General features: G+C 63.7%; 47 protein-coding genes (2 of these 47 cut by a window edge). 23 read left to right on the top strand and 24 right to left on the bottom strand.

Going from position 1 to position 57,373, the window contains the following annotated elements; genetic code table 11:
• The 11 genes from BLU04_RS15535 to hisA all read left to right on the top strand — a co-directional run.
• Positions 1-464, top strand: partial view of a MotA/TolQ/ExbB proton channel family protein gene (locus BLU04_RS15535; protein WP_093288087.1) — the 3' portion only. The gene continues 445 nt to the left of window position 1, outside the view; the window shows 464 of its 909 coding nt (coding positions 446-909); its start codon lies beyond the left edge, outside the window; it ends in the stop codon at positions 462-464.
• Positions 461-1,057 carry a biopolymer transporter ExbD gene (locus BLU04_RS15530; protein ID WP_093288084.1) on the top strand — a complete coding sequence of 199 codons (597 nt, stop codon included), beginning with the start codon at positions 461-463 and terminating at the stop codon, positions 1,055-1,057. The genes BLU04_RS15535 and BLU04_RS15530 overlap by 4 nt, the downstream gene beginning before the upstream one ends.
• Positions 1,044-1,970, top strand: a complete 927-nt coding sequence (locus tag BLU04_RS15525) for a hypothetical protein (protein WP_093288082.1) — start codon at positions 1,044-1,046, stop codon at positions 1,968-1,970. Before BLU04_RS15530 ends, BLU04_RS15525 begins: the two co-directional genes overlap by 14 nt.
• Positions 1,971-2,271: 301 nt before the next feature.
• Positions 2,272-3,453 carry a GuaB3 family IMP dehydrogenase-related protein gene (locus BLU04_RS15520; protein ID WP_093288079.1) on the top strand — a complete coding sequence of 394 codons (1,182 nt, stop codon included), beginning with the start codon at positions 2,272-2,274 and terminating at the stop codon, positions 3,451-3,453.
• A 40-nt stretch (positions 3,454-3,493) separates the two neighbouring features.
• A complete protein-coding gene (gene guaA, locus BLU04_RS15515) occupies positions 3,494-5,032 on the top strand; it encodes a glutamine-hydrolyzing GMP synthase (RefSeq protein WP_093288077.1) in 1,539 nt (512 codons plus the stop codon).
• Positions 5,033-5,098: 66 nt separating this feature from the next.
• Positions 5,099-6,397: a histidinol dehydrogenase gene (gene hisD / locus BLU04_RS15510; RefSeq protein WP_093288074.1), complete on the top strand. Its 1,299-nt coding sequence runs from the start codon at positions 5,099-5,101 to the stop codon at positions 6,395-6,397.
• Positions 6,398-6,427: 30 nt separating this feature from the next.
• On the top strand, positions 6,428-6,943 hold the full coding sequence (locus BLU04_RS15505) for a hypothetical protein (RefSeq protein WP_093288071.1): 516 nt from the start codon (positions 6,428-6,430) through the stop codon (positions 6,941-6,943).
• 72 nt (positions 6,944-7,015) lie between these two features.
• Positions 7,016-7,648, top strand: a complete 633-nt coding sequence (gene hisB / locus BLU04_RS15500; protein WP_093288069.1) for an imidazoleglycerol-phosphate dehydratase HisB — start codon at positions 7,016-7,018, stop codon at positions 7,646-7,648.
• A gap of 19 nt (positions 7,649-7,667) precedes the next feature.
• Positions 7,668-8,948: an acyltransferase gene (locus BLU04_RS15495; protein ID WP_093288066.1), complete on the top strand. Its 1,281-nt coding sequence runs from the start codon at positions 7,668-7,670 to the stop codon at positions 8,946-8,948.
• A 24-nt stretch (positions 8,949-8,972) separates the two neighbouring features.
• A complete protein-coding gene (gene hisH, locus BLU04_RS15490; RefSeq protein WP_093288063.1) occupies positions 8,973-9,581 on the top strand; it encodes an imidazole glycerol phosphate synthase subunit HisH in 609 nt (202 codons plus the stop codon).
• A gap of 28 nt (positions 9,582-9,609) precedes the next feature.
• Positions 9,610-10,320 (top strand): 1-(5-phosphoribosyl)-5-[(5-phosphoribosylamino)methylideneamino]imidazole-4-carboxamide isomerase, encoded by a 711-nt coding sequence (gene hisA / locus BLU04_RS15485; RefSeq protein WP_093288061.1) that lies wholly within the window; start codon positions 9,610-9,612, stop codon positions 10,318-10,320.
• Here the strand turns inward: hisA and BLU04_RS15480 are convergent.
• Positions 10,298-10,477 carry a hypothetical protein gene (locus BLU04_RS15480; protein WP_093288058.1) on the bottom strand — a complete coding sequence of 60 codons (180 nt, stop codon included), beginning with the start codon at positions 10,475-10,477 and terminating at the stop codon, positions 10,298-10,300. The two genes, hisA and BLU04_RS15480, sit on opposite strands and share 23 nt — an antisense overlap.
• A gap of 18 nt (positions 10,478-10,495) precedes the next feature.
• Between BLU04_RS15480 and BLU04_RS15475 the strand changes: the two genes are divergently transcribed.
• Positions 10,496-10,906, top strand: coding sequence for a hypothetical protein (locus BLU04_RS15475; protein WP_093288056.1), 411 nt, complete (start codon positions 10,496-10,498; stop codon positions 10,904-10,906).
• 13 nt (positions 10,907-10,919) lie between these two features.
• Here the strand turns inward: BLU04_RS15475 and BLU04_RS15470 are convergent, their stop codons facing one another.
• The 6 genes from BLU04_RS15470 to BLU04_RS15445 all read right to left on the bottom strand — a co-directional run bounded on the left by BLU04_RS15470 (position 10,920) and on the right by BLU04_RS15445 (position 18,836).
• Positions 10,920-12,323, bottom strand: a complete 1,404-nt coding sequence (locus BLU04_RS15470; protein ID WP_093288054.1) for a GntP family permease — start codon at positions 12,321-12,323, stop codon at positions 10,920-10,922.
• 29 nt (positions 12,324-12,352) lie between these two features.
• Positions 12,353-13,132, bottom strand: a complete 780-nt coding sequence (locus BLU04_RS15465) for a 3-hydroxybutyrate dehydrogenase (RefSeq protein ID WP_093288050.1) — start codon at positions 13,130-13,132, stop codon at positions 12,353-12,355.
• Positions 13,133-13,149: 17 nt separating this feature from the next.
• The gene (locus tag BLU04_RS15460; protein WP_093288047.1) at positions 13,150-14,328 is read right to left on the bottom strand and encodes an acetyl-CoA C-acetyltransferase; all 1,179 of its coding nucleotides are present in this window, start codon (positions 14,326-14,328) and stop codon (positions 13,150-13,152) included.
• A gap of 13 nt (positions 14,329-14,341) precedes the next feature.
• Complete coding sequence (locus BLU04_RS15455) at positions 14,342-16,345, bottom strand: acetoacetate--CoA ligase (RefSeq protein ID WP_093288045.1); 2,004 nt, start codon at positions 16,343-16,345, stop codon at positions 14,342-14,344.
• Positions 16,346-16,360: 15 nt separating this feature from the next.
• Positions 16,361-16,915, bottom strand: a complete 555-nt coding sequence (locus BLU04_RS15450; protein ID WP_162274705.1) for a cupin domain-containing protein — start codon at positions 16,913-16,915, stop codon at positions 16,361-16,363.
• A 79-nt stretch (positions 16,916-16,994) separates the two neighbouring features.
• Positions 16,995-18,836, bottom strand: a complete 1,842-nt coding sequence (locus BLU04_RS15445; protein ID WP_093288040.1) for a hypothetical protein — start codon at positions 18,834-18,836, stop codon at positions 16,995-16,997.
• Between the two features lie 195 nt (positions 18,837-19,031).
• On the opposite strand from BLU04_RS15445, the gene BLU04_RS15440 reads away from it, so the two are divergent.
• Positions 19,032-21,362 carry a right-handed parallel beta-helix repeat-containing protein gene (locus BLU04_RS15440; protein ID WP_157895410.1) on the top strand — a complete coding sequence of 777 codons (2,331 nt, stop codon included), beginning with the start codon at positions 19,032-19,034 and terminating at the stop codon, positions 21,360-21,362.
• Positions 21,363-21,396: 34 nt separating this feature from the next.
• Complete coding sequence (locus tag BLU04_RS15435) at positions 21,397-22,389, top strand: glycoside hydrolase family 130 protein (RefSeq protein WP_093288035.1); 993 nt, start codon at positions 21,397-21,399, stop codon at positions 22,387-22,389.
• 35 nt (positions 22,390-22,424) lie between these two features.
• On the opposite strand, the gene BLU04_RS15430 is transcribed toward BLU04_RS15435, so the two are convergent.
• Entirely contained in the window at positions 22,425-23,621 is a 1,197-nt protein-coding gene (locus BLU04_RS15430; protein ID WP_093288032.1) for a right-handed parallel beta-helix repeat-containing protein, read from the bottom strand.
• A gap of 155 nt (positions 23,622-23,776) precedes the next feature.
• Between BLU04_RS15430 and BLU04_RS15425 the strand changes: the two genes are divergently transcribed.
• The 4 genes from BLU04_RS15425 to BLU04_RS15410 all read left to right on the top strand — a co-directional run bounded on the left by BLU04_RS15425 (position 23,777) and on the right by BLU04_RS15410 (position 29,510).
• Positions 23,777-25,168, top strand: a complete 1,392-nt coding sequence (locus BLU04_RS15425; protein WP_162274704.1) for a hypothetical protein — start codon at positions 23,777-23,779, stop codon at positions 25,166-25,168.
• 24 nt (positions 25,169-25,192) lie between these two features.
• Positions 25,193-26,257, top strand: a complete 1,065-nt coding sequence (locus tag BLU04_RS15420) for a LacI family DNA-binding transcriptional regulator (RefSeq protein WP_093288027.1) — start codon at positions 25,193-25,195, stop codon at positions 26,255-26,257.
• A gap of 129 nt (positions 26,258-26,386) precedes the next feature.
• Positions 26,387-28,525, top strand: a complete 2,139-nt coding sequence (locus tag BLU04_RS15415; protein ID WP_093288024.1) for a PEP-CTERM sorting domain-containing protein — start codon at positions 26,387-26,389, stop codon at positions 28,523-28,525.
• Between the two features lie 10 nt (positions 28,526-28,535).
• Entirely contained in the window at positions 28,536-29,510 is a 975-nt protein-coding gene (locus BLU04_RS15410) for a hypothetical protein (protein WP_093288021.1), read from the top strand.
• On the opposite strand, the gene vccD is transcribed toward BLU04_RS15410, so the two are convergent.
• The 7 genes from vccD to BLU04_RS15375 all read right to left on the bottom strand — a co-directional run bounded on the left by vccD (position 29,479) and on the right by BLU04_RS15375 (position 39,384).
• Complete coding sequence (vccD, locus tag BLU04_RS15405) at positions 29,479-30,141, bottom strand: Verru_Chthon cassette protein D (protein WP_093288018.1); 663 nt, start codon at positions 30,139-30,141, stop codon at positions 29,479-29,481. The two genes, BLU04_RS15410 and vccD, sit on opposite strands and share 32 nt — an antisense overlap.
• 6 nt (positions 30,142-30,147) lie before the next feature.
• Entirely contained in the window at positions 30,148-31,242 is a 1,095-nt protein-coding gene (gene vccC, locus BLU04_RS15400) for a Verru_Chthon cassette protein C (RefSeq protein WP_093288015.1), read from the bottom strand.
• Positions 31,205-31,717 (bottom strand): Verru_Chthon cassette protein B, encoded by a 513-nt coding sequence (gene vccB, locus BLU04_RS15395; RefSeq protein ID WP_093288012.1) that lies wholly within the window; start codon positions 31,715-31,717, stop codon positions 31,205-31,207. The genes vccC and vccB overlap by 38 nt, the downstream gene beginning before the upstream one ends.
• Positions 31,714-35,517, bottom strand: a complete 3,804-nt coding sequence (gene vccA / locus BLU04_RS15390) for a Verru_Chthon cassette protein A (RefSeq protein WP_093288009.1) — start codon at positions 35,515-35,517, stop codon at positions 31,714-31,716. Before vccA ends, vccB begins: the two co-directional genes overlap by 4 nt.
• Positions 35,518-35,676: 159 nt before the next feature.
• Complete coding sequence (locus BLU04_RS17120; RefSeq protein ID WP_093288006.1) at positions 35,677-37,272, bottom strand: sialate O-acetylesterase; 1,596 nt, start codon at positions 37,270-37,272, stop codon at positions 35,677-35,679.
• A 65-nt stretch (positions 37,273-37,337) separates the two neighbouring features.
• Positions 37,338-38,156 carry a LamG domain-containing protein gene (locus tag BLU04_RS15380; RefSeq protein ID WP_093288003.1) on the bottom strand — a complete coding sequence of 273 codons (819 nt, stop codon included), beginning with the start codon at positions 38,154-38,156 and terminating at the stop codon, positions 37,338-37,340.
• Positions 38,157-38,301: 145 nt separating this feature from the next.
• Complete coding sequence (locus tag BLU04_RS15375) at positions 38,302-39,384, bottom strand: LacI family DNA-binding transcriptional regulator (RefSeq protein ID WP_162274703.1); 1,083 nt, start codon at positions 39,382-39,384, stop codon at positions 38,302-38,304.
• Positions 39,385-39,600: 216 nt separating this feature from the next.
• Between BLU04_RS15375 and BLU04_RS15370 the strand changes: the two genes are divergently transcribed.
• Together BLU04_RS15370 and BLU04_RS15365 are read left to right on the top strand one after the other, a co-directional pair.
• Positions 39,601-41,571 (top strand): sialate O-acetylesterase, encoded by a 1,971-nt coding sequence (locus BLU04_RS15370; RefSeq protein WP_162274702.1) that lies wholly within the window; start codon positions 39,601-39,603, stop codon positions 41,569-41,571.
• Positions 41,572-41,586: 15 nt separating this feature from the next.
• On the top strand, positions 41,587-42,909 hold the full coding sequence (locus BLU04_RS15365) for an acetylxylan esterase (protein WP_093287994.1): 1,323 nt from the start codon (positions 41,587-41,589) through the stop codon (positions 42,907-42,909).
• 29 nt (positions 42,910-42,938) lie between these two features.
• On the opposite strand, the gene BLU04_RS15360 is transcribed toward BLU04_RS15365, so the two are convergent.
• A complete protein-coding gene (locus BLU04_RS15360; protein ID WP_093287992.1) occupies positions 42,939-44,090 on the bottom strand; it encodes a serine hydrolase domain-containing protein in 1,152 nt (383 codons plus the stop codon).
• Between the two features lie 208 nt (positions 44,091-44,298).
• Here BLU04_RS15360 and BLU04_RS15355 point away from each other — a divergent pair, with 208 nt between their 5' ends.
• Entirely contained in the window at positions 44,299-46,254 is a 1,956-nt protein-coding gene (locus BLU04_RS15355; protein ID WP_093287989.1) for a sodium:proline symporter, read from the top strand.
• Positions 46,255-46,620: 366 nt separating this feature from the next.
• Here BLU04_RS15355 and BLU04_RS16675 read toward each other — a convergent pair whose 3' ends face one another.
• A complete protein-coding gene (locus tag BLU04_RS16675; protein ID WP_157895409.1) occupies positions 46,621-46,794 on the bottom strand; it encodes a hypothetical protein in 174 nt (57 codons plus the stop codon).
• Between the two features lie 246 nt (positions 46,795-47,040).
• Between BLU04_RS16675 and BLU04_RS15350 the strand changes: the two genes are divergently transcribed.
• Positions 47,041-49,278: an AAA family ATPase gene (locus tag BLU04_RS15350; RefSeq protein ID WP_093287987.1), complete on the top strand. Its 2,238-nt coding sequence runs from the start codon at positions 47,041-47,043 to the stop codon at positions 49,276-49,278.
• 47 nt (positions 49,279-49,325) lie between these two features.
• Here the strand turns inward: BLU04_RS15350 and BLU04_RS16670 are convergent, their stop codons facing one another.
• Entirely contained in the window at positions 49,326-49,715 is a 390-nt protein-coding gene (locus BLU04_RS16670) for a helix-turn-helix transcriptional regulator (protein WP_157895408.1), read from the bottom strand.
• A gap of 225 nt (positions 49,716-49,940) precedes the next feature.
• Here BLU04_RS16670 and BLU04_RS15345 point away from each other — a divergent pair, with 225 nt between their 5' ends.
• The gene (locus BLU04_RS15345) at positions 49,941-51,263 is read left to right on the top strand and encodes a hypothetical protein (RefSeq protein ID WP_093287985.1); all 1,323 of its coding nucleotides are present in this window, start codon (positions 49,941-49,943) and stop codon (positions 51,261-51,263) included.
• Between the two features lie 16 nt (positions 51,264-51,279).
• On the opposite strand, the gene BLU04_RS16665 is transcribed toward BLU04_RS15345, so the two are convergent.
• The 6 genes from BLU04_RS16665 to BLU04_RS15315 all read right to left on the bottom strand — a co-directional run.
• Positions 51,280-52,356: a hypothetical protein gene (locus tag BLU04_RS16665; protein ID WP_157895407.1), complete on the bottom strand. Its 1,077-nt coding sequence runs from the start codon at positions 52,354-52,356 to the stop codon at positions 51,280-51,282.
• On the bottom strand, positions 52,343-52,897 hold the full coding sequence (locus BLU04_RS15335; protein ID WP_162274701.1) for a hypothetical protein: 555 nt from the start codon (positions 52,895-52,897) through the stop codon (positions 52,343-52,345). The genes BLU04_RS16665 and BLU04_RS15335 overlap by 14 nt, the downstream gene beginning before the upstream one ends.
• A 121-nt stretch (positions 52,898-53,018) precedes the next feature.
• Entirely contained in the window at positions 53,019-55,025 is a 2,007-nt protein-coding gene (locus tag BLU04_RS15330) for an AAA family ATPase (protein WP_093287979.1), read from the bottom strand.
• 472 nt (positions 55,026-55,497) lie between these two features.
• A complete protein-coding gene (locus tag BLU04_RS15325) occupies positions 55,498-56,328 on the bottom strand; it encodes a hypothetical protein (RefSeq protein ID WP_093287977.1) in 831 nt (276 codons plus the stop codon).
• 33 nt (positions 56,329-56,361) lie between these two features.
• A complete protein-coding gene (locus tag BLU04_RS16660; protein ID WP_157895405.1) occupies positions 56,362-57,222 on the bottom strand; it encodes a hypothetical protein in 861 nt (286 codons plus the stop codon).
• 56 nt (positions 57,223-57,278) lie between these two features.
• Positions 57,279-57,373, bottom strand: partial view of a helix-turn-helix domain-containing protein gene (locus tag BLU04_RS15315; RefSeq protein ID WP_093287973.1) — the 3' portion only. The gene runs 289 nt beyond the window's last position; the window shows 95 of its 384 coding nt (coding positions 290-384); its start codon lies beyond the right edge, outside the window — the gene reads right to left on this strand; its stop codon occupies positions 57,279-57,281.

Here is a 57,373-nt window from a genome sequence, read left to right as displayed (position 1 = left end):
CCGGGATCGGCCAGATCGCGCCCCTCCTCGGCCTCCTCGGGACCGTCACCGGGATGATCGACGCCTTCATCGAGATCGGCCGCGCGGGCGGCAGCACCTCGGTCGGGGAGCTCGCCTCCGGGGTCTGGACGGCCCTCATCACCGCCGCTGCGGGCCTCGCCGTCGCCATCCCCTCCTACGCCGCCTATAACTTCCTCGTCTCCCGGATGAACACCATCCTCGGCGACATGGAGCGGGCGGGCATCGAGACGATCCACGTCCTGACGAGCGTGAATATCCGGGGCGGCGGCGTCCCGCCCGAGCCGGCCCCGCTCGCCGCCATCGCCCCCGTGGCGGCCTCCTTCACGCCCCAGGCTCCTTCCTATTCGGCCTCGGCCCCGGCCCCCGCTTCCTTCCCTCCCGCCGATACCGTGCCGGTGCCCCTCCCTCCGAACTCGGGCGGCGTCACCCCGATCCAGACATGAGCCTCGGCCCGGGCGCGAATTCCAATTCCAATGCGAGCCCCTCCGCGGGGCTCCGCCTGCCGCGCCGCTACGCCTACGCGCGGGGCCCGGTCGATGCCGCGCCGCTGCTCAACGTCATCCTCCTCCTCTTCATCTTCTTCGCCCTCGGCTCGGCCTTCGTCCTCCAGCCCGGCATCAAGGTCGACCTCCCCCGCAGCCCCTTCGTCATGGGCGCCCCGGCGCAGAGTTCGATCCTCACCCTCCTGGCCGGGCCCGACAAGCGGGACCCCGCGACCGGGCTGATGGGGCCGGGCGAGGCGCTCCTCTTCTTCAACGACGAGGCCCTCACCCTTGCCGACCTCCCCGCCCGGCTCGACGCCGTCGGCGGAGCCCGGGGGATGGAAAGCCGGACCCTCCTCATCCGTGCCGACCACTCCGTGCCGAACGGCCTCCTCGTCGACGTCATGAACCTCGCCATGGCCCGGAAATGGGCCGTGATCCTCGCCGCGCAGCCGCCCGCGGGGGGGGCGGGAGCCTCTGCCGGGGGCTCGTCCTCCCAGGCGCCCAAGGGGGGAGGTGCCGCCCCGGCTTCCAACTCCAATGTGGGACCCTAAACATTTCCACTTCCTCGGCGAGGCCCTGGAGGCCGTTCCCGAAGAGCGGCGGCGGTTGGGGATCCTGATCCTCCTCGTGCTCGTCCTCCACGGGGCGGGCTTCCTCGCCCTCCGCGTCGCCTATCCCGAGTCGTCCCCCGTCATCAGCCCCTCCCGGCAGCGCCTGATGATCTATTCCCCCGCGCCCGGCGGCTCCCGCATGCCGACCGTCGCCGACATCGGATTCTGGAGCCGGATCGACGACCCGAGCCTCGTCGTCTTCCCGCCCGACGTCACGACCCTCCCCGAGGAGGCCCGGGGAGGGTCCGCGCGCTACCATCCCTCCGGGGAGACCGACGCGACCGCCGCCGGGGCCGGGGAGAAGCCCGGATGGGGCGGGGGCCCGACGCCGTCGGCCCCCCAGGCGCTCGTCGCCCTCGAGCCCGACGTCCGCCTCCTGCCCGACACCCTGCCTCCCCTCGCGCAGCGGGCGGCCGACGCCCTCGCCGTCGCCGGGCCGAAGCAGGTCTTCCGCTACAACTTCTCCCCCTTCACCCCCGCCGCCCCGGGGACCTCGGTCCGCTGGGACGGGGCCTTCGCCTCCCGCGCCCCGGCGAAGTGGGTCCTCCCCGGCGTCACCTCGGACCTCCTCCCCGAGGCCGGGGTCACCGTCCTCCGCCTCGCCGTCGACGGGGAGGGGAAGGTCTCCCACGTCCTCGTCGAGGAAAGCTGCGGCAATTCGGAGACCGACCTCACGGCGGTCCTTTCGGCCCGCCGCCTCCGCTTCGCCCCCGTTTCCGGCGACGCTCCGGCCCCCCTCGCGTGGGGGAACGCCACCGTCTATTGGCGCTTCGTCCCCAAGGGCGGCGCGGCCGCAGCAAACGCATCGGGAGGTGGCGCAACTCCTTCCGCCGGAACGGAGAAAACGCCGTGACGCTCTTTCTCAGCTCCGTTTTTTTTGTCTACGTTGCGGTTTTTCTTGCAGTCGTTTCCCTCGCATGGTTGTTTTCTGGATGGCAAAAGCGTCGTTCGGAAAAAGCAGGGTTCTCCCCCCTCGCGTGCGGCTGCTGCGGTGCGCCAATTCTCCTTGCGGAACCCCTGTTGCGGGTCCGTTGTCCCCATTGCGGGGCAGTGCAGGAGACGCATCGTTTGGAACGTCTGCCGACGTCCGAGGCCTCTAAAAAATAGCAACGCGACAGCAGCAACGAACCCCAACTCTTAAACTATTTACTACTATGGGAATGTGGATTGGCCGCAATAGAAAAGCCCGCGTCACCTACGGTTTCGACGAAATCGCCTTGGTCCCCGGAGAAGTCACGATCAACCCGAACGAGGTCGACACCTCCTTCGAGATCCCCCGCCCCCACGGCGCGGCCCCGATCAAGCTGAAGATCCCGATCATCGCCAGCGCGATGGACGGCGTCACCGACGTCCGCTTCTGCATCGAGATGGGCAAGCTCGGCGGCCTCGGCGTCATCAACCTCGAAGGCATCCAGACCCGCTACGAGAACCCCCGCGAGGTCCTCGACGAAATCGTCAAGGCCGACAAGGCGAACGTCACCGAGCTCATCCAGAAGCTCTACCTCGCCCCCATCAAGGAGGAGCTCATCTCCCGCCGCATCAAGGAACTGAAGGACGCGGGCGTCCTCGCCGCCGTCTCCTCGATCCCCCAGAAGGCCGACCGCTACGGCGCGATCGCCCAGGAGGCCGGGGCCGACGTCTTCGTCGTCCAGTCGACGGTCAGCACCGTCCGCCACGTCTCGACGGAGTACAAGTCCCTCGACCTCGCCGGGTTCTGCAAGAACATGAAGGCCCCCGTCATCATCGGCAATGCGGTGACCTACAACGTCGTCCTCGAGCTCATGCAGCACGGCGTCTCCGGCGTCCTCATCGGCGTCGGCCCGGGCGCGGCCTGCACCTCGCGCGGCGTCCTCGGCCTCGGGGTTCCCCAGGTCACGGCGACCGTCGATTCCGCGGCGGCCCGCGACGCCTACCACAAGAAGACCGGCCGCTACGTCCCGATCATCACCGACGGCGGCATGTCGAAGGGCGGCGACGTCTGCAAGGCCCTCGCGGCCGGCTCCGACGCCGTCATGGTCGGCTCCGCCTTCGCCCGCGCCGAGGAAGCCCCCGGCCGCGGCAACCATTGGGGCATGGCGACGCCCCACGCGAACCTCCCCCGCGGCACCCGCGTCCAGGTCGGCGTCACCGGCTCGGTGAAGCAGATCCTCTTCGGCCCCGCGACGGTCGACGACGGCTCCCAGAACCTGGTCGGCGCGATCGCCACCTGCATGGGCAACGTCGGCGCCGCCACGATCCGCGAATTCCAGGAAACCGAGATCATCATCGCCCCCTCGATCAAGTCCGAGGGCAAGCTCTTCCAGATGGTTCAGTCGGTCGGCATGGGCACCAAGTAATTGGCTCCCGTCCTCTCCTAACCTCCGCGCCCCACCCGTCATGTCGACCCGCATTCTGATCCTCGACTTCGGCTCCCAATACACCCAGCTCATCGCCCGGCGTATCCGGGAGCTCCACGTCTACTCGGACATCGTGCGGTTCGACACGCCGGCCTCGGTCGTCGCCTCGCTGCGGCCCGCCGGGATCATCCTCTCCGGCGGCCCCTCCAGCGTCTACGGCAAGGGCGCGCCCCTGCCCGACGCCCGGATCTTCGAGCTCGGCATCCCGATCCTCGGCATCTGCTACGGCCTCCAGCTGATGGGGAAGTTCCTCGGCGGCGAGGTCGAGAAGAGCGACCGGCGCGAGTACGGCCACGGCGAGATCGAGGTCGTGAAGCCCTGCGCCCTCTTCGCCGGATTGCCGAAGAAGATCGCCGTCTGGAACAGCCACGGCGACCACCTCACGAAGCTCCCCAAGGGCTTCGTCACCTTCGCCAAGACCGCGAACGCGCCCCAGGCCGCCATCGGCGACGCAAAGAGGAACCTCTACGGCATCCAGTTCCACCCCGAGGTCGTCCACACGCCGAAGGGGCAGAAGATCATCTCGAACTTCGTCCTGAAGGTCGCCAAGGCGAAGCCCGACTGGACCATGGTCTCCTTCATCGACCAGACCTGCGCCGAGATCCGCAAGACCGTCGGCAAGGAGAAGGTCATCCTCGGCCTCTCCGGCGGGGTCGATTCCTCCGTCGCCGCCGCCCTCATCCACAAGGCGATCGGCAAGCAGCTCGAATGCATCTTCGTCGACAACGGCCTCCTCCGGAAGGGCGAGCGCGCCAAGGTCGAGGAAGTCTTCGGCAAGCACCTGAAGCTGAAGCTCCACACCGTCGACGCCTCGGCGGTCTTCCTCCGGAAGCTCAAGGGGGTCACCGATCCCGAGAAAAAGCGGAAGATCATCGGCGGCGAGTTCATCCGCGTCTTCGAGCAGGCCAAGAAAAAGGTCGGCCAGGCGAAGTTCCTCGCCCAGGGGACCCTCTACCCCGACGTCATCGAGAGCGTCGCCATCGCGGGCAACCCCGCCGCCCTCATCAAGAGCCACCACAACGTCGGCGGCCTCCCGAAGGACATGAAGTTCAAGCTCGTCGAGCCGCTCCGGCAGCTCTTCAAGGACGAGGTCCGCGAAGTCGGCGACAAGCTCGGCCTCCCGAAGGAGATCGTCTGGCGCCATCCCTTCCCCGGCCCCGGCCTCGGCGTCCGCTGCCTCGCCCCCATCGAGAAGCGGAACCTCGACATTCTCCGAGAGGCCGACGCCATCGTCATCCAGGAGATGAAGTCGAGCGGCTGGTACGAGAAGGTCTGGCAGGCCTTCGCCGTCCTCCTTCCCTGCCGCAGCGTCGGCGTCATGGGCGACGAGCGGACCTACGACTACACCGTCGTCGTCCGTGTCGTCCAGAGCCAGGACGGGATGACCGCGAACTGGGTCCACCTGCCCCACGACCTCCTCGGCCGGATCTCGAGCCGGATCATCAACGAGGTCCGCGGCGTGAACCGCGTCGCCTACGACATTTCCTCCAAGCCGCCCGCCACGATCGAATGGGAGTAGGGCGGCGTCCCCGCCCGATCTCCCGACGGGCTTGTCTTGTCCAGTGAAGCACCCAGGAAGGAACCCATGAGCAAAGCCCGCATCGGAACCGGAATCGACGCGATTCCCTTCCGCCTCCTCGACACGCGCAACCCGAAGGACGCCTCGGAGCTCCGCTCCCTGAACCGCTTCGCCGAGCCCGAGCGGAGCCTCTCCCTCGCCGTCGCCGAGATCATCGGCCGCATCCGCGCCGAGGGCGACGCGGGCCTCGTCAACCTGACGCGGAAGTTCGACAACGTCGTCCTCACCCCGCGCACCCTCCGCCTTTCCGGTCCCGCCCCGAAGGTCTCCGCCGAGGTCGTCCGCCTCTGCGCCTACTCGCTGAAGAACATCGTCGCCTTCTCCAAGGGCGGCATCCCGAAGAACCGGACCCTCCGCAACCAGGAAGGGGCCCGCGTCGGCGAGGTCTACCATCCCTTCCAGCGCGTCGGCATCTACGTCCCCGGCGGCACCGCCCCCCTCGTCTCCACCGCCCTCATGACCGTCGGCATCGCCAAGGCGGCCGGGGTGAAGGAGATCGTCGTCTGCACGCCGCCCCCGGTGAACAAGCACCTCCACTACGCCCTCCGCGCCTCGGGCGCGACGGAGATCTACCAGGTCGGCGGAGCCCACGCCATCGCCGCCCTCGCCTACGGGACGAAGACCATCGCCCGCGTCGAGAAGATCTTCGGCCCCGGCAACGGCTTCGTCGTCGAGGCGAAGCGGCAGGTCATCGGCGCCGTCGCCGTCGACCTCCTCCCGGGACCGAGCGAGATCGCCGTCGTCGCGGAGGAGCCGGCCCGCGCCGACTTCATCGCCGCCGACCTCCTTGCCCAGGCCGAGCACGGCTCCCACAGCCGCATCGTCTTCTTCACCCCCTCGGACAAGCTCCTCTCCGGCGTGGTGGCGGCGATCGAACGGCAGCTCCCGCTCCTCCCTCGGCGGAACTTCCTCGATGCCGTCCTGGCGCGGAACGCCCTCTTCGTCCGCACCCAGACCCTCGCCGAGGCCGTCGCCCTCGCGGAGGCTTATGCGCCTGAGCATCTCTCCCTCTTCGTCAAGAAGGCCGCCGCCCTCGCGCCGAAGATCCGGAACGCCGGGGCCGTCTTCATCGGGGAGAACTCCCCCGTCGCTGCAGGCGATTACCTCTCCGGCCCCAGCCACACCCTGCCGACCGGCGGCGCGGGCAAGTCGTTCGCCGGATTGACCATCGACCAGTTCTACAAGCGGGTCAGCCACATCGAATACAGCAAGGCCGCGATCCGCAAAGCTGCCCCCCTCATCGCCGCCCTCGCCCGCCTGGAACAGCTCGAGGCCCACGCCCGCTCCGCCGAGATTCGGAAGTGATTGCGCGAATAAGGTGGTGATGTGACCACGATGAAGTTCGTCTACTTCCTTATCCTTTGTTTCGGCTGTAATGGCGTGCTGGCCGATGAGCCCCGTTTTTTATGGGAAGACCCGGCTCGTTCTACTCTGGTGACAGCAACCAATCTTGTTGAAGTCAGCTTTGCCGTTGATGACAAGGGGGCGACTGAGGCGGGGTACACGATCTATGTTTTTTGGATGTCGAAGGAAAATGTTGGGTTCACTCGATTTATATGGGATTGGGCAGTTCAAGGCGGCAAGGGTCCTGAGTTAGACAGCAGTAATAAGGCTGCGGAATGTCTCAAGTTGCTCAAGGCCCTCGATCAGTCCAAGGTTATGCCGATCTCTTCCAATCAGATCATTGCGGTACGGGTTCGAGAGGGGGATGCGATACTTTCAAGACATTTCCCTATTGAAAGCATTCCATTCAATGTGCGGCAAATCATGATCTTGCTTGGCTTTAAGGAAGAGGATTTTAAGAAGTTCTCACGGCTTCATTTTATGTCCGATCCGTTAGTGGGGAAATGATGTCGGTTAAGATCGTCGTTTCATGGCCTGTGATTGCAAAGAGTCTGAGGGGCGCTTAGTCTCCTCCCGTCCATGAGCAAGAAAGCCCCCGCCCGTCCTTCCAAGCCGTCCCGCCGCGCTTCCCTCACCCGGAAGACAGCCGAGACCGACATCCGCCTCTCCCTCGACCTCGACGGCTCGGGTAAATCGAAGATTTCCACCGGCGTCCCGTTCTTCGACCACATGCTGACGCTCCTGGCGAAGCATGCCGTGATCGACCTCGACCTCCACGTGAAGGGCGACATCGAGGTCGACTTCCATCACACTGTCGAGGACACCGGCATCGCCCTCGGCCAGGCGATCAACAAGGCGCTGGGCGATCGCTCCGGCATCCGCCGCTACGGCTTCTTCTACCTCCCGATGGACGAGACCCTCGTCCGCGTCGCCCTCGATTTCAGCGGCCGCCCCCTCGTCGTCTTCAAGGTGCCGAAGAACGCCCCCCTCATCCGCCTCAAGGCGGGCGATTTCCCCGCGCAGCTCACCGAGGAATTCCTCCGCGGCCTCGCCCAGCACGCGGGCCTCACTCTCCATGTCGAGGTCCTCTACACCTCGGAAGTCCACCACCTCATCGAGGGCGTCTTCAAGGGGCTGGCCAAGGCCCTCGACGTCGCGATGTCCCGTGATCCCCGCGTGAAGGGTGTCCCCAGCACCAAGGGTACGCTCTGATTCCGTTTCCCGGACGGCCATGAATGTTCCCGAGCCCCTGCCTTCGCCCTTGCCGAAGGAAAAGGGAGCGGGCTCCGGAGCCGGGGGGCGCATGGTCTACCTCGATGCCCTGCGCGGCATCGCTGCCGTCGTGGTGGTGTTCCACCACTTTTTTTGCCTCTTCGATTGGGGGTTGATCGAGGGGACGGCGGCGACCTCCCGGCTCGGGTTCGAGCCGGGGATCGCCGTCACCCCGTTCAATCTCCTCTATCAGGGGAGCGGGATGGTCGAGGTCTTCTTCGTCCTCAGCGGCTACGTCCTAGTCTCCGCCTTTTACGGAGCGCCGACCTTCCTCGGGGCGTTGGCGCGGCGCTATGTCCGGCTGGCCGGGGTTGTCTTCTGCGCCTGCCTCTTCGGTTGGCTCCTGATCGCGCTGAATCTCGACTTCGCCGGGACGATCCTCGCCCAATCGCACTCGCCCTACCAGGGAGGGACCGACCGGGTCATCCCCCACCTGGGCGTCGGGGAACTCCTGCGCGAGGCCTTCTTCAACGCCTTCTTCAAGCGCGACGATCCCCACCAATACCTCGGCGGCGTCCTCTGGACGATGCCGACCGAGTTCTTCGGCTCGGTCATGATCCTCGCCGTCATGCTCCTCTTCCGCCGCTCCGCCCGGGCGGGGATGCTTTTCCTGGGGCTCCTGACGGTGGCGTGGTTCGGCTACAGCGTCTTCTTCATGCTGGTGGGGACGTGGCTCGGCCTTGCTTCCCGCTCCTGCCGTTTTGCGTCGCTCCCGCTCTTCGGCCATGCGGCGCGGCGGATCGCGCTCTTCGTTCTCGCCCTTTATCTTCTCTCCTTCCCCTCGACCGCCGATCCGGGCGCGGGTTATCGCTTCCTCCTCTTCGACCTGGGCCGGTTCTTCTCCATCCCCCATTTCTTCCCTCCGATCGATGCGGCCCTCTTCTGGCGGGGAATCGGGGCGGTTCTCTTGGTCAGCGTCGCATTGGCTTCCTCCCGGATGCAGGCCGTATTGAATCGCTTCGGCTTCCTCGGGAAGATCTCCTTCCCGCTCTATCTGACCCATGCCCCGGTTCTTTTCCTCGTCGGGGCCGGAGGCTACCTGGAGCTCCGCCCTCTCCTGCCGGGCGGGACGGTCACGGCCCTGGCCGTTTTCCCGTTCTTTTTGCTCTCCGCGCTCCTGGTAGCCTGGTTGGGCTATCTTTACGTGGAGAAGCCGACGCTCCGGCTCAGCCGGGACGTGGGGGAAAAGGTTGACACTCTCTTGCTGCGTGGTTGGGTTCAATCTGGTAAAACAACGTGAAGCAGACTGAGGATCGAGACTAAGATGATCGGCATTATTGATTACGGGATGGGGAACCTGCGCAGCGTCGAGAAGGCGCTCGAATCGGTCGGGGCGAAGACCCGTTTCATCACCGGCACCTCGGGCCTCGACGGCCTCACCGGCCTCGTCCTCCCCGGCGTCGGGGCCTTCACCGACTGCGTCGGGAACCTCCGCGCGACCGGCCTCTGGGAGCCGATCAAGGAATGGATCGCGGCGGACAAGCCGTTCTTCGGCATCTGCCTCGGCTACCAGATGCTCTTCGAGGGAAGCGAGGAAGGCCCCGACATCGAAGGCCTCGGCGTCTTCAAGGGGAAAGTCGTCCGCTTCCCGAAGACCGACCTGAAGGTCCCCCAGATGGGCTGGAACGAGGTCACCATCGTCCGCCCCTCGCTCTTCACCGAAGGGGTCGTCACCGGGGACCACGTCTATTTCGTCCACAGTTTCTATCCTGCCCCCGAAGATCCCGGGATCGTCGCGATGACGACCGAATACGGTCTCTCCTTCGCCAGCGCCGTGGGCAAGGGGAACCTCTTCGCCACCCAGTTCCACCCGGAGAAGAGCCAGCGCGTCGGACTGAAGCTCCTCTCCAACTTCGCCAAGCTCGCCTCGTAATCCCGTCCTTTTTCCACTCCCTCCCGCCATGATCATCTTCCCCGCCATCGACCTCCTCGAAGGTCAAGTCGTCCGCCTCGAACAGGGCCGCAAGGAAGCCCGCACCGTCTACGGCGACGATCCCGCCGCCTTCGCGAAGTCGTGGAAGGATCAGGGTGCCGAGGCGCTCCACGTCGTCGACCTCGACGGGGCGTTCACCGGGCGGCCCGCCAATCTCGACCATGTCCGCAAGATCGTCGCCGCGATGGGGAACGTCCCCGTCGAGCTCGGCGGGGGCCTCCGCGACGAGGAGACGATCGCCGCCGCCCTCGACACCGGGGTGACCCGCGTGATTCTCGGCACGAAGGCGTGCGAGTCGATCGCGTTCGTCGAGAAAGTCGTCGCCCGTTTCGGCGGGGCGAAGATCGCCGCCGGGATCGACGCGAAGGACGGCAAGGTCGCCGTGAAGGGCTGGACTGAGAAATCGGAGCACGACGCGATTCCCCTCGCGCGGAAGCTCGAAGCCGCCGGGGTCGGCCTCATCATCTACACCGACATCTCGACCGACGGGATGTTCACCGGGCCGAATTACCCCGCCCTCAACGATCTCCTCGCCGCCGTGAAGGTCCCCGTCATCGCCTCGGGCGGCATCGGGACCGTCGACCACATCCGCAAGCTGCGCGAGATCCCGAGCCTCTACGGCGCCATCGTCGGCAAGGCGCTCTACGACGGCAAGGTCACGCTGGGCGAGATTCTGTAGCTGCCGCGGCGTAAGCCGCGACGCGCTTCCGCTCCCGCTCCAATTCCTGCAGCAAGCGGGAGAACTCGGGGACCTCGTGTCCCTTGAGGTCGGCCCGGGCGAGGAATTTCAGGAGCGCCGTCCACGAGGCGGGGCTGAGGAGGAAGGTCTCTTTCATCGGCTCCGGGCTCAAGGGTTGGCTTCGGGACCGGGATCGAGGCCGGGGAGCGAGGCGGGCGGGAAGTTCAACTTCGCCTTCTACGACTGCATGCCGGTCGGCGGCGGCGAGTACAAGCTGGTGCCGAAGCGCCCGCGCAAGATGGTGCCGATCTCCTATGCGGCGAAGCTGAAGGGAATCTCGGTGCAGACGATCCATAATTACATCATTGCCGATTTCCTGAAGACCGTCGAGAGGCCGACGCCGTGCAAGTGGCTGATCGACCTCGGCGAGATCGACGCCCTGCTGGAGCAGACGACCGACATGGAGTTCTGGACGCCGGAACGGAAGGCGGCCTACCTGAAGGCGAAGCATCGCCCGGCGCGGAAGGCCCGTCCGAGGAAGAAGGCGGGGAAGCCCGCCGCCAAGGGGCGGGCCGCGAAAAAATAGCCGCCCGCGCCGATCAATGGAGGCCGGTCACGACGTAGACGGCGATGACGACGAAGACGGCCGTCGTCTTGATCAGGGTGAGGGCGAAGATGTCCCGGTAGGCGACGCGGTGGGTGAGGCCGGTGACGGCGAGGAGGGTGATGACGGCGCCGTTGTGCGGCAGGGTGTCCATGCCGCCGCTCGCCATCGCCGCGATGCGGTGGAAGACCTCGAGGGGGATGCCCGCCGACTGGGCATTCGCGATCAGGGTCTCGGAGAGGGCGGCGAGGGCGATGCCGAGGCCGCCGGAGGCTGAGCCGGTCATCCCGGCGAGGGTGGTGACGGTGACGGCCTCGTTGACCAGCGGATGGGGGATCGCCTTCAGGCCCTGGGCGACGACGAGGAACCCGGGGAGGGCGGCGATGACGGCCCCGAATCCGTATTCGGAGGCGGTGTTCATCGAGGCGAGGAGGGCTCCGGAAACGGCCGACTTCGCCCCCTCGGCGAAGCGGCGGGTCACCGGCTTCCAGGCCAGGACGAGGACGCTCGCGATGCCGATCAGGAGGGCTCCCTCGACGGCCCAGATGGCGGCGATCTTCGGGATCTCCTGGACGACGGGAACGGCCTTGCCGACGACGGTCGAGTCGAACGAGTAGGAGGCGCCGTAGACGCGGGGAATGGCGACGGTGAAGGCCTTGTTCATGATCCCGACGAGGAGGAGCGGAAGGAGGGCGAGGAGGGGATGGGGGATGGCCCGGCGGTCGAAGGGCTCGGGCTCGTTGAGGAGGTCGGCCTCGATGCCGTATCCCTCCCCGGCGGCGGCGGCGGCGCGGCGGCGCCATTCGAGGTATCCGAGCCCCGCGGCCAGGATGACGCCGCCGCCGATCAGGCCGAGCCAGGGGGCGGCGTAGATGGTGGTCCGGAAGAAGGCGGTCGGGATGAGGTTCTGGATCTGCGGCGTGCCGGGGAGCGCGTCCATCGTGAAGGTGAAGGCCCCCAGGGCGATGGTGCCGGGGATCAGCCGCTTCGGGATGCCGCCCTGCCGGAACATCTCGGCGGCGAAGGGGTAGACGGCGAAGACGACGACGAAGAGGGAGACGCCGCCGTAGGTCAGGATCGCGCAGACCAGGACGATGGAGAGCATTGCCCGCCGCGCCCCGATCACCCGGATGACCGAGGCGACGATCGCCTTGGAGAATCCCGACAATTCGATGACCTTGCCGAAGACCGCGCCGAGGAGGAAGACGGGGAAGTAGAGCTTCACGAACCCGACCATCTTTTCCATGAAGAGGCCGGTGAACATCGGGGCGACGAGGGCGGGATCGGTGAGGAGGACGGCCCCCAGCGCCGCGACGGGGGCGAAGAGGATGACGCTGTAGCCGCGATAGGCGACGACCATGAGGAACACCAGCGCGGCAAGGACGATGAGGACGCTCATGGAGGGTGGGGATGCGATGGGCGTGCGGATCAGGCCGCCGTCCAGCCGCCGTCGATCGGGAGGGCGGAGCCGGTGGTCGAGGCCCCGGCCTCGGAGCAGAGGAAGAGGACGAAGGCGGCGACCTGGTCGGCCCGGACGAATTCCTTCGTCGCGTGCTTCGCGAGGATGATCTCCTCGACGACCCGTTCCCGCGGGATCCCGGTGGCCCGGGACTGTTCCTCGATCTGTCCCTCGACGATGGCGGTGTGGATGAAGCCGGGGCAGAGGGCGTTGCAGGTGACGCCGTCGCGGGCGGTCTCGAGGGCGGTCGTCTTCGTCAGGCCGACGAGGCCGTGCTTCGAGGCGACGTAGGCCGCCTTGAACGGGGAGGCGACGAGGCCGTGGGCCGAGGCGATGTTGACGATCCGGCCCCACTTCCGGGCGCGCATGGCGGGGAGGGCGGCCTTGGTCGTGTGGAAGGCGGCGGAGAGGTTGAGGGCGAGGATGGCGTCCCATTTCTCCCCGGGGAACGATTCAAGGGGGGAGACGAACTGCATGCCCGCGTTGTTGACGAGGATGTCGATCGCTCCCGCTTCGGCCATGAGGCGGACGATGTCGGCGGGGGCGGTGAGGTCGGCGGCGATATAGCGGGCGCGGACGCCGTGCGCTGTTTCGAGTCCGGCCCGCAGCGCCTCGATTTCGGAGGCCTCGCCGAAGCCGGTGAGGATGACGTGGGAGCCCGCCGCCGCGAGGGCCTCGGCGAGGGTGCGGCCCAGGCCGCTGGTCGATCCGGTCACCAGCGCGGTCTTGCCGATCAGGGGGCGTTCCATAAAGAAATATAAAGGGATCAGGGACGTTCGACGCAGAGGGCGATGCCCATGCCGCCGCCGATGCAGAGGGTCGCTAGGCCGCGCCGGGCGTTCCTCCGCTCCATCTCGTGGAGGAGGGTGACGAGGACGCGCGCGCCCGAGGCCCCGATGGGATGGCCGAGGGCGATGGCCCCTCCGTTGACGTTGACCCGCGCGGGGTCCCAGCCGAGCTCGCGCCCGACGGCGCAGCTCTGGACGGCGAAGGCCTCGTTCGCCTCGATGAGGTCGACCTCGTCGAGCTTCCATCCGGCCCGGGCCAGGGCCCGGCGGACGGCCTCGACGGGCCCGATCCCCATGATCGCCGGATCGACCCCCGCCGTGGCCCAGGAGACGATCCGGGCGAGGGGGGAGATGCCCCGGCGGGCGGCGAGGTCGCCCCGCATCAGGACGAGGGCGGCCGCGCCGTCGTTGAGGCTGCTGGCGTTGCCTGCCGTGACGGTTCCTCCCTCTTTCAGGAAGGCGGGGCGGAGTTTGGTCAGGGCCTCGGGAGTGGTCTCGGGGCGAATCTCTTCATCTTGCGTGACGACGGTTTCTCCTTTTCGACCCGGCACAGTGACGGGAGTGATCTCGGCGGCGAAGCGCCCTTCTGCCTGGGCTGCGGTGGCTTTGCGCTGCGAGGCGAGGGCGAAGGTGTCCTGTTCCTCGCGTCCGATCTTCCATTGCTGTGCGATGTTTTCCGCCGTCTGGCCCATGTGGTAGTGGTGGAAGGCGTCCCAGAGGCCGTCCCGGATCATGGTGTCGACGAAGGGGACGTCGCCGAGCTTCACGCCCGCGCGGAGGGGGGCGCAGTGGGGGGCGAAACTCATGCTTTCCTGGCCGCCCGCGACGACGATCTCGGCCTCCTCCAGCCGCAGGGCCTGGAAGCCGAGGGCGACGGCGCGGAGGCCGGAGCCGCAGACCTGGCTGACGCCCATGGCCGTTGCCGCGAACGGGATGCCGGCGGCGACGGCGGCCTGGCGGGCGGGGTTCTGGCCCGCGCCGGCCGTGAGGACCTGGCCGAGGATCACCTCGGAGACTTCCTCCGGCGCGACCCCGGCGCGGCGCAGCGCCTCGGCGATGGCGGCCTGGCCGAGGCGGTGGGCGGGCAGGGAGGCGAGCGCGCCCCCGAGGCGGCCGATGGGGGTGCGGGCGGCGGAGGCGATGACGATGTCGTGCATGGGAGAGGTATCTTTAGAGCGAGAGGGTGGCGGCGAAATCGATGAAGAACGGGAGGGCCTCGGGATTCGCCACGGTGCCGAGATTGACGGCCTGGTCTGGGGGCGTCCCGGTGAGGATCCGCTTCACGGGGACCTCGAGTTTCTTGCCGTTGAGGGTGTGGGGGATCGCCGCGACGCGGTGGATGGCGTCGGGGACGTGCCGGGGGGAGACCTCGGCGCGGAGGCGCCGGTTGAGGCGGTCGCGGAGCGCGTCGTCGAGCTCGCATCCGGGGCGGAGGACGACGAAGAGGAGGAGGAGGTCGGCCCGGCCGAGGCCGCCCGTGTCGACGGCGAGCGCCTCGTCGACCTCCTCGCAATCCTCGACGATGGAATAGAACTCGGCGGTCCCCATGCGGACGCCCCCGCGGTTCAGCGTGGCGTCGGAGCGGCCGTGGATGACGCAGGGGCCGCCGACGGCGTCGATCTCGATCCAGTCCCCGTGGCTCCAGACGCCGGGGAATTTCTCGAAGTAGCTGCCGCGCAGGCGGCTCCCATCGGCGTCGCCCCAGAAGCAGACGGGCATGGAAGGATAGGGGGCGGTGAGGACCAGCTCGCCGACCTTCCCGAAGAGGGATTGGCGCTCGTCGGTCCACGCCTCGATCTTCGCCCCGAGGGCGAGGCATTGGAGCTTCCCGGCGACGACGGGGAGATGGGGGTTCGAGAGGATGAAGGCGGAGCAGACATCGGTCCCGCCGCTGGCCGAGCCGAGGACGATGTCCCGCTTCACGTGCTCGTAGATCCAGGCGAAGCCCTCCGGGGGCAACGGCGCCCCGGTCGAGCCGATTCCCCGCAACGGGGCGAGGGCGAACTTCTTGCCCGGCTCCAGGCCCTCCTTCAGGCAGGCCATGAAGTAGGGGGCGCTGGCCCCGAAATAACTGACGCCCTGCCGCTCGACGAGTTCCCAGAGCGCGTGGAAGTCGGGATACTTCGGGCTCCCGTCGTAGAGGACGATCGCGACGCCGGGAAGGAGGAGGCCGGAGACGAGGAAGTTCCACATCATCCAGCCCGAGGTGGTGTACCAGAAGAAGCGGTCCCCGGCGCGGAGGTCGAGGTGGAGGGCGAGGGCCTTCAGGTGTTCGAGGAGGATGCCGCCGTGGCCGTGGACGATCGCCTTCGGCTTCCCCGTGGTCCCCGAGGAGTAGAGGATCCAGAGCGGGTGATCGAACGGCACGGGCTCGAAGAACGGCTCGGCCTCCGCCTCGGCGGCCAGCGCCGTTTCCCAATGCCCGACGGCGACATGGGCGGGGACTTGGAGCGGCGGCGCTCCGGCCTCGTCGGAGAGGACGACGAGATGGCGGAGCGTCGGCAGGCCGGCGGCGATCTCCTCGACCACGGCACGCCGGTCGTGCCGTTTCCCGCCGTAGCGGTAGCCGGGCGAGGCGAAGAGGACGCGCGGCGCGATCTGCGTCAGCCGTTCCAGGACGCCCCGGCTGCTCATCTCCGCCGGGCAGTTCGACCAGATGGCCCCGAGGCTCGCCGCGGCGAGGAAGGCGACGACGGTTTCGGGGGTGTTCCCCAGATAGCCCGCGACGCAATCGCCCTTCCGCACGCCCCGGCGGCGGAGGGCCGCCGCCATCCGGGCGACCCGGAGGCGCAACGCGGCGCGCGTGACGGTCTCCCGCCGTCCCCCCTCCTCCTCGAAGACGAGGGCCTCGTCCAATCCGGTCCCGGTCCCGGCCTGCCGCAGGGCGTGTTCGGCGTAATTCAGTGTCGCGCCGGGGAACCACGGGGTACCGGGCATCGTCGTCTCGCTCCCGGGGGCGAGGGCGCAGGGGGCGGCTTGGTGGAAGCGGACGTCGAAGAAGGCGGCGATCGACGTCCAGAAGGCGTCGGGCTGCTCCGTCGACCATCGCCACAGCGCGGCGTAATCGGCGAAGCGGAGGCCGTGCCTCGACTCGAGCCACGCGAGGTAGCGGGTCAGGTTGGTGCGGGCGACGGTGTCGGGACGGGGCGTCCAGAGGGTGAGGGGGGCGGACATGGAGGGGTTTCCCGGTCAGGGCGTTTCAATGAAGAAGCAGAGGAAGCGGGCGGGCTTCTTGTTGAGGAGCCGGAGGGCGTGATCCTGGGTCGGATCGAAGTAGAGGGAGTCCCCGGCGTGGAGCTCGAAGGGTTCCCCGTCGAGGGTGATCTCGATGTCGCCCGAGAGCAGGTAGATGAATTCGTGGCCGCCGTGGCGGAAGTTGCCCTCCTTGTCGCCGGGGGAGATCGTCAGGAGGAAGGGCTCGACCGGCTTGTTCGGGAAGCCGATCGCCAGCGCCTCGTAGGTGTAGCCGAAGCGGCTGCCGTCGCGGACGGCGATCTTCCCTTTCCCCTTGCGGGTGAGGGTGTGCCGGGACGGCTCCTCGGCCTCGCGGAAGAACTCGGCGAGGCGGACGCCCATCGCCGTCGCGATCGAGACGAGGGTCGAGATGGGGGAGGAGGTCTGGCCGGTCTCGATCTTGGAAAGCGTGCTCTTCGTGATCCCGGCGCGGGCGGCCACCTCGGTCAGGCTCGCCTTCGAGGCGAGGCGGAGGGCGCGGATGTTCTTCCCGACCATGTGTTCATCCATGGGATACGGTGTATCGCCAAAAGAAACGATCGGCAACTGCAAAAGCGAGAAGTCCTCTCGTCTTCGGGAACTGGTCTCCTCAGGACGACGGCTCCGTTTGGGGATCGACGACGAAGATCGCCCAGCCATGGGGCGGCAGGCGCAGGGTCCCTTGGGGGTTCCAGGGCTCTCTCTTGCCGGTCAGGGGATCGAGCCGGATCACGCCTCCGCCGATCGGGAACGTCGTCCTTCGGGCGATTTCTTCCTCACCCTCGTTGAAAAGGAGGAAGCAGTGGAGGTCGCCGATGCGGATATGCCGCGCCCGAAGGGAGGGGGCGGGGGAATCGAGTGCGATCACCGGGGAAAGTCCCTTCAGTATCTCATCCCCGTCCGCGCCCGGCCAGGCGAGCTTCGGGGTTCCGGCGGAGAGGGGGATGTCTTGGTAGCCTTCCTCGACGAGGAGCGCCCGGTAGCGGCCGGGGCCGACGCAAAGCTCCCCGTTTTCGACTCGGGCCGACGCGAGATCGCCCGGTTCGACGTAGTGGAAATCGATCTGCCGCTCGAAGCAGGCCCGCGCGGCGCGCCAGGGCAGTTCCGTCGCCCGGCCCAGGATGGCGACGTGGCAGACGGGCTCCGAGACGGCGTTGAGCCAGCAGAGCCGCCGCATGGCATCGGCCCAGGGCCGGTAATCGGCCCACCACGCGCTGTTCGGGCCCACGTCGGGCGGGCGTTCGTGGCGGCGCGGCCCCCGCATCGAATAGTAGAAGGCGTGGGGCACCAGCAGATCGCAGCCCCGGATGAGCAGCCAGGAGGCGAGCCAGCGTAGCTCGGTGAAAGTCAGGTTCTCCCCGTACGCGCCGGCGAATTCGTTGAGATTGCGCGGACGCTCCCCGTGGAACGCCGCCGAGGCCGCCGCCTTCGCCATGGTCGAGGGGGCGCCTTCGAGGGCGCTCGGCTTATTGGGTTCCACGTGGCGCCAGACGATGTCTTGGCCGGGGATGTGGAGGTGGCGCAGGTGTCCCAGGTCGTCCGGCTCGGCCGGATGACCGGTGAGGGCGATGCCGCGGGCGGCGCACCACCGGGAGAGGGGGAGGTAATAGGTCTCGTCCATCCGGGCGGCGACGGCCTCCGCATATTCCCGGCGGTGGAGCGCGGCGTCGGGCTCGTCGTTGAACCAGAGCGCGGGCAGATGGGGGGTGAAGTCCCGCCCGAGGCGCTTCCCGAGCCATTCGAGGAATTCCCCGCTTCCCGGCTTCGCATCCTGGGTGCGGCAGCGGCTCAGCGGATGGGGTTCGTCGGTGAAGATCGCCTTGATCGTGTTGCCGAAGTATTCCCCCAGTTCGGCATGGAAGCGGTCGTAGACGACCTCGATGAAGCAGCGGACCGCGTCGGGATTGAGGAGGTCGGCGGCGGGCGGCTCCTCCTCGCCGGGGGCGGGCGCGTCTTCGTCGCCCACGTAGTGGAGGCCCCGCACCACGGCGTCGAGATAAGCCTCCCGGATCACGACCTTCTCGCCCGAGCGGCGGGCCGCCACGGCGACCGCGCGGCCTTCCCTCTCGCCGCCCCCGGCCGCCGAGCAGAGCAGGCCGCGCGTCCGGAATGCCGGATTCCGCGCCACGACCTGGCCGCTGGCCGAGCCGCTCGGATACATCCCCTCGTCGTAGAGCATGACCCACATTCCCCGTCGTTTCGCCTCCTCCAGCGCGACGCGCATGAAGGAGAACATCCGTTCGCCGAGCCAGCCGACCTCGCGGGGCAGGCCGATGCGGGGATGGATGAGGAACGCCTCGACGCCGTGGGCCTGGAAGTCGGCGATCTGGCGGACGATTTCCTGCTCGTCCAGGGCGTCGTTCCAAAACCAGAATGGACAGAGGGAGAAATCGGCCGGAGGATGTTCCCATCCTTTCCAATCGAAGGCGGGCTGTGATGCGGGGGTGCTCATGGGGAAAGTCGTTATCTGATGAGGTGGATCATTTCAATCGATGTCATTGACATATTCGCCGTATTAAGTCAGTTTCACATCCGGATGAGATTTTGCGAGGTCTTTTTTTCGGGATGCCGTGGCGTGTCTCGTTTCGGCGGTTTGCCCGGGGGCATGGCGGCGGGTTTGATCCTTCTTCTCCTGGCGTCAGGGGCGATGGCCGAACCTCCGGCTGTCGTCTACCGTTGGGACGCCAGCGCGTGGCTGGAGAAGTACAACCACGCCCAATTCATCGCCGCCCCGATCACCAATCCCGACGGGACGATCGGGGCCCGCATCGCGGTGACGCCCCACAGCGAGCAGAATCCCTATAATCATATCGTGGTGACGGGAGCGGGCCTGAAGGGGGGCAACCAGTACACCGCGGTTCTCACCTTCAGCGTCGAGACACCCACGACTTATCCCCTCTCGTTCTATCTCTTCGCCCGGAATTCGGCGGGGAACCAGTACGACATCTGGCAGACGTGGATCGGCCTGCCCGGGGCGACGCGGACCATCGCCGTCCCCCTCGACCTGAAGGACATCGCCTCGGGGACCTGGAGGCTCCACGTCGGCATCTCCAAGAGGGGGGCGCTCAACATCGAGAGTCTCGTCGTCTATGCCGGGCTCACCTCGGACGGCAAGAGCTCTTATGTGTCGGCGTTGCCGCCGCCCCCGGCTCCGTCGGTCTCGCCCGGCGGGGCGAGCGGCTTCACTCCCTTCACGCTCGCCCCTCCCGCGTTGACGGGGAAGGTGATCACCGTGGCGCCTCCCGCCTACGCGTTCGTCGCCGATGCGCCGGGGGCCGATCCCTCCGTGGCCGTCACCAATGCCGCGGCATTGCAGAAGGCCGCCAAGGATTGCCGCGCCCAGGCCGGGACCAAGCTTCTCATTCCCACCGGCATCTACCGGCTCTCCTCGGTGGCGAGCATCTCCTTCGACTCGTTGAACGACGTCGTCGTCGACGGTCAGGGCTCGACGTTCATCGTCGAAAGGCTGTCGAAGGACGGGCCGGCCTTCCAGCTCAGCCGGTGCAACCGGGTTGAGATGAGGAATTTCGCCATCGACTGGGATTGGGCGACGACGCCGATCGCGAGCCTCGGCGTCGTCTCCAATCTCTCGGCGGATAAGCTGCAGTGCGACTTCACCTTCCCCGATCTCGATGCGGCGGCCACGAAGCTCGCGATGGCCACTCCCTGGCGGAGCATCATGCCGATGGATCCCGTCCACCTGATGCGGAACGATCCGAACATCATCCACATGGCGAAGGCCGCCGTCGTCACGCCGGGGAGCGCCGACAACGTCCTCCATGCCGTCTTCCCCTCCCCGGCGGCGCTCACGGAGGGGGCGACCTACTGCATCCGGCACCTTTACTACGAGATGGCCGGGTTCAAGGTCTCCGATTGCCATGACCTGATGTTCAACTCTGTCGATATCTTCTCGATCCCGGGGATGGGCTGGTTCTTCGCGGGGGACATGCACCGTTTCACTCTCTTGAAGTGCCGGATCGCGAGGAAGCCCGGCTCCCGGACTCCCCTGACCACGGCGGCCGACGGCATCCACGTCGACCAGTCGGTCGGCGACTTCCTGGTGGAGAACTGCAGCATCACCGGGACGGGCGACGACGCGATGAACATCCATGACGAGGCCTACCAGGGGGAGATGGTCCTCGATCCCGCCGACCCGACGAAGCTGACGCTGCTCCACTGCCCCTCGTACCAGCTTCGCCTGAAGGAAGGGGATCCGGTCGATTTCTTCAACGCCGATTTCTCGCAGCTCGGCGGCGGCACGGCTCCCGTCAGCCGTCAGGTGGCCAAGGTTTCGTCGGACAACAAGGCCGTTGACCAGCCGACGGTCGTCCAGTTCACGGCACCGCTGCCGGAGGGGCTCACCCCGTTGAGCATCGTGCGAAACGGGCGGTTCGGCACCCGGAACGTCGGCATCTCCGGCTGCACGATCGAGTATTCGAACGGGCGCGGCATCCTTCTCTCGGCCCAGGGGGCCACGATCTCCGACTGCCGCTTCCTGAGCGTCTACAGCACGCCGATCGACCTCGAGTCCGAGATTATCCAGCCTCTTTGGACCGAGGGGAGGGGGGCTTCGAACATCCGGATCGAAGGCAACGTCTTCGAGAACAGCAACCAGCAGGAGCGTTACGGCGGCGCGACCATCTACTCCAACACCCGGATTCCCTGGGGCCCGACGACGGCGACGCTCTACGACGGCATCACGATCGAGCGGAACCGTTTCGTGAACAGCCCCGGCCCCGTCGTCTCCCTATGCAACGTCTCCAACCTGATCGTCCGTGCGAACCAGGTCGAGGTGGCCGATCCGTTTCCGAACCCGATGCGCCGCACGGGGGCGATCCTGCTGAACCGGGCTTCCTCCGTCCTGCTGGGGGGCAACAAATGGGCCGACGCGCTCGGGGCGCTCTCGGGCGGAGGCCTCGTCTACGATCCGGGGACGGTCTCCCAGCTCGATCCCGGAACCGACTCCGGCGCCCGCTGACGCCGGAGTCCCGCCTCCCGGCTTTCCCTCCCTTATGCTCCACGCCGAACCCGGCCTCCTGAAGCGCTGCGCGACGAATCCGATCCTCTCCCCGCGCGATATTCCCTACGGCTGCGACAAGGTCTACAATCCCGCCGCCTGCCGCCTGGGGGACGAGATCGTCCTCATCGTGAGGACCGATCGCGCCGACGAGCCGCGCCAATGCCTCGGATTGGCCCGGAGCAGGGACGGCATCCATTTCACGGTCGAGAAGGAGCCGATCCTCGTCCCCGCGCCCGACGAATTCGGAAACCTCAACGATCCGCGCGTCACCTTTGTCGAGGGCTGGTACTACCTCGTCTACTGCAACGATCCCTCCGGCCCCGGCCTCCGCGAGGAGGGCATCCACATCTGCATCGCCCGCTCCCGCGATCTGCGCCGGTGGGAACGGATCTACAAGTCGCAGCCCGACAACCGGAACGCGGTGATCTTCCCCCGGAAGATCGGCGGCCTCTATGCCCGGCTCGATCGCCCCTTCCGGCGCGGCTACCGCGCGGAGCATGGCCACGATCTCTGGATCTCCTATTCGCCCGACATGGAATTCTGGGGGCGGCACAGGCTGGTCCTCTCCCATTACGACGTCGAGTGGGGCCATCACAAGATCGGCCCCTCGGCCCCGCCCGTCTGGACGCCCGAGGGCTGGCTCACCCTGTTCCATGGCGCCGAGTGCGATCCGGGCGGCGAGGGCTGGCTCCCGTGGGTCGCCCCGCACGGTTCCTATCCTGGCAAGGTCTACCGCGCGGGGGCCATGCTCCTCGACCTGGAGGACCCCTCGAAGATCATCGCCCGTCGTCGGGAGCCGCTGCTCTGCCCGGTCGCGCCGTACGAGATCGACCCCTATTACCGCCCGAACGTCGTCTTCCCCTGCGGCATCATCGAAGAGGACGACGGCGAGCTGAAGATCTACTACGGCGCCTCCGACACCCATGTCGCGATGGCGACGGTGGCGAAGGGCGACCTCGTCGATTGGGTCCTGGGGCGGCGCTAGCGGACGCGGCCCCGGCCCCGGCTCTGGCCCCGACCTTAAGGGGCCGGGGCGGGAGCGGAAGGCGCTCCCTTTCTGCCCGGGACGTGATAGACCGGTCCCTCGACCTTCGAGTCGTCGGAGATCGTCAGCAGCACGCCGTCGTCGACATAGAACGGCGCCTTGCCCGTCGGGTTCGCTCCGGAGGGGAAGGGGAAGCGGCAACGGGTGAACGTCATCGAGAGGGGGTTCGGGTTGATGGGGACGGGGACGTTGTTGAGGATGATTCCGTTGTTGCCGTCGGGCGGGGCCGCGGCGGAGACGACGCTGTCCGTGATGACGTGGGTGCCGTTCCGCAGGAAGAGATTCGCCGCGTAGTTGTCCTCGAGGACGACGTGGTCGGACCACGACGAGGTCTGGTCCCCGTGGCAGATGCCGGTCGAGTTCCGGCGGGAGACGAGGCCGTGGATGGTCAGCTCGGAGTCCTCGTGCTCGCTGATCCCGTCGTCGCCGCACTCGGTCGCCTCGATGTTCTCGAAGACGAAATCGCGCGTGTGGCCGTGGAGGTTGAAGCCGTCGTTGATCACGCGGCTCACCCGGACGTTCTTCACCACCCAATGCTCGCAGGTGCCGGAGATGCCGACGCCGTTCAGCCGGGTCGGCGATTCAATGGCGTAGTCGGCCAGGCTCTTGGCGGGATCGATCGCGACGTAGAAGGCGGCCTCGGCGTCGACGTAGGTCCACTGCCCGGGCTGGAGCTTCTCGACGGGGACGAAGGGCTCGTGGCGTCCCTTCGAGGTCCGGCCCATGCGGTTCGGCTTGTCGTCCCAGATCATGATGTACCGCTGGAGGATGAAGGCGTTGTTCTTGTCGGCCGGCTTGAGGCCGGGGACCAGGTGGTCGTTCCGGTAGACGCCGGGCTGTCCGGCGACGGCGCTCCACTCCTCCGGCTTCAGGGGATCGCTGCCGGTGAAGAGATTGCCCTGCCCGTCGATCGTGATCGGTTTCCCCTCCTCGCCCGATTTCTCCCGGATGAGGAGCGATTCCCGGATGGGCCGGTCGACCTTGGCGATGATGACCGTGTCCCCGGCCCTGGCTTTGGCGATGCCCTTCGCCGTGGTGCGGAAGGGGAGCTCGGCCGTGCCCGGATTCGAGTCGTTCCCCTTCGCCGGGTCGACGCAATAGGTCTCGGCGCGGAGGCCCGGAAGGGCGAGGCAGGGGAGGGCGACGGAGAGAAGGAGGAGAAGGGGTTTCATGGAATTGCGAAAGGGGACGATTATTTGATTGAAAAAATCTAATCCGAATGTGATTATTGGGGGGACGGGGCGATTCCGCAAGAGCGGTTTTCAAGGACGGCCCCGAAAAACAAACGATGCGTCATTCCCTGGCCCTTTTTTTGGGCCGTTTTCCCATGAGCAAAAAAATCACCTTCATCGGCGGCGGCAGCTACCAATGGGTCCCGGTCCTTTTCCGGGACATCGCCGTCAATTCCCATCTCCAGGCTTCCCGCTTCGTCCTCCACGACATCGACGCGGGGCGCAATGCCGAGCTGGCGGGCGTCTGCCGGACGATCGGGCGGAAGGTGAAGTCGGGCGTCGCCGTCGAGGTCGAGGCGAGCCTCGACCGCGCCCTCGAGGGGGCCGATGCCGTCATCCTCTGCATCTCGACGGGCGGCCTCGACGCCATGGAGCACGACATCGAGATTCCGAAGAAGTACGGCATCTATCAGCCCGTCGGCGATTCGACGGGGCCCGGCGGCATCTCCCGGACGCTGCGGAACGTCCCCGTGGTCGTCTCGCTGGCCCGGAAGATGGAGCGCCTCTGCCCCGAGGCCTGGCTCCTGAACCTCACGAACCCGATGGACCAGATCGTCCGGGCCGTCCACCGGACGAGCTCGATCAAGGTCGTCGGCCTCTGCCACGAGTTCAAGAGCTTCATGTCCTCCGTCGAGGCGCTCCTCGGCCTCGGCGACTGGGAGAAGGAGGTCTCGGCGACGATCGCCGGGATCAATCACTTCGCCTGGGTCACCGAACTCAAGGTCAACGGCCGGGACGGCCTCCGGTTGCTCCGCGAGCGCCTGGCCGATCCCTCCTCGGCGGGGGGCGGCGGAAACGCGGTGAACCTGAGCGACTCGGTCCACAGCAACAAGCTCAAGTTCCACCTCTTCGAGACCTATGGCCTCGTCCCCTACCCGGGGGACCGCCATCTCGCCGAATTCTTCCCCTACTTCCTCTCGAAGAAGACCGAGTACGGCGCGGCCTTCGGCGTCGAGCTCACCTCGATCGACGACCGCCGCCACAAGTGGATCGGCTACTTCAAGGAGCGGATCGCCGAATGGACGAACGACGATCCGGCCTCGGTGCCGCTCAAGCCGTCGAGCGAGTCCCTCGCTCCGATCCTGGCCTCCCTCCTTTCGGACGGGCCGGCGACGGTCCAGCCGGTGACGCTGCCGAATCAGGGGCAGGTGGCGAACCTCCCCCTCGGCTCGTCGGTGGAGACCTTGGCGACCGTCGTGGGCGGGAGCCTCGTCCCCCACGCCAGCGGCTCCCTGCCCGCCCCGATCCTCGCCCTCGTCCACAAGCATTGCCTGATCCAGGATCTCACCGTCGATGCGGCCATCGAGGGGAGCCGGGAGAAGGCCCTCCAGGCGATGCTCGCCGATCCACTGAACAACAACAACGACATCCGGGAGATCGCCACGATGCTCGACGAGCTGCTGGAGGCGAATGCGGGGCTCCTGCCCCAGTTCTTCTCCCAGCCGGTGCGGCACGGCGCGAAGACCGAGGCGCTGCTTCCCGCATAACAGGCTCTGGAGCCTCCCAGGATCATGCCCCCGCTCCCTCCCGCCCCGCCCCGGATCGCCTCGACGGTCGATCTGGCCCGTTACCTCGGGATCTCCGAGTGGACGGTCTCGCGGGCGATCAACGGCCATCCGGAGGTGAAGGCCGCGACGCGGGAGCGGATCCTCCAGGCGATGGAGGAGGTCGGCTTCCGTCCGAATCCGGTGGCGCGCGGGCTGAACGGGAAGGCGATGGGGGTGGTCGGCGTCTGCTTCGGCGACCCCCGGAACGCGGTGATGATCGAAAAGATCGCCTCGCTCGACCGCTTCCTTCATGCGTACCAACTGCGGGGTGTCCTTTCCATCAGCCACCGGGACGAGGCGAGCGAGGGGAGGATCCTCTCCGATTTCCGTCACATGAGGGTCGACGGCGTCGTCCTCATCCAGTCCTTCCTGGGGGCCAAGGCTCTCTCCCGCCTGAGCGACGGGATGCGTTGCGTCCACGTCGATCCCGCCGAGCCGGAGCTGTTTCCTTCCGTGACCATGGACCGGGGCGCGGCGATGCGCCTGATCGTCGATCATCTCGTCGGGCTCGGCCACCGGTCCTTCGCCCTGCTCGGCTTCGGACCGACGAGCGCGGTCCGCTGGAACGGCGTGCGCTCCGCCCTGGCCGCCCACGGGCTCGATCCCGATCGGAGCCTGGAGACGTTCGAGCTCGAACAGGCGGGGCATGAATCCTTCGTCGAAGGCGTCGAGTTGGCGGGACGCCTCGCCCGGCGACTGAAGGCGAAGGGAAAGAAGGCGGCGAAGCGCCCCACGGCGGTAATCGCCCTCAACGACCGCATCGCCATCGGAGCCATCCAGACCCTGGTTCGCGGCGGCATCGCCGTTCCCCGGGATCTCTCCGTCGTCGGATTCGACGACCTCGACATCGGAAGCCACCTCCTGCCGACGCTCACGACGATCAACCAGCAGCCCGAGATGCTGATGCAACGGGTGGGAGAGCTCCTTCTCGGCGTCCTCGGCAAGCCGGCCGGGTCTTCCCGGAAGCGCCTGCACGTTGAGCCCAGGCTGATGGTGAGGGAATCGACCGGTCCCGCGTCTCGATCCTAGTTCGCCTGAGTGGAAATACGACCATTGACACTCCGCCTTGGTTTTTGTATAATCACATTCGAGTTAGATTTCCCCTCCCGCCGTCTCCGCGTTCTCTCATTTGAATAAAAATCACATCCGAATTAGATTATGAAAGGCAACCATTTTTCCTTCTCCCCATTCGGGCTCCTGGCGGCGGCTTTGCTCCTCGGCGTATTGGCTGTGCCGCCGGCTTCGGCCCAGACGACCTATACCTGGAGTTCCACTGCCAGCACCAATTGGAGTACGTCGGCCAACTGGGGCGGCGCCGGGGTTCCCGGCGCGGGGGATACGGCGAATATCTTGAACACGACCGGTTCGACGATCACCTATGACGCGGGCGCTTCGGGGACCCTGGGGACGCTGAACATGACGACGGCGACCGGCTCGGGCACGACGAAGCTTCTGGTGAGCACTCCCTTGACCTTGACCGTCGGGGGTTCGATCTATTCGACGAAGGCCTCGACCTATGAGACGCTCACGCTCTCGGGAACGGCGGCGTTGACGATCGCCTCGGGGGCGACCTTCACGGTCGGAACGGGAAGCAGTTCCCTGATTAGTAGCTCCTCGATCAGCACAAGCACGACGACCGCCTATTTGAACACGGCGTCCGGCTATTCGGGGTCGGGGGTCGTCGTCAACGGGACGCTCGATTTCATCACTGCGGCCTCGGGGTCTTCGACTTCGGCGCAGCTCTACGTGAACGCTCCCGTGGTCATCGGCGCGGGCGGAACCTTGAACGTCGACACGGAATCCGCGACGTACGGCACCCGCACGATTATCGCGGGGAACTTCACCACCTCGGCGAGCGCCAACACAATCTCGGCCTCCAGCTCGCTCAGCAGCGCGGCGTCGACGCTGGGCAATCTCTATCTCATGGGATCGACGATCAACATCGGTGCCGGAACGACGTTCAGCGGCTTCGCCGACGGGACGGGGGGGACGACTCCCGGCGTCGTCTTCTACCAGACCGCTGCGGGGACCCAGACCATCTCCCTCGGTGCGGTGACCGGATTCACGATCCGGAACGCCGCGGGCTCGGCCGCGACGATCATCGAAAAGATCTCGAGCACGGCGGTGAGCAACTCCGTCAGCAATGCGATCGACACGATCCTGTTCCAGACGACGTCAATCGCGGGGGACAACATGACCCTTCAGCTGGCGAGTAACCTGAACTTCGCGGGCGGAAGCTACACCCTTCCCTTCGTCTTCAGTCTTCAAGGGTCGTCGTTGACCGCGACGATCGACCTGAACGGCTTCACCTATGACGCCACGGCGGGGACGAGTACCGTCGGCTTCTCGGCGTCGGGATCGAGCGCGGGGAGCAGCCAGTACATCGCCATCGTCAATTCGGGGAGCGGTTCGATCAGCAGCAACCAGGGCATCTTCAAGGCCGCAGCGATCAATCTCGGCGGAGCCGACGTCAGCGTGGGGAGCAATGTGATCCTCCAGGCCTCGGCGGGCGGCAGCTCGAACGACCTCGGCAACAAGGATGCCACGTCACCGACGACGATCGATTCCACCAGCACCTTCTACTACACCGGCACGGGAACGACGGCGACCCTCAAGTCGACGAACAACCGGACCATCGGCGGCCTGATCGTCGGGACCGGTTCCTCGGCCTCGACGCTGAAGCTGGCCTCGGCGATCACGGCGGCGGGCAACGTCACGCCGAGCGCCGGGGCGACGCTCGACCTCGGCGGCTTCGGTCTGGCCCTCACCGGTTCGGCCAGCCTCACCGGCGCGGGGACGATCACGAACAGCTCGACGACGGTGGCCTCCACGGTGAGTTTTGCCTCCGGGGCGACGGGCGGCCTTTCTCCCGGCGGTGCGGGCGTGGCGGCGACGCTGACTTTCACGGCCCCGACCAAGGCGATCACCATCTCCCTGGCGAATTCGACCTCCGTCTTCGACATCACCAGCGCCGGACTCGGAGCGGGGACGTTCGACTCCCTGAGCCTGAGCAACACGACGCTCGACCTCACGGGCGGCGCGTTCGTCATCGACTTCGGCACGGGGACCTACAACGGCTCGATCCAGCTCATCTCGCTCGCGAGCGGCAGCGCGATCACCGGCTCCCTGAGCAGCCTGACGAGCAACCTCGGCGCCGCCGAATCGCTCTCGCTGAGCTCGACCGGTGTGCTGACTTTCAGCGCGGTTCCGGAGCCCTCGACGACGGCCCTGCTCTTCGCCGGGGCGGGCTGCCTCGCCTGGATCGCATGGCGTCGGCGGGCCGCGCGGGCGGTCTAGGCTCCGTTCGATGTCCTTCCTGGAAACGCGCCGCGTCCCGGTTCCGATCCTCGTCGACACCGACCTCGGTTCCGATTGCGACGATGCCGGGGCGTTGGCGGTGCTGCATGCCTTGGCCGATGCGGGCGAAGCCGAAATCGCGGCCTGCCTCTACAGCTCGGGCCGGAATCGTTACGGGCCGGGGTGCCTCGCGGCGATCAATGCCTATTACGGACGGCCGGATGTGCCGATCGGCACGGCGGCTGAAAGCGACCTTGGCGATCCCCGGAACGATTTTCTCGAACCGATCGCGACGAACCGCGCCCTCTACGGGCATGGGGCTTCGGAGCGGGGGGAGTTCCCTTCGTTGCTCACCGTCTATCGCCGGGTGCTGGCGGCGCTTCCGGACGGGAGCGCCCGGATCGTCTCCATCGGACATACGCGGGGCCTGCACGATCTGCTCTTCTCGGGTCCGGACGGGGAGAGCCCGCTTTCGGGGCATGAGTTGATTCGGCGGAAGGTCGACGTCTGGGTGGCGATGGGGGGTTCCTTTCCCGTCGAGGAGAAGGCGGGATGGAATTTCGGCAGGAACGGCGCGGCCGCCTACTCAGCCTCCCTCGTGGAGGGATGGCCGACGCCGATTGTCTTTTCGGGCTACGAGATCGGCTTGCCTTTGCGGACTGGCCCGGGTCTTCGGGAAACGCCTCCGGGGAATCCGGTCCGGGAAAGTTATCGCCTGTGGGAGAACGCGCTCGAAACGGGGCGTTCGAGTTGGGATCAGACGGCGATCCTCTGTGCTGTCCGGGGGGCAGGGGAATACTGGTCCCTGCGGCGGGGGCGCTGCCGGGTCGACGCCGGGGGGCGGACTCAGTGGGGCGATGCTCCGGACGGACCCCATGCCCATCTCGTTCCCAAAATGGCTTCCGAATCCCTTTGCCGGGAGATCGAGGAGCTGATGTGCAGGCCGCCCCGCCTCAGGGCCGGAACGACCGGGCCCGCCCGCTGAGCGGATCGATCTGGATCGTGATGAAATCGGAGGGGACGCCGTTCGCCCCCAGCGGGGCCTTCTCGAAGGCGAGGCTGATGTACCAGCTCGCCGTCGGATCGAGGTCGGTGCTCCCGTCGGGGTTGAAGTGGAAGACCATGTAATCGTATGCCGACGGCTGGTATCCGTTGAAGCGCGTCCCCGCCCGCTCGCCCGAGACGAGGGCCGGAGCGGTTCCCGGAGCTTCCGGGAGGAGCGATGAGACGGAGGGCGAGGCGAGGAAGATGATCGACTTGGGCAGGAAGATGGGCCGCGCCACGGCGTTGGTTGCCGTTCCTCCCTGGGTGATGACGAACGCCTGGAAAGCCCGGTATTGGGCGGGGGACTGGCTCCCGGGAAGGGAGGCGTCCGGCAACCTGTAGAGGCGAAACTCGACCTGGCTGCTCCGCGCCATCGCGGTCTGGCGGGCGAGATTGATCTGGTCGACGAGGGCGCGGCCGCCCGACGAGAGGTTCGAGGCGGTGACGACCCGGTTGAACGCGGGCAGGGCCATCAGGGCGAGCGTCCCCATGATGGCCATGACGATGAGGAGCTCGATCAGGCTGAAGGCCCCTGCGGAGCGGCGGGAGGGGATCGTGGGGAGTGGATGCATGGCTCTTTATTGGCTCCATTTCGCGCCCCGGATGGCGATGACGCTGTCGAAGACCCGGTAGGAGAGGTGGTTTTCGTCGAAGGCGCGGGTGACGGAGGCGATGTCGGCGTTCAGCTGGGACGAAGACTGGAACCGTCCGTTCAGGGCGGCGGTGACGACGCCGGGTTGCGTCGATTCGCCGTCGGGGGAGAGCCGCTGGGCCGAGGGCTCGTCGAGGGCGATCATGACGACGCGCAGCAGGGGCGGAAGCTGGTTGTAGGTCGCCGTCTGGATGTTGCCCGCACGGGAATCGTAGGAGTAGGCCGGGGAGAGCTCGGTCCCGGAGTCGAGGGGGGAAAGCTGGGGCAGGACGACGAGGGCGACGATGTTTTCCGCCAGGACGCGCAGCGGGGCCTTCGTGCGGGAGACGGCGGGGGGGAGGAACGAACGGAACCAGGCCTCGTAGGCCGAGGGATTGCTCCCGGAGGAGGGCGTCGTGTAGAGGGCGAAGGAGTCGGTCGGCTGGAGGAACTCCAGGAGGCGGTAGCGGTAGCGGACCTTCGTCAGGTTCTGGAGGAAGGAGGGAAGCGTCTGCTCGGCCTCGAAGGCGACGTAGTAGCCGCAGGCGTTGAGGGCGTTCGGCATGCCCGCGTAGGCGGAGCTGGAGGCGTAGCCGAGCGGGGCCTGGAAGAAGACGGCGCTCCCGGGATGGGCGCTCCCGTCGCCGTCGGGCAGGAGGACGGAGCCGCGGTCGGCGACGAAGTGGAGGTCGGAGGCGCGGGCGTAGTAGACGGGGGCGAAGGTGGCGCTGTTCGCCGGGGTGCGGCGGGCGTAGGAGGCGTCGTAGTAGTCGAGGTAGGTGTTGAGCGTCGCCCCGCTCAGGCGGGCCGTCATCGTCTGGTAGGCGGCGCGGGCGTTCTGGAAGGCCTCGATCTTCGCGGTCGTCTTCTTCCAGACCTTCCCCGTCTGGCCGACGAGGATCGTGAGCATCGCCATGATGATGAGGAGGACGACGGAGGCGACGAGGATCTCGACCAGGCTGAAGGCCCGGCTCCCCCGGGCGCGGGCCCGGGCCGTCAGCGGGTCACGAACCGTTGTTGGAGATGTAGGCCGGGATGACATTGGTCGTCTGGGGTGCGGTCTTGCAGGTGATGGAAAAAAGGAGGGAGAGGATGTTCGCGGAGTGGCTGCCGCCGGCCGCGCCGGGGAGGGCGACGTTGGTCGCGGCGGTCACGGTGACGGTGTAGAGGGTGTTCTGGCCGCCGCGGTCGGCAGTGGGCTGCCCTTCCGAGGTGAAGTAGTAGGAGGCGTTGCCCCCGCCGAGGGCGTTCGTGAAGCCGGAGAGCTGGAGGCGGTTGACGAGGGTCTGGGCGATCTGGGTCTCGGTGGTCGTCATGTCGGCCTGGTGGAAGGTCTTCAGGCCGACGGGGAGGAGGCTCATCAGGCCGATGAGGGCGAAGCTGACGATGCCGAGGGCGAGGAGGACCTCGACGAGGGAGAAAGCCGTCGCGCAAGCGACACTGGAACCGGCGGAAGCCGATTGGCTTGGCCCGGGGGGCAGGGCCGACGAGCGGGGATGCCGGAGGGAGGCGCTCATGGGGTGAACTGCTTCGTCTCGACGACGCGGAACTTGTAGAACGTGTCGAGGGGGGCGGGATTGGCGGCGGTGGCGTAGTCGGGGAGGCTGGTGTTGGCGGTGTCGATGTAGCGCTCGACGGTCGTCGAGCCGCGGTATTCCCCGGTGACGGTGTCGCTGTTCTCGGTCCACGAGGCGGGGTCGGTGGCGACGCTCTTCTTCAGGGTCTGGACGCGGACGTGGATGGTGTAGGTGTTCGATTTCGTCGTCAGGCGCGGATAGATGTCGGCGTAGGGGCGCTCCCGGCTGTTGTCCCCGGTGAGGCGGCGCGAGGCCCAGAAGGTCGGCATGCCGGCGTAGGTCTGGCCCTGCGGGACGAGCCACAGGCCGCAGATCTCGCTCGCCGAGCGGAAGATGTCCCCCGAGGCGAAGCGGGTCTGGAATCCGGTCAGGGTCTTGTCGAGGTCGAGGAAGAGGCGGCGGCCGGTGAGGTTCAGGTTCGAGTTCTTGTAGGCGGTCGAATCGCTGTTCGAGAGGGCGACGATCTGTTCCGGCTTCAGGACGGCGCGGACGCCCGTGCTCCGGGTGATGTAGGTGAAGGGGACGATCTGGTAGTTCATGTTGACGCGGCCCGCGATCGAGAGGGGGTCGCTGATCGGATAGGGCTCGACGATGGGCATCGTGAAGAGGTCGAGGAGGAGGTGGTCGGCGGGGCTCTGCGCGCCGATGTGCTGGGGGTTCCCGCCCGGGTCGGGCTGGAAGAGGAGCGTCTGCCAGGGGCGGTTCGCGTTCACCCCCGTCGGCAGGGAGCCGAACATCACGGGCGAGGGGATCTGCCGGTTGGGGGAGAAGAGGGTGGTGCCGGTGCCGATGTAGGCGTTGAGGTTGGAGAAATAGGGGGTTCCGACGGTGGTCACGCCCTCGTCGGCCTTGTTGATGAAGGCGCCGTCGGGGACGATGCTGAAGCCGTTGTCCCAGTCGCCGGGCGGGGCGGAAAGGCCGGTGCCGGTTTGGTTCGTTCCGGCGTAGACGCCGTTGGCGGGGACGCATTGGCCGCCGCTCACCCCGAAGGCGACGGGATCGTTCCCGCCCGAGGTGGAGTTGCCCGTGAAGATGGGCTGGAGATGGTCGGTCGTCGTGCCGCTGACGGCGTAGCCGTCGTTGGTGATGGGGAAGGTGGTGGGAAGGACGGAGGTGTAGACGACGTTCGGGACCAGCTTGCCGACCATGGTTCCGGAGAAGGTGTAGCCGCCGCCGGAGTTCAGGGCCTCGAAGAGCCCGTGGGCCGCGGGGACCGTCGCGTCGTCGTACTGGGGCTCGATCGGGCTGAAGGCGCTGGAGGGGACGCTGGCGCTGGCGGCGATCAGGCGGGGATCGGTGTTCGCCTCGAGGGTCCGGACGACGTCGGTCCGCGTGAGCCACGTCCGGGAGTAGACCGAATAGGTCGAGTTCGTCACGCCAAAGAAGCGGGAGCCCGTCCGGGGCGTCGTGGTCGTGACCGTCGGTCCGCCGAAGTTCCGGAAATCCATCGTCAGGGCGGGAATGCCGGAGGCGGGGATGCCGGCGTCGGCGAGGGAGGGGGCGAGGCCGGGAACGGGGAAGATCGAGGAGGGGAAGGTGAGATTGATGGTCTGCAGGACCGTCGTCCCGGCCGAATCGAGGATCTTCACCTGCAGGCTCGCCCCGCCGAAATGGAAGGTGCCGCTCGTGGGCAGATCGATCCACCCGCTGATCGCGGTGTTGATCCCCTGCGAGGTGACGAAGAGGGCCGCCCCCTTGTAGCCGCCGTAGATGCCGACGGGGGCGGCCTGATTCGCCGTCTTCTTGACGGCGAGGGTGGCGGTCGACAGGAAGCCCATGCCGGAGGTGGGGGCGAGGATGCCCCACTTGAGGCCGTCGAGGCCGGTGATCTGGACCTGGAAGTCGGGCGTGGTGCTCGACCAACCCTGGCTGGGGTCGAAGAAGTTCGCGAAGAAGACGGTCTGGACGCGGGTGAACCCGTCGGCGATGGGGGTGCCGCCGGGGATGGCGACGCCGGAGGAGGTGAAGGCCGGGGATTGCGTGGGGTAGATGGCGTTGTTGAGGGCCGGGACGCCGTTGGTGCTGTAGGGGGGGTAGCTGTAGTAGGTGGTGCCGGAGACGGTCTTCGTCTGCCCGACGCCGACGAAGAGGAGGCCCGCCTCGCGGATGGTCGGGAAACGGCCGAAGCCGCGCAGCGTGTTGCTGTTCTGGTCCGAATGGACGGTGTCCAGGATGGGGACGATCTGGCCCTGCCCTCCGACGGCTTTGTTCGTGCCGGAGAAGGGAGTCGTCGACATGTCCTGGGCGTTGGCGGAGCGGATGTAGTCGAAGATCTCGGTGAGGATCTGGTCCCGGTCGTTCGGGTACTTTCTGACGAAGGCGTCGCCGAAGCCGGGGACGGGCTTGTCCGTGAGGCCGCGCAGGTAGGAGATGAGGGCGCGGTTCCGGCCGACGCCGGTGGGGGTGGGAGTGATGGGGAGGTCGGCGGCGGGGGAGTTCGAGTTGGCGCGCTGGAAGTAGTAGATGCTGTTGTTGAGCGTGCCGCAGTAGGCGACGAGGCTGTCGAAGGCGCTGCGGTTGGCGGCACCGGAGCGGGCGCTGACGGGCCAGATGAGGACGCGGGGCTGGTTGTAGAGGTTCACCTCGGGGGCGCGGCTGTGGGCGGTGAGGAAGAACTTCGCCTGCTCGACCGACTTCGCCGTCAGGGTCGGGTTCGTCCCGCGGTTCGTGGCGAAGAGGAGCTCGTCGACCGAGGCGTAGAGGCGGTCGTTGTCGATCGTGACGTTGGTGGTGGCGACGACGCTGCCGCCCTTGGAGCCGCCGTAGGTCACGCGCGGCGCGATCTGGTAGAGGTTCGTCGCGGTGAGGTTGGTGAAGACCGCGCTGAGGTAGGTGGTGGCCGGGTGGCCGGGATAGCGTTGGTATTCGTCCTGGGCGGGCTGGTTGCTGGCGAGGCAGGTTTTCTCGTAGGTCGAGTTGAAACGGGGGATGTCCCAGTAGGAGCCGGGGTTTCCCGGGGAGCCTGCGGCGGGGGGATTGGCCGAGTCGAACCAGACGTCGCCGGCGGCGGTGTTGATGTTCACCTTGCAGGTGTCGTCGTCGGTCCAGAAGGCGATGCGGCCGACGATGGGGTTGTCCTTCGAGGCCCCGGCGACGGCGACCGTCGAGCCGTGCCCGGTGGGGGAGGCGAGCGCCCCGTTCTGGAGGACGTAGAGCCATTTCACCGGCATCGGCGCGGCGTCGAGTTTCGTCACGGGCGCGTTCGAGATGGAGAAGCCCTGGACGGTGTTTGTCGCCGCCGGATCGACGATGGGATAGACGTAGGCGGAGAGGGCGCTCTTGTAGACGGGCTCGTTCAGGTCGACGTAGACGGCGGGGCTGCCCGTCCAGTCCGAGGGGGGCGTCTCGGAGGACTGGGAGGCGTCGAAGGCCCCGCTGCCGACCATCTTGTCCCAGGAGTAGAGCTTGTAGTAGCCCGCCGGCTGGCCGTTGGTACCGTAGGTGCGGATCATGCCGGGCTGGGAGGCCCAGGCGAGGGTCGTCCCGGAGGAATCGACGCCGTGGGTGGCGTCCCTGATCTGCCCCATGGCGAGGCTCGAGGCCGAGTCGGCGAGGAGCTTCACCTGCGTGCCGTTCGCGTAGAATTGGGAGGACTGGAGCTCCGTCGTCACCCCGGAGAGGAAGGCGAGGACGAGGGCGGAGAGGAAGACGAGGCAGCCGAGGACGAGGACCAGGGCGAAGCTGCGGACAGGGCGGGAAGAGGCGTGCCGTCCGTGGAAGAAAACCGTGGCTGAAGGCATAGAAAGTGTTGATCGAGACCTTCGGGAAGCCAAAATCAAATTCGGATTAGATTTTGACGGGATGAAGCGAAGAGTCAAGTGCAACTCTCGGGTTGGGGCGACCTGATCCTATCCGAAAAACGGTCCGATTGTTATGAGGGTCTTTGCTTAGGAGGAGGGCTAGTTGATCCCTTCGGTGGAGACTTTCATGGAGTCGGTCCGGAAGGGGGCGGCGGGGAGGCCGTCGCCGTTGCGCAGGTTCCCGCGGGGGGAGGCGGCCCAATCGTAGCGGACGGTGGCCGGGGAGGGGATTCCCGGGGCCCGGAGGACGACGGCGTCCCCCTCGATGGAGGCCTGGGCCCAGACGTAGCGGCCGTCGGCCCCGGCGACGGCGAAGTCGCTCGGAGGCTGCCCGTCGCTCGTCGCGAGGCCGGCGGCGTGGTCGAAGCGGACCCGGAGGCTTTCCCCCTCGACGGCGAGGTCCCGAAACGTCGGCCCCCGGACCTCTCCGGGCAGGGGGGCGGCGTAGAACTCCTTCGCGATCAGCCGCCCGGCGCGGATGCCGACGGTCTTCTTGTCCTTGGGATGGATGTTGCCTTCCTCGCCGACGTCGATCGTGACGACGAGGGCGGCGTTGGGGAGCCGGGCCGCCGCCTGGGCCTGACCCTCGCGCAGCTCGGCGAAGTTATTCGACCGGGGTTGGGTCTCGGGCTTCCCGTAGTTCGGGAGCTGGACGAGGACGAAGGGAAAATCGCCCCGGCCCCAGAGCTTCCGCCAATCGGCGATGAGGGCGGGAAGGAGCTTCCGGTACTGGAAGGCGCGGCCGACGTTCTGTTCCCCCTGGTACCAGAGAATGCCGCCGATCCCGTAGGGGGCGACGGGGGTGACCTCCCCGTGGAAGAGTCCGGAAGGCTCTTCGAGCGAGCCCGCGCCGTGGGGCGGCTCCAGCGAATCCCGCGACGGGGCGGGCTTCCCCTCGGCCTTCGCCTTGTCGGCCTCCTGCTGCCAGGCGGCGAGGAGGGCGTCCCGGTTCCGGTCGTACTCGGCCTTCTTCGCCGGATAATCGGCCAGCTTCCTCTCCCAGCGGTCGAGGATCGGCTTGAAATCGACGTCGGAGGAGAGGGCTTCCGGCGACATCCAGGCCTCGATGCACGTCCCCGCCCAGGAGATCCCGACGAGGCCGACCGGCGTGTTCAACTGTTCCCGCAGGACCTTCCCCATGTGGTACCCGACGCCGGAGAAGGCACCGGCGCTCTTGGCGTCGCAGGCGGCCCACTTGTCCCGGATCGCGGTCGTGGGGGCTTCGGCGACTTTCATGCCGAGGTTCAGGAAGCGGAGCTTCGGATCGGAGGCCTGGGCCGCCTCCTCGGCTCCGCCCGTCGAGTCGGAGAGGTGGTAGTGCATGTTCGACTGCCCGGCGCAGATCCAGACCTCGCCGACGAGGATGTCGGAACGGACTGTCTTCCCGTCCGCCCCGTCGGCGACGAGGTCGAAGGGGCCGTCCTCTTCCTTGCGGAGATCGAGGGCGGTCCGCCAGAGGCCGTCGGGTCCGGCGGTCGCCTCGGCCGAGGCCGTGCCGAGATGGACGGAGACCTTTTCTCCCGGGGCGGCCGTGCCCCAAACGGGGGTCTTTTCCCCCCGCTGGACGACGGCGTGGTCGGAGAAGATGTCGGCGAGGGTGACGGCCTCCGAGAGCGAGGGAGGGAACGCCAGGGCGCAGGCGAAGAGGGCGGCCTGCGCCGTCTTCGGGATGGGGAAAGGAGGACGGGATTTCATCGATTCGAGCCGGGGCGGGCGGCGGCCTTGGCGAGGGCAGGGGAGGGCGGGCGGGGCATGGACTATCAGGGGGCGACCGGGGCGGGGGTGACGGAGGAGAAGAGGGCCTCGATCTCGTCGGTCTTCAGGGCTCCCGATCCATCGGCGCGCGATCCGTAGACGGCTATCTTGTCGAGGAGGCCTTGGAGCGGACGGGTGGCGGCTCCCCAGTTCCCCAGGCAGAGGAAACCCACGGTGTTTTCGGCCGGGGCCTCGGGGTGGGCGAGGGTCTTCGTCTCGGAGGCGAGGGCGCCGTCGGCCCCCCGGTAGAAGACGACGTTGTCGGTCTCGCGGGTCGAATCGTAGGTGATGGCGAGGAAGACCCAGCCGTTCGCGGCGGGGAAGACGATCTTCTCGGAGCGGAGGCCCTGGTCGTTGACCTGGAGGGCGAGTTTTCCCCCATCGAAGCTCGCGATGAATCCCGCTTTCGGCCCCGAATAGTCGAAGACCCGGGCACCGTGATTGGGCATCGAAGTCGTTTTGATCCAGGCCGTCAGGGTGAAGGACTTCATCCCTTCGAGGGGAGGGTGGCGGACGACGGCACAGCCGCCGGCACCCTCGTTCCCCATGCTCGTCGCGCCGCGCAGATCGAGGGCATAGTCCCCGGGTTGCCCGGTGACGCCCTCCCCGTCGAGGCTCCAGAGGGGGGCGGGATGGCCGTCGGCACCCTTCATCCAGGCTTCGGCGAGGCTTCCGCCCGAACCGATGGCCTCGGTGGCCTTGGGCTGGGAGCCGCCGTTGAACTCATAGCGCAGGATCGGGTCGGCCGGAGGCTCCGCCCGCGCCCCGAGCGGCAGGAAGAGGAGAAGGCCGAGACCGAGGCGGGCCGGAAAAGGGGGATTCATGGGGAGGGGATTTTGTTGCCAAAAAAGCAAAATCAAATTCGGATGTGATTTTTAATCCGAGCCGTGGAAATGTCAAGCGCGACATTTGCCGCTTTGGGGGTGCCGGAGGTCGCGAGGCGCCGAGAAGTTGCGGGGCGGGGACGCCTCAGGCCGCGCCGCCGGTCGACATGCGGACGATCAACTCCGGCTCGACGGTGACGGAGCGTCCGCGGAGCTTGGCGTCGCCGGGGCGCGCGAGCTGGTCGAGGAGGAGCGAGACGGCGTGTTTCATGAGCGTCTCGGCCTGCTGGTCGATCGTGGTCAGCGTCGGCTTGAGGAAGCGGCCCGAGTCGAGGTTGTCGAAGCCGACGACGGCCACGTCTTCCGGCACGCGGAGTCCCGCCTCCTGGAAGCGCTGGATCGCGCCGGTCGCGATCTGGTCGTTCAACGCGATGAAGGCGGCAGGGAGCCGCCGGTTTGCCCTGGCTGCCAGAGCCGCCTCGGCGAGGGCGATGCCCTCCGCGTAGGATTCGCCGCCCGGTTGTCCGAGCTCGAAGATCGGGAGCTCCTTGAGGTTGAGGCCGTGGGCGCGGAACGCTTTGGCCAGCCCTTCCCAGCGCCGATGCTGGCCGCTCGAAAAGCCGAGGAGGCCGAGGGAGGGCCGTCCGGAGGCGACGAGGTGATCGACGATCATCTGCATGGCCCGCGCCCGGTCGAGGAAGACTTTCGGGAACAGTTCCGGATGGGAGGGGTCGACGTAGGCCCGGGGCGTGGCGCGCAACGCGCCCTCGATCTGGGCGGGATTCAGGTAGGTCTCGACGAGGATGACGCCATCGACCCGGAGGTGGTGGAATCCGGCCAGGATCCGGATTTCGTTCTCCTCGTCCTGGCGATTGATCGAGAGAAGGGCCTGGAAGCCGTGCCGGCGGAGGTGTTCGTCGAGGAGGGTCACTTTCCCCGCGATCATCGGGCTGAGGGAGCGGCGGAAGCAGACGCCGATGATGCCCAGTTTCTTCCCGTTGAGGCTGCGGGCCACGGGGTTCGGGCGGAAGCCGGTCTCCTCCATCGCCTTGCGGATCCGCTCCTTGGTCGCCTCCTTCACCTCGGGGTGGCCGTTGATCGCGCGGGAGACGGTCCACTCGGAGAGGCCGAGGTGGGCGGCGAGGTCGGCGGTCGACGCGATGCGGGCGGGAGCGGCCCGGCGCTTGGGCTGCGGCCGGGTTTTGGACTTGGGCTTGGGGGCGGGCATGGTTCGGAAAAAGCCAGCCTCGAGAATGGAGGGGAGTCGCGGGGACGTCAACTGCGCTCCCATGCGGATGGGGAAGGGGAAGCTTGACTCGGCAGGGAGGATCGGTCAAAATCACATCCGAATTTGAATTTTCCCATGCCGATCCTTCCACCGAGGCCCGGAGTGTTCCTCCTGGCATGGGCCCTTGCCTTCTCCGCCGGGCCTCTGGGCGCCGCGGTGACCCTTCCCCCGGTCCTCTCGGACCACCTCGTCCTCCAACGTTCGGCGTCCACCGCCGTCTGGGGGAAGGCGGAGCCGGGGGAGAAGGTGAAAGTCTCCTTGGGGGAAATCCGGGGCGAGGCGACGACCGGGGCCGACGGCAGATGGAAGGTCGCGCTCGACCTCTCCTCCAGCAAGGAAGGCCCCTTCGACCTGACGGTGGAGGGGGCGAACCGGGTGACGGTCTCCGACGTCCTGGTGGGCGAGGTCTGGCTCTGCTCGGGCCAGTCGAACATGGCCTACACGCTGAATCGCGCCCTGGGCGGAGCCGAGGAGATCGCCCATTCGGCCAATCCCCGTCTCCGCCAGTTCCGCGTCGACGCGAAGAGCGCGGGCGAGCCTGCCGAGGAGTGCCGGGGCGCGTGGGTCGCCGCGAGCCCGGCGACGGCGGCGGCGTTCAGCGCCGTCGGCTATTATTTCGCGAAGGATCTCCAGAAGACGCTCGATGCCCCGGTCGGCATCGTCCTTTCGGCCTGGGCCGGGACCGTCGCGACCGCGTGGACGAGCGAGGAGTCGCTCCAGGCCGATCCCGAGCTGAAGGGGATCCTCGACCACGGCCTCCAGCAGGAGGCCGAGTATCCGCAGAAGAAGGCCGATTACGTCGCCCGCTTCCCCCTCTGGGAGGCGGCCCAGGGCCGCCAGGACCAGGCGGCCGATCCCGCGCCGTTCCTCGACGACGCCGCTTCGGAGCAGGGATGGAAGAAAGTCTCCCTGCCGGGGAACCAGCGGGACCTCGGGCTGCCCGATGCGGGCGCGGTCTGGTTCCGGAGGACGGTGACGCTCTCGGCCGCGGGGGCGGGGGGCCTCCTCTCGCTCGACGTCGGCGGGCCCCACGACTTCGACGCGATCTACTGGAACGGCCAGAAGATCGGCGGCATGACGGAGGCGACGGCGGGCGGCAAGTCCGACACGCGGCGCTACCTCGTTCCCAAGGAACTCGCCCGCGAGGGGGCGAACGTCCTCGCGATCCGGCTCTTTACGCCGACCGACAAGGGCGGCTTCTCGACGGCTCCCTTCCTCGACATCGGCACGGCCCGCACCCTGCTGGCCGACGGGTGGCAGGCCAAGGCCGAGTTCGAGCTGCCGCCGCTGACCGACACAGCGCGGCAGGAATGCCCGCAGGTGCCCGGCGCGCCCGACGCGCGGAACGTGGCGGGGCGGCTTTACAACGGGATGATCGCCCCCCTCGCGCAGGAGACGCTCGCCGGCGTCGTCTGGTACCAGGGGGAGCAGGACACGGGCCGCCCGCGCGCCCAATACCTGAAGATGCTCCAGGTCCTCATCGGCGACTGGCGCCGCCATTGGGGGAGGGAGCTCCCGTTCGTCCTCTGCCAGCTCCCCAATTACGGGCCGAAGGGGGAGACCCCCGCCGAGAGCCGCTGGGCCGAGATCCGGCAGGCGCAGCTGGAGGCCCTCGCCCTGCCCAAGACGGCCGGCGTCGTCCTGGTCGACCTCGGCGAAAAGGATGTCCATCCGCCCGACAAGAGGCCGGTGGGGGAGCGCGTCGCCCTCGCCGCGCTCGGCGGATTCTACGGGAAGAACCTCCCGTTCTCCGGCCCGGTCTGCCAATCGGCGACGGCCGACGGCGGGAACGTGATCCTCGGCTTCCGCTTTGCCGAAGGCGGGCTCGCCGCCCGGCCTCTCCCCGCCGATTATCAGCCCACCTACCTCGCCCCCGAGCGGAAGCCGCTCGTCCGGCACAGCCCGAACGGGGACCTGGAAGGCTTCGCGCTCTGCGGCGCCGACCGGAAATGGGCCTGGGCCGACGCGCGCATCGAGGGGGAGACCGTCGTCGTCTCCTCGCCCGCCGTCGCGAAGCCCGTCGCCGTCCGCTACGCCTGGGCCGACAACCCCACGGGCAATCTCTACGGCGCCTCGGGGCTGCCCGCCTCGCCCTTCCAGTTCACCCTTCCCACGGCCTCTCCCTGACGCTTCTCACCCGCCATGATCCGATTTTCCTTCATCCTTCTCGGCGCGGCCTTTGCGTGGGTCGCGGCGGCTTGGGCCGAGCCCGCTCCCTTCTCCCTGACGATCGCCGCCGACCGGCCCGACGCGATGTATCATGTCGGGGAGACGGTGACGTTCTCCATTTCCGTCCTGCGCGGCGGGCTCCCCGTGCCGGAGGGGGAGGTGACCTGGTCCCTGACGAAGGACGGCGTCCCTCCCGTCCGCCAGGGCGTCGCCGCCGTGAAGGAGGGGAAGGCGACGGTGACGGGCCAGCTCGACGAGCCGGGCTTTCTCCAGTGCAAGGCGGTCTTCGCGGCCGAGGGGGGGAAGGCCGCGGGCATCGGTGCCGCCGCCGTCGATCCGCTCCTCCTTCGGCCCAGCCTTCCGGTGCCTGACGATTTCGACGCCTTTTGGGAAGGAAAGAAAAGGGAACTGGCCGCCGTCCCGCTCAATGCGACGATGACGCCCCTGCCGCCGCCGCAGCCCGGCATCGAGCTCTTCGACGTCGAGGCCCCCGCCGTGGGGAACATGCCGATGCGAGGCTATTATGCCCGGCCCGCCCACGCCGCCCCGAAGTCCCTGCCCGCCATCATCACCCTCGAGGGGGCGGGCGTCTATAACACCCGCACGGAGCCGTGGCTCCTTCGCATGGCGAAGGAGGGCTTCCTCTCCCTGGAGGTCAACGCCCACGGCCTCCCGAACGGGAAGGACGCCGCCTATTACGTCGGCCTGGAACAGGGGGATCTGAAGGATTATCCCTTCTTCGGGAGAACTTCCCGCGAGACCGTCTACTTCCTGAACATGTTCCTGCGCGATCTCCGCGGCGTCGATTTCCTCGCCTCGCAGCCGGAGTGGAACGGCAAGGTGCTCGTCGCAAACGGAGGAAGCCAGGGAGGGGCGCAGGCAATCTTCGTCGCCGCCGAGGACCGGCGCGTCACCTACCTCTCGGCCTCCGTTCCGGCCATGTGCGATCATTCGGGGATGGTCGTGGGGCGCGTGCCGGGCTGGCCCCGGCTCGTCCCCGTGGGGGCCGACGGGAAGCCCGATGCCGCCGTGCTGGAGGCGGCCCGTTATTTCGACTCCGTCAACTTCGCCTCGCGCGTCCGCGTTCCCGCCTGCTTCGCGGTGGCCTTCATCGACCAGGTGGCCCCCCCGACGAGCGGCTACGTCGCCTACGACGCCCTCCCTGGCAAAAAGGAGATGCTTACCTCCGTCTCCTCGCCTCACAAGATCGAGGCGTCGGTTCTCGAGGAGATGCGGCGGCGCATCCTGAAGCAAAAAGACTCGCAGAAGGAGTCCGTCCCTCCGGGGTCTCCGTAAGGATCGACTCCGGGCGGCCCGTTTCGTCCTTACCGGTAGGTCGAGCCTTCGGAGACGACCGAGGTCTGGGACCCGTCGGCCGCCTCGTTTCCCGTCGCCAGCCGGGCGGCCTCGGTACGGAAAGCGGGAAGAATATCCCGGCCTTCCCCATTTCCCCAGTCCCCCGCGTGCTGGACCAGGAACACGGCGGCGAAGCCTCGTTTCCGGTCGATCCACAAATCGTTTTGGTACGCTCCCCCATGATGGAATACCCCTTCGCCGACACTCCACCCCAGGCCGTAGGATTGGGACAGGGAGGGAGGGGTCTGCCGTCTCGTCATTTCGGCGAGGGCGGCCTCGGAGAGATACCGGTGCCCGTCCAGCGTGCCCCCATTGAGCAGCATCGTGCCGAAACGGCCCAGGTCATTCGCCGTGGAAAAGAGGCCGCCGCCCGGGAAGGGATAGCGGCCGGGACCGTCGACGGGATACTTGACCTGGCTGATCGGAATTTCCTCCAAGCCGCCGCTCGCGGAGGGACGGTAGGTCTTGGCGAGCCGTGCGGCCTGTTCGGAGTTGGGAGTGAAGGTGGTGTCCGGCATCCCCAGGGGGGCGAAGAGGCGCTCTTCCAGGAAGGCTTCGTAAGGCATCCCACTGACGACCTCGATGATTCGCCCCGCCGTGTTGATGCCCGCGTTGGAGTAGCGGTAATCGCTTCCCGGCTCGAATTGAAGCGCCGCCGCCGCATAGCCCCGGACGGCCTCCCGCAGGGGGAGGAGGTCGAATGTCGGCTCCTCGCTTTTTAGCGAGAAGGGGAGACCGCTGGTGTGGCTGAGGATTTCAAGGATCCGAATCGGGTGGCCGGGCTTCCGGAACGAGCCGTCGGGCTCGACCACCTGCTGCCCGGCGAACTCGGGCAGATGGGATTCGACGGGATCGTCGAGCCCGATCTTTCCCTCGTCGACGAGGATCATGAGGGCGGTCGCCGTGATCGGTTTGCTGACGGAGGCGATCCAGAAGAGGCTGTTCCGGGAGATCGGCTTCCCGGCAGCCAGGTCGGCATAACCCACCGCCTGAACGTCAAGCACCCCCTCCCGACCGGCGACCAGTGTCACCGTACCCGCGAAGAGACGACTCCCAAGCCACGATTGGAGACGTTCCGGGAGGGAAGCTTCGGAATGGAACGGGGTGGGGGTCGATGCCATAGGGTGGCGGAAATATATCCGGCGACGTTTCGTAATGCACCCTATTTTCTAATCCGAATTAGAATCGTGGCCGTCGGCCTTCCTACTGGAAACCGCGCTTGCTTTGTTTTCGGTGGAATGTTTTTATCTAAACCGGATTTGATTTACTGGTCATGCTGGAACTTTTGTCATTGCGGACGTTCGGGTGGGTGGCTCGCAAGCTCGAATCATGACGTTGCTCGATTGGTTCATCGCCTTCGCCCCGGTCCTCGTCGTCCTGGTCGTGGGGCTTTATTGCCGGAAGTACATCCGGGGGGTCTCCGACTTCATGGTGGGGGGGCGGTCGGCCGACCGTTATCTCCTCTCCATCGCGGGAGGGGAACTCCAGGCGGGAGCCGTCGTCTTCGTGGCGATGTTCGAGGTCATCTCCCGCTCGGGGTTCGCGCTCTCCTGGTGGGGATGGCTGACGGGTCCGGTCGGCCTGATCATCGGGATCTCGGGGTTTGTCATCTACCGCTTTCGGGAGACCCGGGCGATGACGTTGGCGCAGTATTTCGAGCTTCGCTACAGCAAGCGCCTGCGCCTCTTCACGGGGTTCCTCGGCTTCTTCGCCGGCATCCTGAACTTCGGGATCATCCCCGCCGTCGGGGCGCGCTGCCTGGCCTATTTCTGGGGTTTCCCGGAGCACGTTTCCTTTCTCGGGATGGCCTGCCCCACCTATGTCCTCCTGATGGGGGCGTTCCTCTCGCTCTCGCTGTTCGTGAGCCTGACGGGAGGGCTGATCACCGTGATGGTCATCAATTGCCTGGAGGGAATCATCGCCCAGCTGTTCTACCTGCTGATCATCGGCGCGCTGCTCCTGATGTTCAACTGGTCGGAGATCGTCACGGTATTGCAGGACCGTCCCGCCGGGCACTCCCTCCTCAATCCCTTCGATTCGATGAAGGTGAAGGACTTCAATATCTGGTACGTCTTGATGGGGCTCTTTGTGGGCATCTATGGGACGATGGCATGGCAGAACGCGGCGGGGTACCTGGGGGCGGCCCGCACGCCGCACGAGGCGCGGATGGGAAACATCCTGAGCCGGTGGCGGGAAATGGGAAAGACGGCGGTCGTCACCCTTCTCGGCGTCTGCGCGATGACGTTCCTCGCCCATCCCGATTTCGCATCCCAGGCGGCCTCGGTGACCGCCGAGATCGGGAGGATTTCCGATCCCCATATCCAGAACCAGATGCGGATGCCGGTCGCCGTCGCCCATCTTTTGCCCATTGGCATCAAGGGGGTCCTGTGCGCGATCTTCCTCATGGGAGTCTTCGGCGGCGATGCGACCCACCTCCATTCGTGGGGGAGCATCTTCGTGCAGGACATCCTCGTCCCGTTGCGGAAGAAGCCGTTCGGTCCGAAGCAGCACATCTTCGCGCTCCGCTGCTCGATCATCGGGGTGGCCCTGTTCGCGTTTCTCTTCGGGACATTCTACCGGCAGGTCGATTACGTGGTGATGTGGTGGTCAGTGACGGCGGCGATCTACGTCGGCGGAATCGGGGCGGTGATCATCGGGGGGCTCTATTGGAAAAAGGCGACGACGGCGGGGGCGTGGGCGGCGCTCCTCACCGGGTCGTCTCTCTCGGTGGGGGGAATCATCGCCCGGCAGCTCGATCCCCATTTCCCGCTCAACGGCATCGAGATTTCCTTCGGGGCCTCGCTCATCTCGATCACGCTCTTCGTCGTGGTCTCGCTGCTGACGAATAGGGAGGATTTCAATATGGACCGGATGCTCCATCGCGGTGCCTACGCCCTCTCCGAAGAGCCGAAGACGATCGGCGCGGCGGCGGCGAAGCGGCCTCCCTTGCTGGCCCGCCTGATCGGGATCGACAAGGATTTCTCGACCGGGGACAAGTGGATCGCGGGCGGCCTCTTCGGATGGAGCATGCTGTTTACGACGATGTTCATCGTGGGGACCATGTGGAATTACTACGCGCCCTGGCCCGATTCGTTCTGGCCCTCTTTCTGGCACGTCATCGCGATCGGGTTTCCGATCTTCTTCGCGCTGGCGACCGGGATCTGGTTTACATGGGGCGGGTTGAGGGGCATCGCCCGGTTCTTTGCCCATCTGCGGAGCGAGCGGGTCGATCACTTGGACGACGGCACCGTGAAGAACCACCATAATCTCGACGAAAAGGGATAGGAGTGGGAGGGCCCAGAGAGGGAGGGCGAGGGGCTCGGCGCGTTTCTCCGCCGCCCCTTCCGCCGCCGGTTTCGAGGCGGAGCTGACGTCCCTTTGGCGTTCTCCTGCGCGATTGAGTCCGCAAAGCGTGCCGGATTCGGATTCAGACCCTCTTTTCTTCCCGGTGGGAGGAGTTTCACCTCTCCTGTCGGGCGACTTGAAACTCCCCCTGTCCTACTAGAGCAAGAAAGGGCATAGAGTCGAAAAGAAGGAGAGATTTACTGGCACTCGGTTGGAGCTGAAAGTGCCTTTCTCCCAAACAGTGCGGGTAAAAGTCCCTCTCTTGATGGGCACATCTCTTATCTATCGTTTTGAGAGCTTCTCGACTCATTCGCGATTTCCGGCGTTTGCATGCGGTGTTGCGAACGTACCGATTTGGCTGCCCTGGATGCTGACATTGTAATTGTTGATAATGGTCGGTGGGGTTGGGCGGATGTAGGCCCGCCAGGCGGCAAGCGCGAGGCTTAGGATCAGTGCGATGGCGAAGACTAACTGTTTCACGATATTTCTCCTGTAAGGTTTCTGCCCAGGAGGGACGACCAGGGCTTATATAACCCATACGGAGGCGGGGTGGTGACCTAAACCCAATATTTTTGGTGAGATTCGTGCAACTGCCTGAAGATTGTTGCAAAGGCGTCAAATGCGTTGATAGGGTTCTTATGTGGCACGAAATCAAGCGACGATTTCGCATTTCATGCCGCTCTGACCTGATAGGCAAACCCTCCAGTCCATAAGCACACGCCCCCCATGATCGAATCCATCAAAATTGCTGATGTTGCGACATATCGCGGAGCACCGGAGTCGTTGCATGAGTTGTCCAAGTTCAATTTCGTTTTTGGATCTAACGGGACCGGCAAGACGACTGTCAGTCGAGTGATCGCCGAAGAGGCAGATTTTCCTTCCTGTCAAATCACTTGGAAAGGTGGAACGCGCCTGCAGCCGATGGTCTACAATCACGATTTCGTCGATAAGAACTTCAATCAGTCGACGGAGCTCAAAGGCGTCTTCACCTTGGGAGAAAAGCAAGCCGACACCTTATCGAAGATTGCCGCTGCTAAGGCTGAGGTGGATGCATTTACAGGTAAGATCGAAGTCCTGACAAAAGGATTAGAGGGAGAAGACGGCAATTCAGGAAAAAAGGGGGAGATAGCGGCTCTTGAAGTAGTGCTGAAAGACAAGTGTTGGGCGACGAAGACCAAACATGATGCCAAACTGCAAGGGGCTTTTGAAGGGGTGCGGGCAAGTTCGGATAAGTTCAAAGCCAAAGTTCTCCAAGAATGGGCTACCAACACGGTTCCCTTGGTTCCTTTGGATGAGCTGGAAAGGAAGGCTTCTACCGTTTTTGGAGATACTCCTTCCGTTGTGCCCGATGTCGCGGCCATTGAGAGCGCAATCCTCTTAGGTCACGAGAGCAATCCAATCTTAGCGAAGCGGGTTATAGGCAAGGCCGATGTCGACATAGCTGCCATAATTAAGAAGCTCGGCAATAGCGACTGGGTCAAAGAAGGGCGCACATTTTATGACGAAACCGAAAAAGTATGTCCGTTTTGCCAGCAAAAGACCGAGGAGTCCTTTGCCTCGAGTCTGAACGAATACTTCGATGAAACTTTCGTAGCTGACAGCAAGGCCATCGACGATCTCGCCACCAATTATCAGACCGATTCCGCTCGTTTACAGCAACAGTTGGATTCACTTCTCACGGCGGCGCCTCGGTTTCTCGACATCGAAAAGCTGAAGTCCGAAAAGGAACTGTTCGATGCGAAGGTGTCCCTCAACATTCAGCGGCTTGCCGGGAAAAAGAAGGAAGCGAGCCAGGTAGTAGAACTGGAATCTCTCTCCAATGTGCTGGCAGAGATTGAAGCTATCCTTAGCCGGGCAAATGGTCTTGTTCTCCAGCACAACCAAATGGTGGCGAATCTTGGCCAAGAGCGGCTTACGCTGAAGACCCAAGTGTGGAGATTCGTTTTGGAAGAGTTGAAAGCCGACCTCGATGCATACAAATCCTCCCGAGAAAGCTTGGATAGGGCCGTCGCTTCTATGACGGAAAAGATTCAAGCTGCCACTGCGGATAAAGCAAAGAAAGAGGCCGAGATCAGAGAGTTTGAAAAACAAGCGACCAGCATTCGGCCGACCATAGTCGCGATAAACGACCTACTCAAATCCTTCGGTTTCCGAGGCTTTTCATTGGCCGAAGCCGCCAACGGCATCTCGTACAAGCTTGTCCGAGCGGACAATACCGACGCAAAGGCGACCCTAAGCGAGGGTGAGAAAACCTTTGTGACGTTCCTCTATTTCTATCACCTCCTTAAAGGAAGCGCCTCGGACAGCGGAATGACAGCGGATCGGATAGTGGTTTTCGACGATCCGGTTTCCAGCCTTGATAGTGATATCTTGTTTATCGTGAGCAGCCTCATCAAAGGGATATTCGAGGAGGTGAGGGATGGGATAGGGCATATCAAACAAGTTTTTGTCCTGACGCATAACGTGTACTTCCACAAAGAGGTCACCTTCAATCCGAGGCGCTCCAACAATGCCGCCATGCATAGCGAGGAAACCTTCTGGATTGTTCGGAAACCCGATTTGCTCTCGAAGGTGGAAAAGCACGCTTCCAATCCGATCAAGACGTCTTATGAGCTGCTATGGGGCGAAGTGCGAAGGGCAGACCGTTCAAATCTAACGATTCAGAATACGCTCCGCAGAATCTTGGAGAACTACTTCAAGATTCTGGGAGGAGTCGATCCCGACAAGATATGCGCGATGTTTGAGGGCAAGGAAAAGCACATCTGCAAATCCCTGTTCTCTTGGGTGAACGATGGATCGCATTTCGCCCATGATGACGTTTACGTGTCTATCGATAGCTCGATGGTGGAGCCCTATCTAGAGGTGTTCCGATCAGTTTTTGAAAAATCAAAGCACGAGGCCCATTACAAAATGATGATGGGAGACGCTTATCAAGAAAGAGTCGTGACGCCGGTAGCCGTCTGATGTGCAGGCATTTCTGCGAGATATGAAATTCGCCTAGCGCGGTTGCATTAAGGGCGTTCCAACAATTCAACCGCTAAACCAATAATATTAATGATCTTTTTCTTTGAAGGATCACTAGTATCAGATTGGTGGTCTAGAAGGGAACGAAGGTCACTTAGCGGGTATCCTCTGGAAGCTTCTACTTTTGCATATTTGCATAATTCCAGGACCGACTTGTTCACTCTTTTGAAGCGGCCTGATGCAATTCTAGAAATAGTTCCCTGATCCACACCTATCTTCTCTGCAAGATCCTTCTGCTTTTCCTCGGTAAAGACACCGCTAGCGCAGAGCTCCTTATGAATTTCGGTGGGGCTTTTGAAGGAAAAATGCATTTTATGTTGCATATTTGCATATTTTTCGGCATTGGTCAAAGCACATTCGCGGGACAATCCAAACATGATCAATCTTTTCTCCGAGCCTCAGGTAGCACCGCTTCTCCCTTCCTCAGATTATAGGGGGCCTCTCTTCAGCCGATCTCTTGCGCAAATCATTCGGCTAGCGCTCCTTCATCTCGTGAAAGATGAAGGAGACGGAAAGCTATTTGGACGAAGGTTGCAGGATCTGGTCCAAGAAAGTGCCTCTTAATCCGCCTGCGATGAAATCTCTTTAGCTAAAGGAGCCTTATGGAAGATATTGGAATTAAGCCTCTGGAAAGCGCTGACGTTCTCCATGTGCCGTTGGAGTCCTGGACTCGAAATAGAGTTGTATCGTCGCTGGGCACTAATGCAGGTTCAGAAAAGTTGCCGTTCCAGGGTTGGCACCACTTCAAGGAAGCTTTCGCACCTGAAATCGTTGCTCGTGCCGCTAAGGACTCTAAACGAGATATTCTCCGCTGTGCGGATCCCTTTGGAGGCTCGGGGACAACTGCTCTCGCTTGCCAATTTCTTGGCATCGAGCCTGTCACATCGGAGATTAATCCTTATCTCGCAGACCTGATTGAAGCAAAGCTCTGTTCCTATGACGCTGACAGATTGGTTCGGAGCTTATCGCGAATTGTTCGCGTCGCGCAAAGGGGCGAATCCTCATTGAAACAGTTCTCATCACTCCCCCCCACTTTCATTGAGGCGAGGAACAAGAATCGTTGGATATTTGACAAACCGATTGCTCAAAGGATTGCGGCTTATCTGAATGCAATCGACACCCTACCTGATCCGACCCATCGTCGCTTTTTTCGCGTTCAGCTGGGTGGAATGCTCATTCAAGTTAGCAATGTTGTTATCAATGGAAAAGGGCGTCGTTATCGTCAAGGCTGGGATTCTCGCTTTGTTTCGGTCGACGAGTTCGATGCTCTTTTTTCTGATCGTTCTCGGAAAGCGATCGTCGAAGCTCACGAATATCGGTTTCGAAAAGAACGGAACTACACGCTGATTCGTGGTGATAGCAGAAAAACCGTGAACGAATTTGGCCCTATTGATGGTGCTGTTTTTTCTCCCCCATATCCCAATTCGTTTGATTACACTGATGTCTATAACGTTGAGTTGTGGATGCTCGGCTATTTGTCTCACGCCGAGGGCAATCGAACGCTGCGTGAATCGACTTTATGTTCGCACGTCCAAATCAAGCGAACGTATCCGATCGCGCCAAATGAATCTGAGCTCCTGAACAAGACGCTCAAGAAATTGGAAAAAGTGCGCAAAGATCTTTGGAGCCCCTGGATTCCTGAGATGGTTGGTGGCTATTTCCACGACATGAAGGTGATTCTGGATGGTCTTCACGCACGACTTTCTGCAGAAGGGGAAACGTGGGCTGTGATCGGTGATAGTCAATACGCCGATATTCCCGTGCTTACAGGAATGATTCTTGAAGAGCTCGCACCTTCAATGGGATACAGAGTCATCACGGTTGAGCCTTTCCGATCAATGCGGGTTTCAGCGCAGCAGGGAGGGCAGAAAGAATTGGACGAATCGTTGATCGTCCTCAGAAAGCAGGGACCACGCAAGCGGTGATTCCTCGGGGCCTGATTTATTTGGTCTTTTTCAACTTGCTTGCCACAAGCGCATCTCGAGCCGCTTCTGTTGTTGAAAATAAGGGCCACGCCCAAAAATGAACTTCTAGTTTCTTCGCAACATTACAAGCAGGCTTTTTCCCTAGGGTGTGCTTAGGACGCATCTCATAGCAACAAAGGATCGAAATGCGTGAGCCGTGCACGTTACGATAGGCGAAGGCCTGTTTTAGCCCTTTTACGACAGCTCGACGGTTTGAGATTTCGGCGACTTTCTTTCCGGAACTAGTGAAGTCCTTAACGATTTTCAGTTCAAGAATGGCATGGCTGGTTATCTGCGCTGGATTCAGTGGGTCTTGCTCAATTAGGGCCAAATCATAACGACCGAATTCGCTCGTTTCTTCGCGCCTTACTCGCACATTTCCAAGCGCATGGGCGAGTCCGATTTCCACAATGCTCTGAACAACATTTTCAGCTTCGTCAGAGGGATGGCATTTTTTGTTGTCTTTCCAAAGTCTGCTAGAGACCAAGGAGGCGGTTGGCGTCAACAACGACCGCTCATGAATTTTATCCAGAATATCTTTTAGAGTTGTGTCATTGATGGATGCTCCATCAAAAGATATATCTTCGCAGGTATCTGGATCATCCACCCCTTTGGGATAGAAACGCAGAACGGCGTTATTAGCTGATCCGTCAAAGTAAATGGCAGGCCGATCTCCAGAAGCCAAGGTCTGCGAGACATACTTAAATAACTCATCAGAATCAGCCCCCTCAGGAATGGGAATGCCATTACTCGAGTTCATGGCTTCAGCTCCGAACCAGATATTTCCTGCGACGTTTACGCCGCCTTGGCTGAAGGTCGCTTGGCGTTTGGTCGCAATGCCTTTGCCTTCAGGAACAGGCGCTAAAATATATAAAGAGTGTGCAGAGCAAAGCGAGGCTTTATCCTTAGCGTTCCTATGCGCGAGAATCTTTGCGACGCTGTGGATGAAGCGTGCTTCATTGGGTAACGAAGCGTAATAGCCACTCCCGCTATATTGGCGGTTCGCTGTCTCTGAATCAGCGTTATTCCAGAGTCCAAATTTAAGCTCGTCCATGGCCCATCCGATAAGCAATGTGGTTAACGTACATGTCAATAATTTCAGCGGGATTGGATTCCTCGCTGGACAACCTACGGATCCGATCGGCGGTATGTGATGTTGGTGTCTCTTCGGCGTTGAGCCACTCTCCAAGATCGATAACTTGCCCTGCGTCTACGGCTGGATTTCCATAAGTAGCATCCTCGCTCATTGAATCGGGGGCTTGCTCATCAGATAGCCTCGAGAAGGCTTGCACAACTTCGTGGAAGAAGTTCAAAGTTCGCTTTTCTCCGGGTAGATCTCGGAGTGCCTCCAGGATTTCTTCGGTGCGTTGCAGATCTAATCTAATTTTCGGAACCAAAACGAGCGATTCATCACCATTGTGGTCAATGCGCAGGATCTGCAAATCATCGACCTGAATCAATCCCATCCCGATCAGATGATCAACATCTTGTTGTAGCATGGGGTAGTAGGGGGCCGTTGATTGTTTCAAGACTCTTCCCTCCATTGGCTCCAGACCCCATATGGGAGCCAGAGCTTCGGAAAGGTAGGCGATCACATGCAACGACCGGGTCGTAATAGGCGTCAGACCCACGGCGTGGCAAGCGTCCAAAATAGCCAATATTCGAAGCCATCGTCTTTTAGGCGCGGCCGGCGCAAGAAGACTAGGGGTATGGTCTCTATTCACGAAGGCCTCCCGCTCGCAATATCTTCTTGAGATCACCTTCATACTCGGCCCGATTTTCCCGTAGAGCGGCTGTAGGTACCGCAATTTTCAAGAGATCGACAAGCCGTTCGGTTTGTTCAGTCAAAGGTATTCCGCCCTTGATCATTTCGGGTAAAAGTTGCCCATCGATCAAGTTGGAGGCTACTATCAGTCGATTTTTGGAGTCAGGCGATCCAAACCGACAAAGGACTTTGGCTGCCTTCTTCACGAAGAACGCGTCTAAGGAGGATTCTGGCGCATCAATTATTAAAGAGCCGCCAAGGTTTCCGCCGGCCACCTTTACCAAAGCCATTCGGAATGCCAGATCGATGAATTCTCGTTGGCTCTCCGATACTGCGCTAGGCCCGCTCCGAGGCACCGGCATGGTGAAATTGGAGCCGCTCATTTCTAAATCGAATGCGGGGAAGTTGATCTTGGTGATACCAGTTTGTCCTAATTTTTCGCTTACTGGAGACCATTTCAGATGCACTTTCTCGGTGAGAAAGCCTTCAGCATAATTGGCAAAGGCTTCTTTGATTGCAGTTGAGTAGCTGCTTATCCGTGAGTTGGCTTGAACGATCAAGGTTTTCAAGTCGCCGGCGCGTTTGCTCAATTCTGCTTTGTCCGCGTTTAATGCTTTGGTTAGTTCTGAAAGCTGTGATTTATCTTTAGCTACTGCTTTATTATCCTTTGGTAGGGCATTTTCGATTCGATTTATCTGCTTCCCGCGCTCTGCGATTTCTGCGCGAATTTGAATTAGCTGATCTGCGGTCCGGTCGTATTGATCGGAGGTGTCTTTGAGTTGATCCCTTAATGCGGATACTCGTTGCTTATCCTGTTCTAGTTTCTCGCGAAGCAATTTCACTTTCTCTTTGGAAAAAGAAACAATGTTTTTATCTGAAGGGGTTGGATCAAGGTCGTGTTTGCAAACAACGCATTTAAGATTGGTGATTCGTTCCGAGAGCTCGTCGGCTGTTGATTTGGCTTCGTGACCGCAAACGGCGCAATGATTTTGAGCAATGAGTACGGAGTAAAGATACAAAGATGTATTCTTCTCCGAGGGGAAGTGATTTTTGAGTAGCTCCAGTTTTTCGTGCTCTAGAATCCGAGCGCTCTTGTCGACCTCTAGTTCAGCCTGAAGCAAATCTCGTCTTAGGCCATGGCGCCTGCTATCCAGGTCGTCCGCCTGGGTCGCTAACTCACCATGCTTTCGATCATCATTTTCTTGAAGACTCAATAATGTGTCGAGTTCAGCGCGCAGAGATGTTACGTCGCCCACGGCCTTTTCTCCATCGTTCACCCTTTTTTTTAGGCGATTCAGGGCTGCTGTATCATTTCGATATCGGCTGTCTAGGGTCAACAGAGCGCGTTCTTGTTTGTACCAGGTGTCAGCCTCTTCGGCGGGGAGAAAGAGCGTTCTGAAAATATGTCGTTGGGCGGATTTATCCCAAACCAACTCTCTTCTATCTTCGAAATAAAAAACCATCAACCGCAGCAGCAGTAGCCAATCGCCAAAGTTGGGCAGGCCGGAGAAGTTGGGTAGTAATTGTTGGTATGTCGCTTCTTCTTTAATCGGCCCAACGCCCTGGCCTTGGAATGAAATAAGATTCAGATTGTTTAGTTGACGCTGAATCGTGAGCTGCTTTTTTCCAATTGAAAATGTTAGCGTTGCAGTGGCATTGGCTGCGACATCTTGCACTCGGCTTGCGAACTGTGCTTTATCCTGGGCGCTTAGAGGTTTGATTTCTAAGGAAGATCCTCCCAGTTCGGTTCCGTCAAGCGTTGTCTGCGGCAGATCATATGCCCCAGCAAGCATTCGATAGATGATCGTTATTAGGGTTGTCTTCCCGAGGCCGTTTGCGCCAAGGATCAGCGTTAGACCTGATTTGAAGTGGATGTCGATGCCTGGCTGCTTTTTGGTTCCCGGATACAGCCCGTAATTCTTGACCTCGAGTCTTTCAAAAATAGGGAAGTGGATCATCTCCCCTCTTCAATAGTTGACAATTAGGGGGCAGACAAGCGGCGTTTGGATCATTTTGTGGGCTTGCTCCCCATTATCGCGTATAACGCTAAATCCGTCATGCCGTGTGGATTGCCGTTTATATTTTGTTTTGCGCAAATGCAGCCATTTGTTCGGCCTCTTTCTGTGCCTGCTTCCCGAGGCGAATGCGCCTTCAACGGAAACCAGATCGGAGTATCATAAACGATGCCGAACCGCTCCAAAGAGTGGACCAGATCCCGTGTCTTCTCTCGCTCTTCGGCGTGGGTCTCCTACTGCATCTTGGCGGATAATGTCCCAGCAAGGGTCCTCCGCGCTGCGGTCCCCCAAGTCGACGGCATCGAATGGATTCCAGAAAACGGGGTCCTCTTTCCTGGTTTCATCACTGGTAAAAGTTCTATTGGTGAGGGTAATCGACTTTTCTGCCCCCCCATCGTTTTGCCGATTGTCGCAGCTAAAATAGATGACTCCATGCCCTGCTTATAAGACCTTTCCGAAAACGTCCGTCCAAATCCTGTTCAAACATCTCTTGCAGTTTTTGGTACCCATCGACGGTCACCTTCATTTGAGCCGCTTCTGCGTTGAATTGCATCTCAAACAGCTGAGCGCTATTTCTTCCGAGCTTCGCACTCCAAGCTATAGTTTGGTCGCGATCTTCTTGGCTAGCTCTACCATCGAAGTTGTTCATTTTGCTTTGGTATTGCTTTAGCAGTTCCAGCGGGTCGCTACTGATCCCTTCCTTGGCGAGAAAGCTATCGGACGCGGTGGTTGCTTTCGCGATAACGTCCTTTTCCGCTGCTTCGAGTTCTTTCGTAATGGATACGAAGCTCTTTAGGTTTCCGGTGACGATAGAAAGTTCGCGGGCTTTAAGATATAGGATGGCATAGGCATCGGATTTGGCGATTTTGGCCCTTTTAACGTGCTCTTGGGCTTCGTGGAATTGATTCCCAAAGGAGAGGATCATGGTTCTGTCTGTAAGCGTTGTCGGGGCATCGGGATCTGTCTGAATTCGATCCATTTGAGTCAATAGAAGCCTCATGCCTGCTGCTTCTTCGCCGATAGCGGTACAGTAGTCGTTGTTGGCTTTTATAGCGGCCTGGAAATCGTCCATGAACGGCATGTAAAATTTTTCCATTACCTCTAGCCGAAACGACGACTCTTGCTTAAAGAGTTCCACGGCACCCGTTACCAAAAAGCCCGCTAAAAGGATTTGAAGTAAGCTTGGCAGAAGAGCTAGTAGAAGATCTTCGCGAAATCGGCTGGGGCTTCTTTTGTTGTCGCTCATTCTATGGGGCTGGTTTTTCCTCTCCTAGAGCAATCAGGTTCTTGCGATATGGTGAACTACATTGTCGGCGAGGAAGTCGAGGAACTCTGGTAGATGTTCGACGTTCGCTACGAAGATGCTCCGAAGCATGGCCTGGCTGATTGAGTGGGTGAGGTCGCTAGGTTTTGGAGCCCCTAATGCCTTAAGCGAGTTACTGGCGTGATAGTTGACGGTTACGAATTTCTCCTCCACCGGAACGACCTTTGCATGATCGACGTAACCGTTATGAAGGCTGATATCGTCGGAGGAGAGATTCAGCGAATAAAGCTTCGCTGTCGTTAGGACGACGGGAAGAACGCAATAACGAGTCAACTTCATTCTCTCAGTGGCGTGTGTGAAAAGCCCGCTTTGTCCTCTGATGCATTGGGAAAAGGCTTTTTCGATTGAATCGGCGTTTGAAGCTTTTTCCGACTTTTCCCGAGGAGGAGGATTCATCTCAAGGTAGAAATTGTATGCAGCCCGAGGGGACGGCAGGGAACAAATCATGTGATCGTATGCAGTTCCCGCGATCGGCGTGACTTGTTCAATGTAGAATCGCTTGATCGGCACTCTTTTTGCTGGATTTTCCATGCCCCAGAAGACCCATGGCTTCTGATATGCTCGTTTGCATTCTACGGATAGATTGATGTACGAGAGGGGTTCCCACTGAATAACGAGATCAATTCTGGTTTCGGTGCCATCCGCGGCCGTGACAGGAAATTCCGAGGCATCGACTCCCCAGGTTCGCCTCTGATCCGCCTCATATTTTTGGATCTCGCGTCGAACAGCCTGCTGCAGGAGATAGCCATGCATGTTCAGCCCTTCTGCGATGCTCTCTGCCAAGGTTGGCGATTTGGAGGGGGTCTCTTTGTTCATACGGATTTCTAGACGAGCTTGGCCACTGGGGAGTCTTCCGACTAACCCCACTCATTTTAGACAATGACTTCTTGGGTTTCGGTCATCCGCTTCTTAGTGACCTTTCCGGCCTCCAGAGCGGGCATATGGAGTGTTGCCCAATCGGCGAGCG

It is taken from the genome of Verrucomicrobium sp. GAS474, from assembly GCF_900105685.1.
Classification (GTDB): domain Bacteria; phylum Verrucomicrobiota; class Verrucomicrobiia; order Methylacidiphilales; family GAS474; genus GAS474.
The sequence above is the reverse complement of the archived record's forward strand: the minus strand, read 5'-3'. Positions and strand labels throughout refer to the sequence as shown.

Excerpts from the sequence above, each read along its gene's own strand:
- BLU04_RS15530 (WP_093288084.1), top strand. The coding sequence starts at position 461 with ATGAGCCTCGGCCCGGGCGCGAATTCCAATTCCAATGCGAGCCCCTCC.
- BLU04_RS15525 (WP_093288082.1), top strand. The coding sequence starts at position 1,044 with ATGTGGGACCCTAAACATTTCCACTTCCTCGGCGAGGCCCTGGAGGCC.
- BLU04_RS15520 (WP_093288079.1), top strand. The coding sequence starts at position 2,272 with ATGGGAATGTGGATTGGCCGCAATAGAAAAGCCCGCGTCACCTACGGT.
- guaA (WP_093288077.1), top strand. The coding sequence starts at position 3,494 with ATGTCGACCCGCATTCTGATCCTCGACTTCGGCTCCCAATACACCCAG.
- hisD (WP_093288074.1), top strand. The coding sequence starts at position 5,099 with ATGAGCAAAGCCCGCATCGGAACCGGAATCGACGCGATTCCCTTCCGC.
- BLU04_RS15505 (WP_093288071.1), top strand. The coding sequence starts at position 6,428 with ATGAAGTTCGTCTACTTCCTTATCCTTTGTTTCGGCTGTAATGGCGTG.
- hisB (WP_093288069.1), top strand. The coding sequence starts at position 7,016 with ATGAGCAAGAAAGCCCCCGCCCGTCCTTCCAAGCCGTCCCGCCGCGCT.
- BLU04_RS15495 (WP_093288066.1), top strand. The coding sequence starts at position 7,668 with ATGAATGTTCCCGAGCCCCTGCCTTCGCCCTTGCCGAAGGAAAAGGGA.
- hisH (WP_093288063.1), top strand. The coding sequence starts at position 8,973 with ATGATCGGCATTATTGATTACGGGATGGGGAACCTGCGCAGCGTCGAG.
- hisA (WP_093288061.1), top strand. The coding sequence starts at position 9,610 with ATGATCATCTTCCCCGCCATCGACCTCCTCGAAGGTCAAGTCGTCCGC.
- BLU04_RS15480 (WP_093288058.1), bottom strand. The coding sequence starts at position 10,477 with ATGAAAGAGACCTTCCTCCTCAGCCCCGCCTCGTGGACGGCGCTCCTG.
- BLU04_RS15470 (WP_093288054.1), bottom strand. The coding sequence starts at position 12,323 with ATGAGCGTCCTCATCGTCCTTGCCGCGCTGGTGTTCCTCATGGTCGTC.
- BLU04_RS15465 (WP_093288050.1), bottom strand. The coding sequence starts at position 13,132 with ATGGAACGCCCCCTGATCGGCAAGACCGCGCTGGTGACCGGATCGACC.
- BLU04_RS15460 (WP_093288047.1), bottom strand. The coding sequence starts at position 14,328 with ATGCACGACATCGTCATCGCCTCCGCCGCCCGCACCCCCATCGGCCGC.
- BLU04_RS15455 (WP_093288045.1), bottom strand. The coding sequence starts at position 16,345 with ATGTCCGCCCCCCTCACCCTCTGGACGCCCCGTCCCGACACCGTCGCC.
- BLU04_RS15450 (WP_162274705.1), bottom strand. The coding sequence starts at position 16,915 with ATGGATGAACACATGGTCGGGAAGAACATCCGCGCCCTCCGCCTCGCC.
- BLU04_RS15445 (WP_093288040.1), bottom strand. The coding sequence starts at position 18,836 with ATGAGCACCCCCGCATCACAGCCCGCCTTCGATTGGAAAGGATGGGAA.
- BLU04_RS15440 (WP_157895410.1), top strand. The coding sequence starts at position 19,032 with ATGGCCGAACCTCCGGCTGTCGTCTACCGTTGGGACGCCAGCGCGTGG.
- BLU04_RS15435 (WP_093288035.1), top strand. The coding sequence starts at position 21,397 with ATGCTCCACGCCGAACCCGGCCTCCTGAAGCGCTGCGCGACGAATCCG.
- BLU04_RS15430 (WP_093288032.1), bottom strand. The coding sequence starts at position 23,621 with ATGAAACCCCTTCTCCTCCTTCTCTCCGTCGCCCTCCCCTGCCTCGCC.
- BLU04_RS15425 (WP_162274704.1), top strand. The coding sequence starts at position 23,777 with ATGAGCAAAAAAATCACCTTCATCGGCGGCGGCAGCTACCAATGGGTC.
- BLU04_RS15420 (WP_093288027.1), top strand. The coding sequence starts at position 25,193 with ATGCCCCCGCTCCCTCCCGCCCCGCCCCGGATCGCCTCGACGGTCGAT.
- BLU04_RS15415 (WP_093288024.1), top strand. The coding sequence starts at position 26,387 with ATGAAAGGCAACCATTTTTCCTTCTCCCCATTCGGGCTCCTGGCGGCG.
- BLU04_RS15410 (WP_093288021.1), top strand. The coding sequence starts at position 28,536 with ATGTCCTTCCTGGAAACGCGCCGCGTCCCGGTTCCGATCCTCGTCGAC.
- vccD (WP_093288018.1), bottom strand. The coding sequence starts at position 30,141 with ATGCATCCACTCCCCACGATCCCCTCCCGCCGCTCCGCAGGGGCCTTC.
- vccC (WP_093288015.1), bottom strand. The coding sequence starts at position 31,242 with ATGTCATCCCGGCCTACATCTCCAACAACGGTTCGTGACCCGCTGACG.
- vccB (WP_093288012.1), bottom strand. The coding sequence starts at position 31,717 with ATGAGCGCCTCCCTCCGGCATCCCCGCTCGTCGGCCCTGCCCCCCGGG.
- vccA (WP_093288009.1), bottom strand. The coding sequence starts at position 35,517 with ATGCCTTCAGCCACGGTTTTCTTCCACGGACGGCACGCCTCTTCCCGC.
- BLU04_RS17120 (WP_093288006.1), bottom strand. The coding sequence starts at position 37,272 with ATGAAATCCCGTCCTCCTTTCCCCATCCCGAAGACGGCGCAGGCCGCC.
- BLU04_RS15380 (WP_093288003.1), bottom strand. The coding sequence starts at position 38,156 with ATGAATCCCCCTTTTCCGGCCCGCCTCGGTCTCGGCCTTCTCCTCTTC.
- BLU04_RS15375 (WP_162274703.1), bottom strand. The coding sequence starts at position 39,384 with ATGCCCGCCCCCAAGCCCAAGTCCAAAACCCGGCCGCAGCCCAAGCGC.
- BLU04_RS15365 (WP_093287994.1), top strand. The coding sequence starts at position 41,587 with ATGATCCGATTTTCCTTCATCCTTCTCGGCGCGGCCTTTGCGTGGGTC.
- BLU04_RS15360 (WP_093287992.1), bottom strand. The coding sequence starts at position 44,090 with ATGGCATCGACCCCCACCCCGTTCCATTCCGAAGCTTCCCTCCCGGAA.
- BLU04_RS15355 (WP_093287989.1), top strand. The coding sequence starts at position 44,299 with ATGACGTTGCTCGATTGGTTCATCGCCTTCGCCCCGGTCCTCGTCGTC.
- BLU04_RS15350 (WP_093287987.1), top strand. The coding sequence starts at position 47,041 with ATGATCGAATCCATCAAAATTGCTGATGTTGCGACATATCGCGGAGCA.
- BLU04_RS16670 (WP_157895408.1), bottom strand. The coding sequence starts at position 49,715 with ATGTTTGGATTGTCCCGCGAATGTGCTTTGACCAATGCCGAAAAATAT.
- BLU04_RS15345 (WP_093287985.1), top strand. The coding sequence starts at position 49,941 with ATGGAAGATATTGGAATTAAGCCTCTGGAAAGCGCTGACGTTCTCCAT.
- BLU04_RS16665 (WP_157895407.1), bottom strand. The coding sequence starts at position 52,356 with ATGGACGAGCTTAAATTTGGACTCTGGAATAACGCTGATTCAGAGACA.
- BLU04_RS15330 (WP_093287979.1), bottom strand. The coding sequence starts at position 55,025 with ATGATCCACTTCCCTATTTTTGAAAGACTCGAGGTCAAGAATTACGGG.
- BLU04_RS15325 (WP_093287977.1), bottom strand. The coding sequence starts at position 56,328 with ATGAGCGACAACAAAAGAAGCCCCAGCCGATTTCGCGAAGATCTTCTA.
- BLU04_RS16660 (WP_157895405.1), bottom strand. The coding sequence starts at position 57,222 with ATGAACAAAGAGACCCCCTCCAAATCGCCAACCTTGGCAGAGAGCATC.